The sequence below is a fragment of the Streptomyces sp. NPDC006365 genome (assembly GCF_042870755.1).
GTDB lineage: Bacteria > Actinomycetota > Actinomycetes > Streptomycetales > Streptomycetaceae > Streptomyces > Streptomyces xiangluensis.
In genome coordinates this window covers 839,022-896,692 of record NZ_JBIAHS010000001.1, presented here as the reverse complement: position 1 = coordinate 896,692, position 57,671 = coordinate 839,022, and the positions used below count along the sequence as shown (strand labels likewise).

Here is a 57,671-nt window from a genome sequence, read left to right as displayed (position 1 = left end):
TCACCAAGAGGTCGCGGACGCCGCACGATGGCTGGTCGACCTGATCGCGCAGGCCGCCGAGTCCGCGCAGGGCCCCCTGCGGCAGATCGTCGTCGCAGTGCCCGGGCGGGTACGGGGCGGCACGGAGATCTTCGGCCCCGCGGAGTCGATGAAAATCTTCGCGGGCTCCGATTTCCACAGAGCCATCGAAGACCAGGTCGACGCACCCGTGCTGCTCGACAGCGACGCCAACGCGGCCCTGCTCGGGATCCTCACCGACGACGCCACCATCACCAACGCCGCGCTCTTCAGCCTCAGCACCATACTGAACTTCGCCCACTGCACAGATCACGAGCTCGCCCGTGGGAGCACACCCACCTTCGGCGACATCGGGGTACTCTCCTCCGGAGTCGGCAACGAGATCCTCGACGAACTGCTGAGCACGAGGGGTCTCCTTCGCTTCGCCCGCAAACGGGGGCTCGACCTGGAGCGCGTCGAGGACCTCTGGCTGCAACCACGCACCGAGGCGCCGCACGCCGAGGTGCTTCAGGCATTCACCACGGCGATCGTGACCGCTGTCAGTGTCGTCGCCGTGACGCTGGACCCGGAGTCGGTCCACTTCGTGGGCCGGCTGCGTCCGCTCGTCGACGTCGTGCTTCCCCAGGTGCGCGGGCGGCTCGACCAGACCCTTCCGGCGGTGCCAGAGATCAGGACGGGTCCGCATCTGATCGGTCTGTCGACGGCACAGGGAGCGGTCTACGCGTGCCTGACGATTGCTCAGAAACGGCTGAGAGATGCCGTGCTCGGAGCACGGCATCAGAGCCGGCTCACGGAGCGATCCGCACCGGCCTTCTGAGCCGACCGCCGACAGGTCCGATCGGGATGCGCCGATCCGCCCCGGCCCCGCCGCCGCTAGCTCTTCGGGAGCTTGGGCGTCCGCGAGTTGTTTGACGGTGCGGTAAGCCATGCGGAGCTGACGATGGATCGAGCGCCGGCTGTGTCCGGCTTCCAGAGTGCGTGGACCTGCGCATGGCGGGCACGGATGCGGTCGGCGAAACGGTGGCCGATGGGCCAAGGTGATGTGGGCGTCTCCTCGGCCGCCGGGGCCGGGGCGGGCTCTACTGCTGGTGGAGCAGCGCGCAAGCAGGTGCAGTGCTGGGAAACGCACCGTTCCACGGCCTGGGCGAGGTTGTTGGGTCGGACCGGGGCGCCCTGCCGGGATTACTCCCGATGGGTTTCCCCGGCCCGCCCGCCGAACCCGGCGTGCCCGTCTCCGGGCACCGGGCACCGGGCACCGGGCACCGGGCACCGGGCACCGGGCACTCCACGAGATCATGCCGTTGGAGTCGGGGACCGGTCAGAGCATCCGGCCATGGGGTGGGGATGCTGTTGCCCCGGTGACGGTATCGAGTGATCGATACCTTGCCGAGGTGAAACAGTCTGATCCCCTGCCTTCGACACCAGCGACGGCAGGAACGATGCGAGTATGACCGCCGCTTCGTAGGAGGTGGCGGTCTTCTCGTATCTCGTTGGCCGCGGAAGCCATCGAGCCCTTGAAGCAGCGCTCGATGGCGTTGCGCCGACGGTAGGCGTCTTGGTCAAACGTTGGTGGCCGGCCGCCGCGGCTCCCAGAACGCGGGGATGGCTGACTCGCGGTGACAGCGCACTGGATCAGCAGGACCCACCCCGCCCAGCCGGCTGCCTGACCAGCGCCCCGCCCCGCGTCAGCGGTGGGTACGCCGGGCAACGGTGTGGCGAGCGCACTCCCCTGCGGGTGGAGAAGCCAGAGTCCGAACTTGCCGGAGTGATCGATACGGTGGCCCGGATGACGACATCCTCATCCTCCACGCATTTGGTGGTGCTGCGCGGCAACAGCGCCTCCGGCAAGAGCTCGGTGGCTGCCGGCCTGCGCGAGCGGTATGGCCGTGGCATCGCCCTGGTCAGCCAGGACACGCTTCGCCGCGACGTGCTGCGCGAACGGGACATTCCCGGCGGCGCAAACATCGGCCTGATCGACCTGACCGTCCGGCACGCCCTCGAACACGGCTTCCACACCGTGCTGGAGGGCATCCTGTATGTCGCGCACTACGGCGAGATGCTCGCCGGGCTACTTGCCGACTACCCGGGCCGGACCCACTGCTTCTACCTGGACGTCCCCTTCGAGGAGACCCTGGCCCGGCACGCCACCAAGCCGATCGCCCACATGGTCGGCGAAACCGAACTCCGGTCGTGGTACCGGCCCCTGGACCTGCTGCCCGGCGGCATCGAAACGGTGATCCCGGCGACCAACTCGCTGACGGCGACGATCGACCAGGTGATGCACGTACTCGGTCTGGCCGCACGCGCCGAGGCGCGAAGTGCCCCGCCGGCTGGTCCGGTTGGAGCTGACAAGGTCGAGGAGGGCTGAGTTCACGTCGTCCGTATGGAGCCCGGTCGGCGCCGACAGAGACTGGCGTTCTAGCCGGTGGCTGCCTCGGCGAACTGGTTGGTGTCGAAGAGCTGGTTGATGTGTCCGCCCAGCTCGGACCAGTGCTGTCCGGAGAGTTCGGCGGCGGCGCGGGCGTCGCCGCCGGCGCAGACGTCGATGAGCTGGTCGTGGTGTTCGATGGTGTTGCGGCCGCCGAGGAGGGTGGAGAACTTGCGGTAGAGGATGCGGTGGATCTGGGGGTGGAGCTGCTCGACGATCCGGCTGAGTACAGGGTTGTCGGCGGCGGCGATGGGGACGGCGTGGAAGCGGTCGTCGCCGGCTAGGGCGGCGGTGGTGTCGTTGGCGGCGACGGCCTGTTCGAAGTCACGGTTGGCCTCGCGCATGCGCTCAAGGTCCTGCTCGGTCATGACCGGCACAGCTGTCTCGATGGCGAGCTGGTCGAGGGAGCGCAGGACGGCGAGGGTTTTCTCGACGTCACGGCGGTTGAGAGTGGTGATGCGGGTGTAGACGCCGGGTTTGGCTTCGACCAGTCCGATGTCGGCGAGCCGGGCGAGCGCCTCGCGCACCGGGGTGCGGCTCAGGCCGAGGCGCTCGGCGAGTTCACCGTCCTTGACCTTCTCGCCGGGGACGAGTTCGCCGCGCACGATGGAGTCGCGCAGGCGGTGGAAGACCTCGTCGCTGAGGAGGCGGCGGGAGACAGGACTGTCGAGTGACATATTGCGTACAGTACATCGGCCTCCCGTCCTACCCGGCCGTGCTCTCGGTTGTGGCCCTGCGGACCAGGGTCTGGGCCAGGACGAGCGCCGGGTCGATGAGGGGGACGTCCACGGCGTCGATGGGAAGGCCAAGAGGTATTTCCGTGCAGCCCGCGATCACCGCTTGCGCGCCTTGTTCGGTCAGGCGCTGTGCGGCACGGGTCAGCAGTGCGGTCGTCGTGCCGTCGTGGGTGCCGGCCTTGACCGCGTGGATGGCGGTCATGACCTCGCGATCCTGGCTGGCGGAATCGGGCAGCACAAGGCGGATGCCGAAGCGGTCCAGCCACTCCTCGTACAGGCCGGCGCGGACGGTGCCGCTGCTGGCGAGCAGTCCGACGGTGTGGACGGGCGGGCTCACCGTGGTGAGGTGCCGGGCGACTTCGCCGATCATGTGGACGATGGGCAGGCCGACGTGATCGGCGATGCGTGGGACGAAGGCGTGCGCGGTGTTGCACGGGATGGCGATGACGGTGGCGCCGGCCTCGCGCAGGACGCGGCTGCCGTCGAGAAGCCAGGGCGTGGGGTCGGGACCGTTGCCCAGCAGGGCCTCGGTGCGGTCGGGGATGGTGGGGTCGGACCAGATGACCGTACGGAGGTGGTCCTGGTCGCTGGAGCCGGGGGTGGTCGCGACGAGCTTGGCGTAGAAGTCGGCGGTGGCTGCCGGGCCCATGCCGCCCAGGATGCCGATGATCTCGGTGGTGGGGACGGTCACCGTGCGGTTTCCTTCTGGAGGGCCGTGGCCTCGGTCGCGGCCGGGGCGTGGGGGGTGTCACGGCTGCCGCGCTTGGCTTCGCGCCGGCTCTCGGAGCTGTCGATGACGGCGGCGGCCAGCGAGTTGCCGACGACGTTCACACCGGTGCGGGCCATGTCGACGATGAAGTCCACGCCGAGGAGCAGGGCGACGCCCTCGGCAGGCAGGCCGATGGAGTTGCCGGCGGCGATGAGGACGACGATGGAGGCGGAGGCGACTCCGGCCATGCCCTTGGAGAGGATCACGAGCACGCCGACCATGAGCAGCAGGGGGGGCAGGGACGTGTCCGCGCCGTAGGCGTTGGCGAGGAAGACCAGGGCGGCCGCCTGGTAGAGGACGGAGCCGTCGGTGTTGAAGGAGTAGCCGAGGGGGACGACGAACGAGGTCGTCGACCGGCTGAGGCCGAAGCCTTCGAGCTTGCCCATCAGCGGGGCCAGCACCGATTCGGAGCTGCGGGTGACGAAGGCGATCCCGGCCAGCCCGGCGATGGACCTGAGCAGGTTGACGTAGCGGATGCGGTAGATCGCGGCGATGAGCGGGAAGAGCACGCCGACCACGATGGCCAGGCCCGCGTAGACGACGGCGATGAAGCCGATCAGGCTGCGCAGGTTGCCGAAGCCGTAGTGGGCGACGTCGTACGAGATGAAGCCGAGCACGCCCAGCGGCGCGATCCGGATGACGTAGCCGACGACCTTGAACATCACCGCGGCGACGGAGTCCAGCACGGAGGCGAAGGGCTGGGACTTCTCCCCGATTGCGGCCATGGCGACGCCCACGAGGATGGCGAAGACGATCGCGCCGAGCAGGTTGCCCTCGGCGAACGCGGCGAAGATGTTCTTCGGTACGGCGTGCAGGACCAGCTCATGGAAGTCGATGCCCTGGCTCATGCCGTCCAGGTCCGTGGCGTCGGCCCCCTCGACGGGGGCGCCCTTGCCGATGCCGGTGAACTTGGCCAGGCACACCGCGATCAGCAGGATGACGGTGGTGACGATCTCGAAGTAGAGGATGGCCTTGCCGGCGATCCGGCCGACCTTCTTTATCGACTCCATGCGGGCGATGCCCAGCACGATGAGCGGAAAGACGAGGGGCAGCACGACGACCTGCACCAGGTTCAGGAACACCTCCCCGAGGATTTTCATCTGCTCGCCCGCGGACGGGGCGAGGGATCCGATGAGGGCTCCGAGGCCGACAGCGATGATCGACTGGATTCCGATCGGCATCTTCAGACAGCGCCGCCAGAATCCTTTGGGCCGGGTCGGTGGAGTGTCTGTGCTGGTGGCGCGGGTGTGAGAGAGATCCATGAGGCTCCCGTCATATGCAATATATTGCATTCTGCGTGTCGGCCGGTAACACTGAGGCCGGAAGCGGTGGCCTGTCAAGGGGCACGCAAGGACGAGGAGCGTCAGATGGCGCTGGCTCAGACCACACGCATGGAGCACGACCTGGTCGGAGACAAGAAGGTCCCCGCCGACGCCTACGTCGGCGTGCACACCGTGCGGGCTGTGGTGAATTTCGCGATCACCGGGTCGACCATTGCCCAGTTCCCCGACCTGATCGCCTCACTGGCCGCCGTCAAACGGGCGGCGGGCGCAGGCAAACCGTGACCTCGGCCTGCTGCCGTCGGACATCGCCGAAGCGATCATCGACGCATGCGAGGAGATCGGCTCCGGACGACTGCACGAGCGGTTCGTCGTCGACCCCGTCCAGGGAGGGGCCACTGGCGACCCCGAACCGTACCGGGAAGCCAGAGGGTGCAGACGGTGAGCCCTGCCTCTGCGTGGCGCCCGAGATCACTCCGCCCGACCCCCGCATGGTGCGCCGCAAGGCCCTCCCGCGCCGGCGCCTCAAGGACCCGCCCGCAATCAACGGGCCTGCGAAGGCCCCCCCAAGCCTGCGCCTGCCTCCCGTCGCGGCGACCGTGCTGAGCGATCTGATTGCGGCGGGGTCGCGGTCAGTCGAGCGGAACGCCTGTGTGGTTCTCCAGGACCTGAATGAGTCGAGCCTGGAACTCTTTGTCCTGCGACGCAGGATGCGGTGTCTGCGTCTGCTCGTGGTACCAGTAGCCGCCGGTACCCGGCGTCACATCGTGATCGGTGGCGAGCCACACCTGTGTTCGGTGCCCAGCGGCCAGGTCGTCCGATGCGCCGGGGCCGCCCATGCGTGTGGGGACCCATCCGGGGTCGACCGCATGGCTCGAGGTGCCTTGCCACCGGGACGCGAGGGCGAGCGCGAGGGTGGTGACCCACAGTTTGCTGTCGTCGTAGGAAGCGGTGCCGGCGGCCAGCAGTTCCAGGTCGGTGGAGCCGGCTCGGTGCATGGAGCTGCTGAGATAGATGAGCCTGGCCGGTTTGTCCATCAGGGCCGTCAGTACGTAGGGCGCGACGGTGTTGACGGTGACCGCTTCCGGGGAGTGCAGGACGCCGGCGTTGTGGATGACGGCGTCGAAGCGGCCGAACTCAACGGCCTGCCGGGCAACGCCGCGGATCTCGTCCAGCTCGGCGAGGTCCCCGACGACGACGCCTTTCCACCGAGCGGTGTCATCCACGTAAGTGAGACGGGCTGGGCTGCGGACGTGGATGACCACGTCGTGCCCGTCGTCGGCCAACGCGTTCGCCGTGTTGCGCCCGAGTCCGCTGGATGCCCCGGTCACCAGAATCAGTGCCATGCGAGTTGTCTCCCGTCTGTGTGGTGATGGGTGCGGTGAACTGGTCGGGAGCCCGCCGCTTGCCCAGGTCGTACGTGGAATGGCCCCCTCGGTTCTCCCTCTCGGCGATCAATTCGGCGGAGTGGTCGGAGACCGAAGGGAAGAGGCGACAGCAGTGTCCTGGGTGACGGCCCAGGACGCGAGCAGGTTCAGGCCTTCTGCGGAGGGTGAGCCGGGCTCGGCGGTGTAGATGGTGAGGGTCAGGCCGGGTTCGGCGGCCATGGCCAGGGCTTCCCAGGCGAGGGTGAGGTTGCCGACGACCGGGTGGTGGAAGCGTTTGATGCCGGTGCCGTGGCGGGTGACGTTGTGGGCGCCCCATCGGGTGCGGAAGGCATCGCTGCGCGTTGACAGCTCGCCCACCAGATCGTGGAGGTCCTCGTCATAGGGGTTGCGGCCCGCTTCGGTGCGCAGGACGTCCACCGTCATGTCGGCGATGAGGTCCCAGTCCGGGTAGAAGCGGCGGGCCGCGGGGTCCAGGAACTGGTATCGAGCGAGGTTCGGCGGCTTCATGCCGCAGCCGTAGATGTCGCTGAAGAAGGCACGGGCGAGCTGGTTGGCCATGAGCAGGTCCAGGCGGCCGTTGACGACGACCGCGGGCCCGGCCGTGACGGCATCCAGGGTCCACTGCAGGCTCTTGTGCAGGGTCCGCTGCCTGCTGGAGCGCGCCCGCGGGCGGGCAAGCGTATCGGAGCCTTCTTGGGCCTGGGCGAGGTGGAGCACGTGGGTGCGTTCGGCGTCGTCGAGCTGGAGGGCGCGGGCGACGGCTTCGAGCACGGCGGATGAGACGCCGGCGAGATTGCCGCGCTCCAGTTTGGCGTAGTACTCGACGCTGACGTCGGCCAGGGCGGCGACCTCACTGCGGCGCAGCCCCGGTACGCGGCGGCGGGTGCCGGATGGCAGCCCGGCCTGCGCGGGGGTGATCTTGGCTCGCCGCGAGGTGAGGAACTCGCGGCCTTCGTCACGGTTGTCCACACATCTGACCGTACGCCGCCAGCTCGGCCCCAGGCATGTACTGCCAGTACACCCTTCGTCAGTGGCTCGCTGCCCGCCCGGAACGGCGATCGCCTGGATGCCGTGGTTCTTTCCGCTCCAGCGTCACCGATGGGAGTGGCGGGTACCCGGACCGGACCCGGGAAAGGCAGTGAATTGGCCGTGGACACCTACATTTTCGACCTGGACGAGAACGTCACCCGTATGCCGGTGTCGTTCAGGAACCGGTACGGGATCACCTCTCCGCGGACCTCTACCGGCCCAAGGATTTCGATACCTCCGAACAGGACGCCACGACCATCAGCGGCATGATGACCTCCGTCTCGTCCAGCGACGCATTCGGCGGGACCGTGCTCAGCACACCACCGGACGCCGTGGAACTGGCCGTCACCTTGGTCCACGAATTCCGGCACATGAAACTGAACGCCGTGCTCGACTCCCTGGACCTGTACGAGGACGAGGGACCGGAGGAGCTGTACTACGCCCCGTGGCGTGACGACCCGCGCCCACTTCCCGGCTTCTTCCACGGAGTCTTCGCCTTCCTCGGCGTGGTCGAATTCTGTCGGCGGTTGGCGCACCAGGCTTCCAGCGGCAGGCTGCGTCGGCGCGCTCAGTTCCAACTGCCGTACTGGCGTGCGCAGACGCGGGAGGCGTACGAGGCGCTCCGTTCGTCCCGTCGCCTGACGGAGGCCGGTCGAGAGTTCACCGCCAGGATGGGCGCTGGCATGGCGCAGGCAAGGTACCCGACAGCCGTGCCCGACGAAGTCACGGCCCTCGCCGAGGAGGCCGTCGTCGCCCACCGCATCCGCTGGCGGCTGCACCACCTTCAGCCGGACCTTGGCACCGTGATGGCCCTTGCCGAGGCATGGTCGTCCGGCGCGCCCCGACCGCCCTCTTCGCACATCCCCTGCGTGCCGGCACCCGATCCAGTTACACCATCCCTCAACGACTACACGGCACTACTGTGCCGAATCGCGGCCGACCCCTCCCGCTTGCACCGAACACCGCGCGAAGGAGCAGCCCAGGACGCCCACGACCCCTCCGACCTGGCCCACCTTCTCGGCGAGACCGATTCGGCCCGCCGCCTCGCCACCGACCAGGTCACACAACAACCTCAACAACACGAACCCTGGGCCCGGCTCGCTCTTGCCTTGCGAAGGCCCAACCCCACCGCGTTCCCCGGTGCCTGCGTGGCGGCGCGGGCACTGACCCACCGTCCTGAAGCCGTCCGCGCCGTCCACGCCCGCATTGCCACTCTCACGGACACGCCACCGGATCCCACCGCCCTGGCCGAGTGGATCGGTATCTCAGACGGCAGCACCGATCTCCCGGGCTGACACCGATGCGCGTGCTCTAGGTAGACCGTTGACGAGTTCAGAGACCCTCGGCAGCCTCACGACCGGTGCACACGAGTTCGGGTATCCGTGCAGCCGAATTCGAACATGGACAACAGGAACCTCCGGTGCGGCACATTGGGCATTGTGCAAAACGTTTTGGATATCTAGCTTGTGCCGCATGAGTGACAGAACGGCTCGACCGCCCGGCCGTCTGCTGGTGCGCGGCTGCGATGTACTACGTGTCCCGCTGGACGGTGAGTGCGAGATCCTCCCGGCGCGGGACATCGTGGTGGCGGACGGCGTCATCGAAGACGTACGGCCGACCGCCGACCACAACCGCCCGGCGGACGCTGCGCACGCGGGGGACGTGGTCGACGGCCGTGGGCTGGTGGCCGTTCCGGGCCTGGTCAACGCGCACACGCACAGTCCCATGGTGCTGATGCGCGGTGCGGCCGAGGACGTGTCGGTCGAGCGGTGGTTCAACGACCGCGTCTGGCCGATGGAGTCCAACCTCACCCCGGCCGACGTACGGCTCGGCGCCCGGCTGGCCTGCGCGGAGATGATCCGCTCCGGCGTCACCACCTTCGCCGACCACTACTTCTTCCCGGAGCAGATCGCCGAGGCGGTCGCCGAGACCGGGCTGCGGGCCGACATCGCGCCCACGTACTTCAGCAGCGGGGGTGAGGAATCCCTGGAAGTCGGCGTGCGGTTCGCGGAGACATGGCACGGCCGTGCCGAGGGCCGGCTGACCGTGTCGCTCGGCCCGCACGCCCCGTACACCGTCGACGACGGCGACCTGCGGACCCTGGCCGGGCATGCCGGGCGGCTCGGCCTGCGGATGCACATCCACGCCGCCGAGCATCTCGAGCAGACGCGGTCCAGCGTGGAACGGCGCGGCATCACTCCGATCCGTGTGCTGTACGAGACCGGGGTGCTGGACGCCGGGGCCCTGATCGCGCACGGCTGCGGCATCGTCGAGCAGGACCTGCCGCTGCTGGGCGAGTACGCCGGCACGACCGCCGTGGCCTGCTGTCCCAAGGTGTATCTCAAGCACGCGCTGTCCCCGCTGACCCCCGTCCGTGAGCTGCTCGACGCCGGGGTCACGCTGGCGGTCGGCACGGACGGCGCCGCCGGTCACAACACGCTCGACGTGTGGGAGGCGCTGCGGCTGGTCGCACTCACGCAGAAGCAGGCCGTGCGGGATGCCACGTGGATGACCGTCTCCGACACCCTGCGCCTGGCCCTGCGTGGTGGAGCTCGCGCGCTCGGCCTTCAGGACCGGATCGGGGCGCTGGAGCCGGGCATGCGCGCCGACATCGTCCTCACCGATCTCTCGGGGCTGCACTGCCGCCCGCTCCACGACCCTCGCGCCGCGCTGGTCTACAGCGCCCGCGCCGCTGACGTACGGACGGTTGTCGTCGACGGTCGCGTCCTGATGCGCGACGGCCGGCTGCTGACCGTGGACGTGCCCGCGTTGCTGGGCGAGGCCGACGCCCGGGCGGCCCGGATCCTCGACACCTCCCATGGAAGGGCGGTGCAGCACTATGACCCGTGAGTCCCAGGGGAGCCGCGCCCCGTACGGACCTGGCCAGTCGTACGAGAGCGGTCAGCCGTACTCGAGCGACGGCGGCCGGGCGGCGGTTCGCAGGCCCGCGTCCATCAAGGACGTGGCCGCGGCGGCCGGCGTCAGCCCGACCACCGTCTCGCACGTCCTCAGCGGCAACCGCCCGGTCAACGAGCTGACGGCCACGCGGGTGCGCAGTGTCGTCAACCGGCTCGGGTACGTCCCGGCGTCCCTGGCGCGCAGCCTGCAGGCCGGCTCGACGTCGGTGATCGGCCTGATGATCCCCGACATCAGCAACACGTTCTTCGCCGAGCTGGCCAAGGGCGCCGAGGACGCCGCCCATGATCTCGGATACGGCCTGATCCTGTGCAACACCGAGTTCGACGCCGACCGCGAGGACCGCTACCTCGGCATGATCCGCAGCCGGTTCATCGACGGCATGGTGTACGCGTCGGGGTCGCCGCCGTCCCGGCGGCGGCTGGAGGCACTCATGGGCAAGTTCCCCATCGCGCTCGCCGACGAGGAGGTGGAAGGGCTCGAGGGCGCCCTCATCGCGACCGCCGACCACGAGGCGGGCGGGCGGATGGTCGGCGAACACCTGCGGGCGCTCGGCCACCGCCAGGCCCTGGTGCTGACCGGTCCTCGCGCTCTCAAGAGCGGCATCGCGCGTGCGAACGGCTTCGTGCAGGCCTTCCGGGGTGAAGTCGTCGAACGTGTCGGCGACTTCAAGGAGGCCTCCGGGTACCGTCTCGTCGCCGAACTCCTCAAGGAGGGCAGTCTCCCCGAGGGCTGCACGGCCGTGTTCGCCGCCAACGACCTGATGGCGTTCGGCGCCCTCCTCGCGCTGCGGGAAGCGGGTCTGTCGGTGCCGGACGACGTCTCGGTGGTCGGCTTCGACGACATCCGAGCGGCCTCCCTGGCCCATCCGCCCCTGACCACCGTCCACCAGCCCGCCTACGACGTGGGCCGCACCGCCACCGCGCAGCTCCTCCAGTACGTCACCCGGGGCGAGGTCCCGCCCGCCTCCCGGCACACCCTTCCCGTCGAACTCAAGGTGCGCGGCAGCACGGCGCCCGCGACCACCCGCTGACCTTTACCAATCCCAACTTCCGCCGCACTGTGGACAGTTGATGTCACCGTGCGGCAATACCCCCTGCTCTGTTCAGTCTTGGAAAGGCGGTTCGCCATGCCCAGAGTGCTCGTCGTCGGCGAGTCCTGGTTCACGTACACGGTCCATCAGAAGGGCTTCGACGCCTTCCACACCTCGGAGTACACCGAGGGCGGGGGCGTCTTCCTCGACGCTCTCCGCTCACGAGGCCACGAGGTGACCTATGTGCCCTCGCACGAGATCCCCAGCCGGGTGCCGGGCTCCGCGGACGGCTTCGACGCGTTCGACGTCGTGGTCATCAGCGACGTGGGCGCCAACAGCTTCCAGCTGCCGCCCGAGACCTTCAACCGGTCGGTCCCCGCGCCCGACCGCTCGGAGCTGGTGCGCGGTTTCGTGGAGCGGGGCGGCGGGGTCTTGATGGTCGGTGGCTATCTGACGTTCAGCGGCATCGACGCCCGTGCGCGATGGGGGCGTTCGCCGCTCGCCGCCGCCCTGCCGGTGGTGATGCTGGACCGCGACGACCGGGTGGAGCTCCCGGCCGGCGCCGTTCCCGAGGTGGTGGGCGAGCACGCGGTCGTACAAGGACTGGAGCGGTCCTGGCCCGTGCTCCTCGGCCTCAACGAGGTCGCGGCCCGGCCGGAGGCGTCGCTGCTTGCCGAGTGCGGGGGGTATCCGCTCCTCGTCGTGGGCGGCCACGGCGCGGGCAGGTCCGCGGCCTTCACCTCCGACATGGCGCCGCACTGGGCACCGCCGCCGTTCCTGGCCTGGGAGGGGTACCCCGAGTTGTGGGACCGACTGGTGCGCTGGCTCGCCGGATCGGAGCTGTGATGCCCGACCACGTGAGTGCTCCCTTCACCGGCACACCCCATATTGCCGCCGCGCCGGGTGACTTCGCGCCACTCGTGCTGATGCCGGGGGACCCCCGCCGGGCCCGGCGGATCGCCGAGACGTTCCTTCAGGACGCGCGGCAGGTCACGGACATACGCGGCATCCTCGGCTACACGGGCAGCCACCAAGGCGTGCCCATGTCGGTCCTCGCCTCCGGCATGGGCATTCCCTCGGTGTCGATCTACGCGACGGAGTTGTTCCGGTACTACGGCGTGCGCAGGATCGTCCGGGTCGGCACGGCCGGTGCGATCGCGGAGTCGGTCGCGGTACGGGACGTGGTGATCGCCTCGGCCGCACACACCGACTCCAGCCTCAGCCGGATCCTGGCCGACGGTGTGACGCTCTCCCTCGCACCCTCGTACCGGCTGCTGCGGGCGGCGGCAGATGCCGCCGAGCGAGAGACGCCGTCGGGCGGTGGAGCGGTCCACATCGGACCGGTGTTCACCAGCGACCACTTCTACCTGGACCGCCCCGCTCTCTTCGACGCACTGGAGCGCCGGGGCACGCTGGCGGCCGAGATGGAGGCGGCGGGCCTGTATGCCGTGGCCTGCGCGGAAGGCGGCGAAGCACTCGCCGTACTGACCGTCTCCGACCACCTGCGCACCAGCGAGGCCCTCACCGCCGAGGAACGCGAGACGAGCTTCGACCGGGCGTTGCGCATCGCCGCCACCGCGCTGCTCACCGATGTCTGAAATTCCCACACCGGAAATCAAATCGAAACCGGGCAACGTAGCCAAAACGTTTTGCACTTCCTACTGTCAACGCAGCCGCTCACTCGGCAACAAAACGATCAGGAGGCGAGGGCAACGGCCAGAGCGAACTCGCCGAGATCCTGGCCGGGTTGCGGCGCCCCACCACGGGCACGGTCCACGTCGGCGGCACCGACACCGCCGGCCTCGACGTCGCGGGCCATCGCAGGGCCGGCGTCGGCTACGTACCGGAGGACCGGCTGCACAACGGCGCCGCGCTCGACGGGTCGATCGCCGACAACCTCGTCGTAGACCGCCACGACCGGCCGCCCCTCGCCCGCCGTGGCGTACTGCGCCCCGGTGCCGTGCGCGCCCACGCCGAGCGGCTGATCGAGGAGTACGCGATCCGCACCCCCGACCCGTCGGTGCCGGTACGGGCGCTGTCCGGCGGCAACATGCAGAAAGTGATCGTCGCCCGCGAACTCTCCGCGGGGCCACGGCTGTTGATCGCCTCCCATGTCACGCGCGGCGTGGACGTCGGCGCGATGCGCTTCATGTACGAGCAGCTGGTCGCCGCGCGTGACGCGGGTGCAGCCGTTCTGCTGATCTCCGCCGACCTCACCGAACTCCTCGCGCTCTCCGACCGGTTGCTCGTCCTCAAGGACGGCCGCCTGGTCGCCCGGTTCGACGACACCACCGGCCTCACCGAGAAGCGGGTCGGCCTCTACATGCTCGGCGTCGAGCAGCACGAACAGGATCACCTCATGGCCGGTCTGGAAGACCTGGGGAAGGCCTCATGACCACCACCCCCATGACCCTGATCGAGACCGAGGACCGACGCCAGTACCGTGCGACCCGGCGCCGCGACCTCGCCGTCGACGTCAGCATGGCCCTGGCCACGATCCTGGTCGCCCTGGCCGTCGGCTTCCTTGTCATGCTCGCCACCGGCAACGACCCGGTACAGGCTTACGAGGTCATGCTCACCGGCCCACTGGACCGCTCCTTCCGCGTCGGCCGCTGGCTGGAGGACGCCACCACGCTCACCCTGCTCGGGCTGTCGGTCGCGATCCCCTTCCGCGCCCGGCAGATCAGCCTCGGCGCCGAAAGCCAGCTCTACGCGGGCGCGCTGGCGGCCGCCGCCGTCGCGGTCTTCCTGCCGCTGCCGGCGATGGCCGCCGTGATCGTGCCCATGGTGGCGGCTGCCATGGCGGGCGCAGGCATGGGCCTGGTGCCGGGCACGATGAAGGCACGCCTCGGCGCCAACGAGATCGTGGCCACGCTCATGCTCAACGCCATCGCCGTACGCGTCTACGACTACCTGGTCAACGGCCCGCTGAAGGAGCCGGGCAGCAGCGCCGTGCACTCCAAGCCCATCCAGCAGGACTCCGCGCTCACCCCGCTGAGCGACTGGTTCGGCATCCCGATGGGCCGGGCCAACATCGGTCTCGGGCTGATGCTGCTGACCGCCGTCGCGCTGTGGCTGCTCATCACCCGTACCCCGCTCGGCTACCGGATCCGGATGACCGGCGCCAACCCCGACTTCGCGGCGTACGGAGGCATCAAAGTGCCCCGGGTCATCGAGTGGAGCTTCGTCATCGGCGGCGCGGTCGCGGGCCTCGCCGGAGCGCATCTCGTCCAGGGCGTGTACGGCCGCCTGGAACCGGGCCTGGCCGGAAGCCTCGCCTTCGAGGGGATCGTGGTCGCTCTGCTGGCGCGTAACAACCCGCTGGTCGTCGTGGTCGCCGGGCTCTTCTACTCCTACCTGCGCGCCGGGGGCGACATCATGGAACAGCAGACGGACGTCGGCACGGAGATCGTGGTCGTGATCCAGGCGGTCATCGTGCTGCTGGTCACCGCCCAGGCGCTGCCGGACCTCCTCAAGCGCCGGATCGCGCGGAAGCAGGTGGGCGTCCGATGAGTTCCGTACTCGACGTCGTTCTCAGCAGCGCCTTCCTGGCGGCTGTACTGCGGGTCGCCACGCCGTACCTGCTCGCCGCGTTCGGCGGACTGGTCGCCGAACGAGCCGGCATCAGCAACATCGCCCTGGAAGGGCAGATGCTCAGCGCGGCCTGCACGGGTGCGCTCGTCGCCGGCTACGGCCACTCGGTCGCCCTGGGCGCGGTGTGCGGGGTCGCGGTGGCGACACTGCTGGGCGTGCTCCTGGCCGCACTCCGGCTGGAGTTGGGCGCCGACGCGATCATCGCGGGCATCGGTATCAACCTGCTCGCCTCGGGCGCCACCGCCTACGCCGTCTACAGCCTCCTCGACGACAAGGGCGGCACGTCCGGCCTGAAGAGCGGCACCCTGCCGACGGTCACGCTGCCCGGCATCGAGAGCGTTCCGGTGGTGGGCGATGTGGTGAGCGGTCAGAACCTGGTCACCTGGCTGGCCTTCCTGGCCGCGCCGTTCGTCGCCTGGCTGTTCTTCCGCACCCGCTTCGGCTTCCACCTGCGGGCGGTCGGCGAGATGCCGGACGCCGCCGCGTCGGTCGGCATTCCGGTACGCCGTGTCCAGTACGCGGGTCTCGCTCTCAGCGGCGCGCTCGCGGGCCTCGCCGGGGTGTTCCTGAGCATGGGGTACGTGTCCTTCTTCGTACGGGACATGACGGCCGGCCGCGGGTTCATCGCCCTCGCGGCGGTCTTCCTAGGCGGCCTGCGCCCGTGGGGCGTCTTCCTCGCAGCGCTCGGCTTCGGTGCGGCGGAGGCGCTGGCGGTGCAGCTCGGCACGCTGGACGTACCGCCGCAGCTGGTGTCGACGATCCCGTACGCGATGACGCTGGTGGCGCTCGCGGTGTACGCGTGGCGGCGGAAGCGGCGGGGCGCTGCCGGAGAGGTCGCCACCGCCTCCCTCTGACGCCTGCCGCCGCCTTCCTCGCGTCTCCCTCAACTCCGAGGGGCCCTACGGCCCGAGCTCGCCCACACCCCCGTCGAAATCCTCCCCGTCGGGGCGCACCCAGCTGCGCCCTCGACACACTCCGCACCCCTTGGAAGGACACCCATGCGACACCGACACAGAGCCGGCCGAAGACGCGCACTCCTCGGAGGCCTCACCGCGGCGGGACTCCTCGGCACTCTGGCCCTCGCGAACGGTTTCGCGGTGGAGTCCGGAGCCGGCACCTCCGCGAAACCGCAGGACGTGCGGTTGCTCGACACGCTCACGGTGCCCGCCGGAACGACGGAGTTCGGCATGCCGTTCGGCGGCCTGTCGGGCATCGACTACGACTCGGAGTCCGGCGCGTACACCGCCCTCAGCGACGACCGCTCGGAGAACGGCAAGGCCCGCTTCTACACCCTCCGACTGCCGCTCGACGGGGCCGCGTTCGCCGATGACAAGCCCGCACTCGACGGCCTGACCGTGCTGGACGACACCGACGGCGAACCCTTCGCCGCGAAGGCGGTCGACCCCGAGGCGATCCGCCGGACCCCGGACGGCGAGAACCTGCTGTGGACCAGCGAGGGCGCCTCCTCGTCCGGGCAGCCCGCCTTCGTCCGTGAGACGACCACCTCCGGTGGGTACGTACGCGAGCTGCCGCTGCCCAAGGCCTACGCACCCGTCAGGTCGGCCTCTGGCACGCTGACCGCGGGCGTCCGCAACAACCAGGCCCTGGAAGGGCTCACCCTCTCCCCCGACGGCGACAAGGCCATCACCGTCACGGAGAACGCGCTCGTCCAGGACGGTCCCGCGGCCGGGCTGACGGCGAAGAGCCCGTCCCGGCTGCTGGTCATGGACCGCCGGACGGGGAAGGCGGAGGCCGAGCACGTCTACGAGGTCGATCCGATCTCCGACGCCCCCACCGCGCCACTGCCGGCCCCGGTCGGTACGTACTCCGCGGACCGGGGTGTCTCCGAGATCCTCGCGATCAACGAGACCGACTACCTCACCGTCGAGCGGTCCTTCGCCTCCGGCGTCGGCTTCTCCATCCGCCTCTACTGGACCAGCAGCATCGGCGCGACGGACGTCAGCGGCAGGGAAGCCCTGTCCGGCTCCGAGAAGCCGATGCCGAAGAAACTGCTGTACGACTTCACCACCTCCGGCACCGACGCCGACACCGCCGACACCGCCGACACCGCCGACAACGCCGACAACGCCGACAACGTGTAGGGCATCACCTGGGGGCCGAAGCTGCCCGACGGCTCCCGGTCGCTCGTCCTCGTCGCCGACGACAACTTCGGCTTCAACGGCAGCGTCACCAAGTTCCATCTGCTGTCGGTCCGTTCGGGTCTGCTGGCGAACCGCACCCCGGACGTCGACGGCGACGGTGCCGTGGGCGCCAAGGACCTGGCGGCCATCCCGGCCTCCGGCGCGGCGGGAGACCTCGACGGCAACGGCCGTACGGACGACGGCGACGTCCGGCTGTGGATCTCGTACACCCGTGCCTTCCCCACGGTTCAGAAGCCGCCGTCCACCGTCGACGTCCAGCTGCTGTCCTTCAACGACTTCCACGGCAATCTGGAGCCGCCCACCGCCGCGACGCCAGCCTCGGCTCCAAGCTCGATCCGAAGTCCACGCCGGTCGGCGGCGCGGAGTATCTGGCGGCCCGGCTGGGGCAGCTCCGGCAGGGCACCGAGGCCTCGCTGACCGTGGCCGCGGGTGACATCGTCGGCGCCAGCCCGTTCCTCTCCGGGCTCTTCCACGACGAACCGACCGTCGAGTCCATGGAGAAGCTGCACCTGGACGTCACCAGCGTCGGCAACCACGAGTTCGACGAGGGCACCGAGGAGCTGCTGCGCATGCAGCACGGCGGCTGCCATCCCGAGGACGGCTGCTACATCAAGGACGAGCCGTACGACGGCGCCGAGTTCCCCTGGCTGGCCGCCAACGTCATCGACCGCGACTCCGGCAAGCCCCTCCTGGCACCCACCTGGATCAAGAAGGTGGACGGCGTGAAGGTCGGTTTCATCGGCATGACCCTGGAGGGCACCCCCGAGGTCACCGGCCAGTCCGGCATCAAGTCCGTACGCTTCCTGGACGAGGGCGAGACCGCGGGCGCCTCCGCCCGCAAGCTGCGCGGCCAAGGCGTCTAGGCGATAGTCGTCCTGCTCCACGAGGGCGGCGCGCAGGCCGGATCGTACGGCCAGTGCGACGGCATCTCCGGGCCCATCGTGGACATCGCGAAGAACCTGGACCCGGCGATCGACACCGTGGTGACCGGCCACACCCACCAGCCGTACATCTGCTCGCTCCCCGACCCGACCGGCCAACCCCGCACGGTCACCTCGGCGTCGTCGTTCGGCCGGGTGGTCACCGAGACACGGCTGACGGTGGACCGCCGCACCGGGGAGGTCGTACGGGACCAGGTCGCCGCGATGAACCACCTCGTCACCCGCACCGGCCCCAAGGACGCCGACCAGAGCGCCGTCATCGACAAGTGGAAGGCCCTCTCGGCACCCCTGGCCAACCGGGTCGTCGGAAGCGTCACCGCCGACGTCACCCGGTCCGAGACCCGCGACGCCGAGTCCGACCTGGCGAACCTGGTCGCCGACGCCCAGCTGGCGGCGACCTCGGCACCGGAGCGGGGCGGTGCCCAGATCGCCCTGATGAACCCGGGCGGGGTACGTGCGGATCTCACGTACGCCTCTTCGTCGGGCGGCGAGGCACCGGGCGAGATCACCTACGCCGAGGCCTTCGCCGTCCAGCCCTTCGCGGGATCACTGGTGTCCGTCGACCTGACGGGAGCCCAGATCGAAGAGATCCTTGAGCAGCAGTTCAACGACTCCGGCACCCGGGCGCCCACTCTCATCCTGGGCGTTTCCAAGGGTCTGACGTACGCCTACTCCCGCAGCGCCCCGGTCGGCGACCGCATCGACCCGGCTTCGATCGAGCTCAACGGCGAAACGCTGAAGCCGGACGCCACCTACCGAGTCACCGCGAACACCTTCCTCGCCGATGGCCGTGACGGGTTCACCACCTTCGCCGAAGGCACCGACACCATCGGCGGCGGAGACGACATCGCGGCCCTGACCGACCACCTCACCGCCAACAGCCCCGTCGCCCCTCCGGGCACCGACCGCGTGACCGAACTTCCCTGAACGGCGTCCCGTCGAGGCTCCACCCGGGCATCCCGGGTGGAGCCTCCTTCCTACCCCGCGGCGACAGGCTCGGGGGTCGGGACGGTGGTCGGCGAGTGGGCGAGGTCGTAGGCGTTCTCCGCGTGCAGGTGAACGTCGACGCCCTCCTGCTCCACCTCGGGACGGACTCGCAGACCCATCGTCTTGTCGAGCACCTTGGCGATCAGCCAGGTCACACCGAAGGAGTACGCCAGTACGGCCAGAGCGCCGACCGCCTGCTTGCCGAGGAGGGAGAGGCCGCCGCCGTAGAGGAGGCCGTCGACGCCGTTGGGGGCGTCCGAGGTGGCGAGGATGCCGATCAGCAGGGTGCCGGTGAGGCCTCCGACGAGGTGGATGCCGACGACGTCGAGGGAGTCGTCGTAGCCGAACTTGTACTTCAGGCCGACGGCGAGGGCGCACACCGCGCCGCCGACGGCGCCGAGGACGAGGGCGCCGACCGGGGAGACCGCGCCGCAGGCCGGGGTGATGGCGACCAGCCCGGCGATCGCGCCGGACGCGGTACCGAGGCTGGTGGAGTGGCCGTCGCGGAGCTTCTCGACGAGGAGCCAGCCGAGCATCGCGGAGCAGGTGGCGGTGAAGGTGTTCAGCACGACAACGGAGGCGGCGTTGCTGGAGGTCAGCGCGGAGCCGCCGTTGAAGCCGAACCAGCCGAACCAGAGCAGGCCGGCGCCGAGCATCACCAGGGGCATGTTGTGGGGCCGTTCCGTGCCCTTCTGCCAGCCGATGCGCTTGCCCAGGACGAGGATCATCGCCAGGGCCGCCGCGCCGGCGTTGATGTGTACGGCCGTACCCCCGGCGAAGTCGATGGCGCCGAGCTCGTTGACGATCCAGCCGCCAACGACGTCGTCGCCGTCGAAGGCGAACACCCAGTGGGCGACGGGCAGATAGACCAGGGTGACCCAGATGCCGGTGAAGGCCATCCAGGCACCGAACTTGATGCGGTCCGAGATCGCACCGCAGATCAGTGCGGCGGTGAGGGCCGCGAACAGGGCCTGGAAGGCGGCGAAGACGGAGAGCGGGATGGTGGCCTTCGGGTCGTCCTTGATGACACCGCTCAGGCCGAAGTACTCGGTGACGTCACCGAGGATTCCGGCGCCTCCCATCGAGTCGCCGAAGGAGGCCGAGTAGCCGTAGACGACCCAGATGCAGCCGACAAGGGCGACGGCCCCGAAGGTCATCATGATCATGTTCAGGACGCTCTTGGCGGCGACCATGCCGCCGTAGAAGAGCGCGAGGCCCGGCACCATCAGACAGACCAGTGCCGTGCTTGCGAGCATCCAAGCGGTACTTCCGGTGTCCATGCGCACACTCCGCGGAGAAGTTCAGCAAAAGGAAACTTCGTTTCACCGCAGTGGACACGAGGTGCGTTACAAGACAGATCCGTGGCCGATTAACACCGGGTTTCAGTGCTGCGGGCTGTCTCCGAAGGCCGTCACCGTCAGAAAGCGGATCGGCAACTCCACCAGCCGCTCCGGGCCGTGCGGGGCCTCACCGTCGAACTGCAGGGCGTCGCCGGGGCGCAGGGTGTAGCTGGACTTGCCGTGGCCGTACACCATGACGCCTTCCAGCATGTAGAGGAGCTCGGTTCCGGCGTGCTGGAAGAGCGGGAAGACCTCGCTCTGTTCGGTCAGCGTGACCAGCAGGGCGTCCATCCGTTTGTGGGCGCCCCGCAGCGAGCCGAGTTGGGCGTACTCATGACCGACGCGGGTACCGCGGCGGACGATCCGGGCACCGTGTCCGGCGGGGACGAAGACGGCCTCGCGTTCGTCGTCCATGCCCCGGAACAGGGCGGTGACCGGGACGTCGAGACCGCGCGCGAGCCGGGAGAGCGTGGTGAGGCTGCACGCGGTCTGGGCGTTCTCGATCTTCGACAGCATGGCCTTGGAGATACCGACCCGCTGCGCCATCTCGCCGACCGACAGCCCGGCCGCCTGCCGGTACTCGCGGGCCCGGACCGCGATGATGCGCTCCAGCGCCTGGTCGTCGGAGTCCTGGGAGTCCGCTGCGGGTTCGAGGTGCTCGGTCACCGGCGCATCGTAGTACTGCAACGGTGCTTGTTCTGATTGCTGGGCAGTTTTCAGGGGCTGTGTCCACGTCGTTTGTAGTGGCTGATGCGTGCCTGGTGCCGGCGTCGTCGTCGCCAACGCGACCAGTGCAGGATGTCGTTGACCGGGGTGGGGCGGCGGTCGGTGAGGCGGGTGATCAGGCGTCGGATCTCGGCGAGGCTGAGGTGGATGAGCTGGGAGGATCCGTTTCTGCTTTGTCCGTGTCCAGCTGGCGGGCCCGCCGGACGGTCAGGCAGGCGTGGGCGGCCATGGCCAGGGTCATGTGGCGGTGTCAGCCGGGGTAGCGGCGGACCTGGTAGTCGTCCAGGCCGCATTCCTGCTTGGCGGTCTGGCAGCATTCCTCGACGGCCCATCGGCTGCCCGCGATGCGGATCAGCTCGTCCAGCGTGGGTGTCGGCCGGGCAGCAGGCGATGTAGTAGGAGATCTCCTCGGGCCGGCTGACACTGCGGCGGGCGATCACTCAGTGGCGGCGGCCCTCGCGGTGCCAGGGCCGCACTTCGACGCGGGCCCAGTCGAAGATCCTCCGGCCGTGATGCCGATCTGGCAGTTCTCGGTGCGTCCTGGGGCCCGTATTTCAATAACTGTCAGCGACGGGTTTCCGCGGGGGTTGTGCGGGCGTGTAGCTGTTCCAAGGTGCGGGCGGGTGATCCGGGTATCGGCGTGACGAGGATCCGTTGCAGGTCCAGGAGCCGTTTTGCGTCCTGGTACTGGATGGACAGGTTGGTGCGGTTGACGCCCAGTAGTTGCGCCAGGAACGTCATGGTCACCGCTCTGCGGCGGCGCAGGATGGCTGCCAGGAGCCGGTGGGTGTGGTCCACGCTGCTGGTCTGTGGGTGGCGGTAGCTGCGCGGGCGGTGGAAGCGTCGCTGGAATGCTGCCTCGGCCAAGGCGTCCCAGAAAGGTTCCGAGACCGCCACCAGATGCTCGAAGGCGGTTCGTGACATGCCGGTCAGGGCCGGGTCGGTGAGCATCGCGGTCAGGACCGGGTCGTCGGCGTCCACTCGATCCGGTTCAGGACGATCTGTGTGATCGCACGTTGTCCACGGGCGTTGGGGTGTACCGGTGCCGCCGGGCTCCTGGGGATCAGCGGCTCGATCCATCGTGTGTCCTCGGCTGAGCAGGCGCTGTGCTCCCGGGATTCGGTGTAGGTGTCGACGTAGGTGGCGCCGGCTGTGTGGGCCTGTAGGCGCAGTACCTTGTTGAGCTGATGTTCCCTCTCCCGTAGGTAGGCAATATCGCCGGGAGCGAGGGGAAGTGCGCGTCCGCATCCTGTGTCGCCGGGCGGCAGGATCGCGGGGTAGCCGATGATGTAGATATGCGCCTTGGGCGAACGTTGCCTGATCTCTTTCAGCAGGTCGGACAGTTCTGTTCCCAGAGCTGTCATCCGCTGCCGCGTGCTGTCGGTGCCGTCCTTGACGTAGCGCTCTCGGCAGGGAGCGTCGACCGAGACGTCCTTGCTGCGAGTGATGATCTTGTACGCCGTTCCCATGGTGAGGCAGCGGGTGAGCATGCTGCTGAAGCCGATGTCATTGCCTCCGATGCCGACGGTGACGAGCCGGGTCCGGCGGGACAGGGCGGAGAGCTGTGCAGGATTGCGGCCGTCGTCGGTGGACTGAGGCGAGGTGAAGTCCGCTGTCGTCGCGCCGCTGCAGCTCATGTCGCGGAACATGCCCGGCGTGAGCTTGAGCTGGGCGGCGACCAACGCCGGGTAGTTGTGGTCGGAGCGGTCACAGCCAGCGGGTCTGCCGCTCTGAGCTGGTATGCGCGGACCGGAAGTGTAGGAGTCGCCGAGAGCGACATAAGGGCCCTGCAGGTTGCTGTCCCCAGCGGTGTCACTGTCCTGACGGGTCTCGGCAACGGCGGCGGTCAGGGCTACCACGGACAGGAGGATTCCGGTCAGGACGACGCGTAGGTGAGTCACGATGCCATGTGTCCCGTCTTCTGAGTGCTCTGGATCGGTCAGGAACAGGGCATGCCCGGTGCCTACGAGAGCGGCAGCCTGGACATGGGATGGCCCTGTTGCGGCGTGCAGAGGCGGACACCGCGATGACTCGGGCGACTTGGCAGCGTCCCTGGGGCCAGTGAAGAGCACCGGTCGCATCGCCTGTCACCGCGGCGGTCGCACCAGGCCGGACTGGTAGGCGAAGGCGACGAGCTGTGCACGATCGCGGGCGCCCGTCTTGGCTTTGGCCCGCTGGACGTGGGTGCGGACGGTCAGGGGGCTGAGGAACAGTGCGTCGGCGATCTCGTCGTTGGATTTGCCCTTCGCGACCACGGCCAGCACCTCGCGCTCTCGCGGAGTAAGGCTGCTGAATTGCTCGGGGTCGGAGGCGACGGAGCTGGGCACGGGAAGGGCGAGAAAGCGGGTGATCAGTGAGCGGGTGGCTACGGGTGACAGCAAGGCGTCACCGGAAGCGACCGTGCGGATGCCGTCGAGGAAGGCATCCGCAGTGGTGCTCTTGCCGAGAAAGCCGCTCGCACCCAGGCGCAGGGCCTGGGCGACGTGCTCGTCGGTCTGGAACGTGGTGAGGATGAGGACGCGGGTGTCCTGCAGCTCGGGCTGGTCGCAGATGGCGGCGGTCGCAGCCAGTCCGTCGGTGCCGGGCATGCGGATGTCCATCAGAACGACGTCCGGGCGGTGGATGCCGGCGAGCGTGATGGCCTGCTGCCCGTCAGTGGCCTCGGCGACGACCTCCATGTCGTCACAGGAGTCGATCAGCACCCGGAAGGTCGCTCGCAGCAGGGCCTGGTCGTCGGCAATCAGTACGCGGATCGTCATGAAGGTTGCTCTCTGGTCAGACGCTGATGGGAAGTTCGGCCGTGACGGCGAAGCCGCCTTCCGGGCGGCGCCCCGCACGGAAGCGGCCCCCGGCGGACTGGGCGCGCTCTCGCATGCCGATGAGACCGAAGCCTCCGCCGGGTGCGCGCGGGGGCGCGATCGGACTGCTGTCGTTGCTCACGGTGATCGTCAACTGTTCCTGGGCGTAGGCGAGGTGGACATGTGCCGTGTTCACCGCGGCGTGTTTGGCAACGTTGGTCAGCGCTTCCTGCACAATGCGGAAGGCGGTCAGGTCTACCCCGGCCGACAGGGGCTTCACGGGGCCTTCGACAGCGATCGTGATGTGCAGTGCGGCGGCGGCAAAGGCGGCGACCAGGTCAGGAAGCCGGTCAAGGCCAGGTGCGGGATCGAGCGATTCCTCTGCGGTCTCGGGCTGGCGCAACAGGCCCACGGTCGCCTCGAGTTCGCGCAGCGCTGCCGTGGTCGTGCCGGTGAGTTCGGTGAGGATGCGGCCGGTCTGTGCGGGATGAGTGGAGAACAGGTGGGCGGCTGTGCCGGCTTGGGCGTTGGCGAGGGCCATGTGGTGGGCCACCACATCGTGTAGTTCCCGGGCGATGCGGACGCGTTCTTCGGTGACGCGGCGTTGTGCTTCCTCGTAGCGGGTGCGTTCGGCGTCCTCGGCGCGTGTGCGGACGGTGTCCATGTACGCGCGGCGCGCTCGCACCGCCAATCCGTGCAGGATGGGCAGCAGGATCCAGAAGGCCAGGCTCACCGCCTCGTTCGCCCAGGGCTCGTCCTCCGCATCCCAGCGCAGGGCAGCGGGCACGAGGATGACAGCAACCAGGAGACCGTAGGTACGGATGGTTTGCTGAGAAGCTCGGAGAGTCAGTTCGTACAGGGCAACGATGACCGGGAGCAGCAGGAGGGGCCCGAAGGTGCTGCCCTGGGCGCCTGCGACGGCGGTGCCGAGGGTGGTGAGGACGACAACGGTGCCGGGATGTCGGCGGCGCGCCAGCAGGCTCGTACAGGTGACTGCCGCGAGGGCGAAGCCCGGCCACCACAGGGTGTCGTCGCCGGCCCGGCGGTACTGGTTGCTGGTGGCCGCATAGATCAACAGGAGGAAAGCCGCTTCGACGAGGCGGGGGTGCCCATCGATGCGACGTCGCAGGCGGGTGACCATGGTTTCTCCGCGGTGCCGTGACCGAGGGCTGAAGAAGTGGACAGAGTGGAGGCCAGTCCGGGCCGCTCTGGGACGATGTCCGAGCGGCCCGGCCGGCACGTGCGTCAGACCGTCACGGAGGCCCGTGGATCGTCGGCAGGCAGATCACGCGGCGCGGAGACCTGCTGGGTGAGTGCTTCACCCTCGACGTCGACGCGGGGCATCAGCCGGTCCAACCAGCGTGGGAGCCACCATGCCCGCTTGCCGAGGAGCGCCAGGACCGCGGGCACGAATGCCATACGGACGACGAAGGCGTCGAAGAAGACGGCACTGGCCAGTCCGAAGCCGACCATCTTGACCAGGGATTCGCCGCCCGTCATGAACCCGCCGAACACCGCCATCATGATCAGCGCTGCTGCCCCTACGACCTGGGCGCTGTGCCGGAAACCGGTGACGATGGCCTGGCCGGGCCCTTCTCCGTGGATGTGCGCCTCGCGGATCCGGGAGACGAGGAAGACCTGATAGTCCATGGCGAGGCCGAAGACGATACCCACCAGGAAGATGGGCATGGTGCTCATGATCGGGCCGGTTTCGTCGACGCCGAAGATGCCGGCTCCGTGGCCCTGCTGGAAGACCGTGACGATCGCGCCGAGAGCCGCACCGACGGACAGCAGGAAGCCGAGCGCGGCCTTGAGCGGCACCAGGATCGAACGGAAGACCAGGGCCAGGAGGAGGAAGGCGAGACCGACGACGACCGCGAGGTAGGGAATGAGGGCGTCCTGCATCTTCTGGCCCACGTCGATGTTCAGGGCGGTGGTGCCGGTGACCTTGAAGTCGGCGCCGGTGGCGGACTCCACCGCAGTGCGCTCGCTGCGGATGGTGTGCACCAGGTCCTGCGTCTGCCGGCTGGTGGGTGCGGTCGAGGGGACAGCGGCGATCACCGCTGTGTCTTTCGCCTCGTTGAGCCGTACCGGGGAGACGGAGACGACTCCCTTGGTCTCGGCGAGCTTGTCGGAGACCGCGGTCACGGCCGCCTGCGGGTCCTTGGCCTTCTTGACGTCGACGACCACGGTCAGCGGGCCGTTGAAGCCCGGGCCGAAGCCCTCGGCGAGCGCGTCGTAGGCGCGGCGCTCGGTGGTTGCGGTCGACTTGGCCTCATCGCCGGGCATACCCATCCGCAGGTCCAGCGACGGCACCGCGAGCGCCCCGAGGCCGATCACTGTCAGGAGCAGAACCGGCAGCGGGCGGCGCACCACGAACTGCGCCCACCGAACACCCCGGGGGGCCTTCGTGGTGGTGCCGGCCGTCTTGGTCCTGATAGGGCTGAGGATCTTGGTGCGGGTGCGGCGTCCGCCCTTGCGGTCACGGCGCGAGAGCACCGCATTGGGCCAGAATCCCAGGAGTGCCGGCACTGCGGTCAGGGCGATCAGGACTCCGACCATGACTGCGCCTGCCGAGCCGATACCCATCTTGCTGAGCATCGGGACGCCGATGACGGAGAGACCCAGCAAAGCGATGACGACGGTGAGGCCGGCGAAGACGACCGCGCTTCCGGCCGTGCCCACAGCCAGGGCAGCCGCCTCCTGCGGCTCGTGTCCCTTGGCCCGCTCCTCCCGGTAGCGCGAGACCACGAACAGGGAGTAGTCGATGCCGACGGCGAGGCCGAGCATCATCGCCAGTTCACCGACCGTCGAGGAGAACCCGAAGGCACTGCTCAGGGCGGTGATTGCGGCCAGGCTGATGCTGACGCCGAGGAGGGCGGTGAGCAGGGGGAGGCCGGCGGCGGCGAGCGAGCCGAAGGTGATCAGCAGAACCACCGCGGCGACGAGAACGCCGAGTACCTCACCCACGCCCTGCGCGGCTTCGGTCTCCAGCGCGGAGCCGCCGACCTCGACGGTCAGGCCCGCGTCCCGGGCCTGCTCGACCGCCTTGGTCAGGTCCGTCTTGCTGGCGTCGGTGAGATCGTCGCCGGCGACCTTGTAGGTCACGGTGGCGTACGCGGTCGACTTGTCCTTGCTGACCGCGTTCGCGTCGAAGGGGCCGGCCGCGTCGGCGACCTGTGGCCCGTCGGCCACCGCCTCGACGAGTTCACCAATGGCCGACCGGCCGGCGGCGGAGGTGACCTGCTGGCCGCGTTCCGCGACGAACACGATGCGGGCCTCCGCACCGTCCGCTTCGGCGCCCGGGAACCGCTCATTGATCAGGTCGAATGCCTGCTGGGACTCGATGCCGGGCAGGGAGGACGAGTCCTCCGACGCCTCGGATGCGCTGGAGGCCCCGATGAACAAAGCAGCCAGTACGGCCACCCAGGCCAGCACCACGGTGCGACGCCTTCGGAAGGCCCAGCGGCCCACCCGATGCAAGAAAGTCGCCATGAGAGACATCTCCATATCTGGATATCGGGAACGTCATTCACCCTGCCGAGCCGGCCTCATTCGTGTCGTCGGCCGTAGCGACAATCCCCTGTACTCAAAAACAAGTAGGGCTCAGCGGGCGTGTCATCTCCCGCTGGTAGTCCTCCTGCCGTGAACGGCAGGAGGCCGCGCAAACAGGACGGCGGCACACCTGGGCGGAGCACGCCATCGGTTCTGTTGGGACAAACGGTGTGTCGCTTACTGCTCGCTGTCCGCAGCAGCAGGCCGAAGGGGTCGGGCGATCCTCAGGAATTGCCGGCGGAGCTGTCGGGATGCACTGGCAGCAGGACGCGGAACGTGGTGCCCTCCCCCGGCTCAGAGCACACCTCAACACGGCCTTGGTGAGCGGTCACCAAGGAGCGGACGATGGACAGGCCAAGTCCGGCACCGCCGGTCTGTGTGCGGCCGCGGGCGGTGTCGGCACGGTAGAAGCGGTCGAAGACATGAGTGACCTGTTCGGCTGTCATCCCTGGTCCCTCATCGCTGAGTTCGAGGACGGCCTGGTCCCCCAGCGTGCCGACGCCGATCCGTACCGGCGTGCCGGGCGGGGTGTGGGCGATGGCGTTGCCGACGAGGTTGGAGGTGACCTGCCGCAGGCGTGACTCGTCGCCCAGAACCGGGGCGCCACCGGGCGGGCCGCCGCCCGGGCCGGTCAGCGTGACGGGACGGTCGGGTGCCATGGCCCGCAGGTCGTGCAGGGCATCGGCCGCCAGGGTGCGCAGGTCCATGGGAGTCAGGCGAAGGGTCAGATGCGCATCAGCGGTGGCGTCTTCGTCGAGCCGGGCGAGCAGCAGCAGTTCCTCGACGATGCGGACCAGGCGGGCTGCTTCACGTTCGATACGGCTCATGGCGGCATCGACGTCCGCACGCTCGGGCATGCCGCCCATCCGATACAGCTCGGTGAAGCCCTTGATCCCGAACAGCGGTGTGCGCAATTCGTGGCTGGCGTCCGCGATGAAGGTACGCATGCGCGCGTTGGTGGCCGCGCGGGCGGTGTCGCCGGCTTCGATGCGGTCCAGCATGCCATTGAGGGCGGCGGACAACCGGCCCAGTTCTGTGCGCATGGTGGCCGGCTGCGGCACCCGGCTGGACAGGTCCCCGCCCGCGATGGCAGCTGCCGTCTTCTCGATGCGCCGCAGCGGCCGCAAGCCGGCCCGCACCGCGAACCAGGCGACGACGCCCAACCCGATGAGCACCACCGCATCGATCACCAGCATCCACACGCCCAAGTGCCGGATCGTCGTATGGACCGGAGACAGGGAACCGGCCACGACGACGCTGCCGCCCTTGCCCGCCTCGCCGTCCTGCCCCGGAGCCAAAGGAGCAGCGATGACACGCCACTCGTCGCCGTCGCCTTCGGCCGCCATCTGGAAGGGGCGCTGTTTGCGGGTGGCGACCGCCGCGGTGTCGAGGACGGGAAGACGTGGGGAGCTGTGCGTAGCCGGACGCAGCGTACGCCGCAGATGCCCCTCGGAATCGAGGTAGACAACGTAGACATCACCCGTCAGGTCGCGCTCCACTGCCTCACGCAGCTCCGGTGTCGTCTCGCCGGGCACGTCTTCCAGGTTCGACAGCCGCGCCGCCGTCGCGGCAGCGGCGCGCAGCCGGTCTTCCAGCTGGTGCACCAGTTGCCGCTGCAGCAGGGTGACGAGTACGGCGTTGCCGGCCAGCAGGGCGGTGACGACCAGCAGCAGCGTGATGGCCACGACCCGCCCGCGCAGCGACATCCGGCTGATCAGCCCGCGCGGTGAAGCGGCGCTCATGCCCGGGGCCTGCGCAGAACGTAGCCGGTCCCGCGCACCGTGTGGATCAGCTTCGGTTCTGCGATGTCGATCTTGCGGCGCAGGTAGCTGATATAGGACGCGACGATGGAGTCGTCACCGTCGAAGTCGTAGTGCCAGACCTGGTCCAAAAGCTGATGCCTGGACAGGACCTGGCCGGCGTTTTCCATCAGCACGCGCAGCAGGCTGAACTCGGTCGGAGACAGCTGCACCGGCAGGCCGTTGCGAGTCACCTGGTGGCTGTCGGGATCGAGCTCCAGGTCGTCCACGACCAGGAGCCCATCGGGCCGGCGGCCGCTGGTGCGGCGCAGCACGGCCTGGATGCGCAGGATGAGTTCCTCGAGGTTGAAGGGCTTGGTGACGTAGTCGTCCCCACCTGCCCGCAGACCGTTGATGCGGTCCTCGGCTGCGTCCCGGGCGGTCAGGAAGAGGATCGGCGGCTGCCCGATTCCCGGGCCGGAGGGGTCCTCACGCAGACGACGTGCCACCTCGAAGCCGTCGAGGTCGGGCAGCATCACATCCAGGACGATCAGGTCGGGTCGGTTGTCGCGGACCGCTTCCAGGGCCTGACCGCCCGTCTGGGCCGCAGTCACCTCAAAGCCGGCCAGCCGTAAGCTGGCGGACAGCAGCTCACGCAGCGTGGGCTCGTCCTCCACCAGCAGCAGTCGTTGTGTCGTCGTCATGGCACCTGTCCCCGACCGATGATCTTCTGTCTTCACTGTCCCGCCCCGCTAGGCGTCACGCTGGCGGAATACAATGAACGCCGCCGCCATCAGAACCGCCACGGACCCCGCCATGACACCCACCCCTGCCCAGGGGCTGAGCAAGTCGGGGTCCTGATAGCTGGTGATGATCTGCCCGCCGGCGATCGGCGGCCAGTACTTCGACACCCAGTCGCCCAGTCCGCCGGGCAGGGCCGGGGCGAAGGCCTGAACAATCAGCATCACCCCGAACAGTGTGGTCACCGTTGCCGTGGTGGAGCGGATCACCGTGCCCAGAGCCAGTCCGAAGAGCCCGGCCAGTGCCAGATACAGGCCACCACCAAAGATGCCGCGCAGTGCCACGCCGTCGGAGAGCGCCAGGTGCGGAGCGCCCGCCCCGGACAGCGACGCCTGCCCGACAAGAAACCCGGCCAGCGACACCGCGATCCCGACCGGGAGCGCCACACCCACCAGCACCACAGCCTTGGATGCCAGCACCCGCGCCCGGTGCGGAACCCCAATCAAGGTGGGGACGATCGTTCGCGCGCCGTACTCAGAAGTGATGACCAGACCGCCCAACAGACCCAGCGCGATCTGCGCGAGCAGGTAACCACGCAGGCTGGTGGCCAGCGGGTCGAACGAGGCCTGGTCCGCAGCGCTCATGTCCGCGAACTCATTGCCCGCGGACGAGCTGTTCAGCGCGGCAAGCCCGAGACAGAACGCCAGGGTGCCCAGGACCACGTACAACGTCGACCGCATCGTACGAATCTTGATCCACTCGGCGTGCAGGCAGTGCCAGAAAGTCACCTTCCCACCCCGCGCACGACGCGGTTGTGGCTGAAGTCGGAGCACAAGCGAGCGCCGACGGGCTTTCGTCGCCCTGGCAAGAACTTGCGTAGGGGGGCGTGTCATCGGCTCGTCTCCTTGTCCGACTGGTATTCCACCGCATCCCGGGTCAGGTCCATGAACGCCTTTTCCAGCGACACCTGGCGCGGAGCAAGCTCGTGAAGCTCCACTCCGCTGACCGACGCCAGCGCGCCGATCTCGGCGGCCTCCAGGCCGGTCACCACCAAAGCGTCGCTGCTCTCGGTCCGCACCTGAACGGCTGCACCGAGCATGCTGCGCAGTTCCTCGGCCTGGGGGCTGCGGACAAAGACCTCGCGCTCGGAGTGAGCCTCGATGAAGTCCTTCATCGTGGTGTCGGCGATCAGTCTTCCCCGGCCGATGACAATGAGGTGGTCAGCGGTCAGTTCCATCTCGCTCATCAGATGGCTGGACATCAAAACCGCGCGTCCTTCGGCCGCCATCCTCCGCATCAGCGAACGGATCCACACGATGCCCTCCGGATCCAGCCCATTGAGCGGCTCGTCGAAGACCAGCAGTGGCGGATCACCCAGCAGGGCCGCAGCGATCCCCAGCCGCTGACGCATGCCGAGGGAGAACGTCCCCGCACGCCGACGGCTCACCTTCTCCAAGCCGACTTCCTCCAGCACCGCCGCAACCCGGCTGCGCGAGATCCCGTTGCCGGCCGCCAGCGCCAGCAAATGGTGATATGCGGTGCGACTGGGCAGCACGGCGCCCGGATCCAGAAGCGCCCCGACCACCTTCAGCGGCGCGGGCTGCGCAACATACGGCCGTCCGCCCACAGTCGCAGTCCCGGAACTGGCGGCGTCCAGGCCCACAATCATCCGCATCGTGGTCGACTTGCCGGCACCGTTGGGCCCCAGGAACCCGGTCACTTCCCCGGGCCGGACAGCGAACGTCAGATCATCCACGGCCAGAACCTCGCCATAGCGTTTCGACAGGCCACACACTTCGATCATCGAGACCCCAGACCGGCAGTAGTACACGCGACCCTCACGTGCACCACGTCACTGTCCGCCGCCGCCGTGAACCAGGCCTGGACGAACATGAACGTCACATGGGAACACCAAGCCTGTGACCTGCGAACACTCCGCAGGCCGCACCCGATGACCCTGGGACTCACATGAAACTCACATGATGGCCTCCGGCCAGCGGCCATCGATGACCATCCCCCCAACGGCGGGTCAGTCTTAGCTAGCCCGCGCGGTCCAGGCGGAAGCGGGGATGGGGCTCGGTGCGGCCGGTGGCGAGGTCGGCGGCCATCGCGCCCATGAGCGGGGCGAACTTGGCGCCGTGTCCGGAACACGGGGAGACGATGACCAGCGGGCCGTGGCGGTCGAGGACGAAGTCCTCGTCGGGGGTGGTGGTGTAGAGGCAGGTCGCTTCGGCCACCGGGTCGGGCTCGAGGCCCGGGAGCCGGTCGCGGACGAAGTCGCTCACCCGGGTGCGCGATGACGGGTCGACGATCCCGTCGCGGGTGCGGGCGGTGGTGGGGGTGCCGCGGTCGTGCTCGGCGACCTTGACCGCGGGGAGCGGACCGCCGTCGCTTCCCGACGGCAGGCCGTAGAGGTGCAGCGCACCGTCCCAGACCAGGGTCGGCCACTTCACGGACGGATCGCTCTGCCGGAAGTGGAAGACCTGCTGCTGGGTCACCTGCAACGGCGGCAGGGCGACGGGCAGTTCGAGCTCGGGCAGCCAGGCGCCGGCGGCGATCACCACAGTGTCCGCGACGACCTCACGGCCGTCGTCGGTGTGCAGCAGAACCCTCTCGCCGCTCCGGACGTCGATTCCCGTGACGCGTGTGCCGAGGATCGCTTCCGCGCCGTGTTCGATCGCCCGCCGTACGCAGGCCCCGACGGTCTCGTCGGCGTCGACCACGCCCGCGTCCGGGTGGTGGAGCACCGGGCCCGTGACGCGGATGTACGGCCAGCGCTCCAGAGCTGCTTCCGGGCCGAGGAGTTCGTACGGCACTCCGGCCGCGTCGAGGACGGCGGCCAGCGCCTTCGGGTCACGGTCCTCGCCCATGTCGAGGCCACCGGTCGTGCGCAGCAAGGGAGTCGAGGCGTCGTCCTCCAGTTCCCGCCACTGCTCGTGCGCCTGTCCGGTCAGCCGTACGTAGAAGGGGTCGGCGTACGCCCGCCGGAAGATCCGCGAGCTGCCGTGCGAACTGCCGTGCTTGTGGCCGATGTCGTACACCTCGATGAGCGTGACCTCATGGCCACGCCGGGCCAGTTGCCAGGCGGTGGCAGCGCCCATCAGCCCAGCGCCTACGACGGCGATCACAGACCCTCCCCGGGGATCCAGTTCGTACCCGCGAGGGGGACGCGGGCCATGGCAGCGGACTCGATGGTAAGGGCAACCAGATCCTCGGGCTCGAGATGGAGGAGATGGGCCTTGCCGCATGCGCGGGCGAGGGTCTGGGCCTCCATGGTCATCACGCGGAGGAAGTTGGCGAGCCGACGGCCGGCCTCGGCAGGGTCGAGGCGGGCGGCGAGGTCCTCGTCCTGGGTGGAGATGCCGACGGGGTCGCGGCCGTCCTGGTAGTCGTCGAAGTAGCCTGCGGCGGAGCCGAGTTCGCGGTACTCGGCGTCGTACTTCGGGTGGTTGTCGCCGAGCGCGATCAGCGCGGCCGTGCCGATGGCGACCGCGTCCGCGCCCAGGGCGAGTGCCTTGGCCATGTCGGCGCCGCTGCGGATACCGCCCGAGACGATCAGCTGGACCTCGCGGTGGACGCCCAGCTCCTGCAGCGCCTGGACGGCCTGAGGCAGGGCGGCCAGGGTGGGGATGCCGACGTGCTCGATGAACACGTCCTGGGTGGCGGCCGTACCGCCCTGCATTCCGTCGACGACCACGACATCGGCGCCCGCGTGCACGGCAAGCTTCACGTCGTAGTACGTCCGTGTCGCGCCGACCTTCACATAGACCGGCTTCTCCCAGTCGGTGATCTCGCGCAGTTCGAGGATCTTGATCGCGAGGTCGTCGGGCCCGGTCCAGTCGGGGTGGCGGCAGGCGCTGCGCTGGTCGATGCCGACCGGCAGGGTGCGCATCCCGGCGACCCGCTCGGTGATCTTCTGGCCGAGCAGCATGCCTCCGCCGCCGGGTTTGGCGCCCTGGCCGAGGACGACCTCGATGGCGTCGGCGGCGCGCAGGTCGTCGGGGTTCATGCCGTAGCGGGACGGCAGGTACTGGTGGACGAGGTGCTTGGAGTGGCCGCGCTCCTCGGGGGTCATGCCGCCGTCGCCGGTGGTCGTCGAGGTGCCGACCTCGCTGGCACCGCGGCCGAGGGCCTCCTTGGCCTGGGCGGACAGCGCGCCGAAGCTCATGCCGGCGATGGTGACGGGGGTGGCGAGCCGCAGGGGGTGCTTGGCGTGCCGGGTGCCGAGGACGACGTCCGTGTCGCAGCGTTCGCGGTAACCCTCCAGCGGATAGCGGGACATGGAGGCGCCGAGCAGCAGCAGGTCGTCGAAGTGCGGGAGTTTCCGCTTGGCGCCCCAGCCGCGGATGTCGTAGATGCCGGTCTCGGCGGCGCGCTGGATGGCGTGGATGGTGGCGCGGTCGAAGGTCGCGGACTCGCGCAGGCCGTGGGATGCGGGTTCCAAGGTCAACTCCTTTGGTAAGGCTGAGGTGTAGCGCCCTGTTAGGGGCGGCGCGGGGCTGTGCCGAGATGCGGCTCCGTCGCGCGGGCGCGACCAGCCACATCGGGCCCGCAGTGTTGGGACGGCCTTCCCAGCGGAGCTAATACGCTGCGGTGTTGTCGACTTTGAAGTGGTACAGCTGCCGGGCCGAGCCGTAGCGGCGGAAGTCGGCCGGGTCCTCGTCCCGCTCCGCCACCTTCAGCAACTCGGCCAGCTCGGCGAGGTGTTCGTTCCGTATCTCCTTCTCGACGCAGTCCGCACCGAGGGACTTGACCTTGCCCCTCACATAGATCTTGGCCTCGTACAGGGAGTCGCCGAGGGCCTCGCCCGCATCCCCGCACACGACCAACCGCCCGGCCTGCCCCATGAACGCACTCATGTGGCCGACGTTGCCCCCGACGACGATGTCCACGCCCTTCATGGAGATCCCGCACCGCGCGGAGGCGTCCCCGTCGATGACCAGGAGACCCCCGTGGGCGGTGGCCCCGGCCGACTGAGACGCGTTGCCGCGCACGCGAACCGTGCCGGACATCATGTTCTCGGCCACCCCGGTGCCCGCGTTGCCGTGCACCGTGACCGTGGCGTGCTGGTTCATGCCGGCGCAGTAATAGCCGACGTGGCCCTCGACGTCGACGGTGTGGTCCTCGCGGATCCCGCAGGCCACGGCGTGCGCGCCGCGCGGGTTGAGGACCCGCCAGGACGTCGCGTCGGGGGCGTGCAGGGCCTGGTTGAGGTCACGCACAGGTGTCTCGGCCAGGTCGATCAGCGTCGCCATACGTACACCTCTTCCGGATCGGGTTCGAAGATGCGGGCGTTCTCGATGCCCGGCAGGACGTCCAGCGCCCGGTACTCGGAGGCCATCGCGACCCACGCGTCGGTTTCGGCGACGAGCGCCGGCTTGCAGGCGATCGCGTCGCGGACGACCGCGAAGGAGTCGCCGGTGGACACGAGCAGCGTGTAGAAGCCGTCGAACCGCTCGCACAGCAGCCGCAGCGCCTTCTCCGGTTCGGCGCCCTGCTCCAGTTGGTGCGCGATGAAGCGCGCGCCCACCTCGGAGTCGTTCTCGCTGTCGAACTCGACGCCCTGGGAGCGCAGTTCACGCCGGATAGTGGCGTGGTTGGCGAATGAGCCGTTGTGCACCAGGCACTGGCCGGGACCGACGGAGAAGGGGTGCGCGCCCTGGGGGGTGACAGCGGACTCGGTGGCCATCCGGGTGTGACCGACGCCCTGCCAGCCGGTGACACCGGCGAGCCCGAAGGACTCCGCCAGCTGCAATGGACTTCCAGTGCCTTTGAGTACGGCCATGTCCGTGCCGGAGCCGATGACGGTGGCGTGGGGCAGCGCCGCCGAGACGGCTGTGAGCAGGTCGGTGATGGAAAGATCCGCGTGCACGACCGTGGTGACGTCAGCCGCGACGGCCACGGCGCCGGGCAGCGCGGCCTCCACCTCGGCCGGCGTGACCCCGAGCAGCGAGACGACGGCACGTCCTGGCGGAGACAGGCGCGGGTCGCCGTAGACCGCGACCCCCGCCGAATCGGGGCCGCGTTCGACGACCTGCCCCAGCATCGCGGTCAGCAGCGCGCCGAGCCGGGGTTCGAGGGAGGGCTCGCGCAAGTGGAGCCCCACGATTCCGCACATCTCAAGTCCCTTCAGAAGGCGGTCAGATATCGGTCGACCTCCCAGGGGCCGACCGTGGCGTGCCAGTCGAAGAACTCCTCGCGCTTGAGGTCGGCGAAGTACCGGCTGACCCCGGTGCCTACCGCATCCAGCGCGCCGCTGATCACGTCGTCCGCCTGGAGGGCCTCGACGGCGTGCAGCAGGGTGGGCGGGAGTTCCGGGCCCTTGCCGGCCGCGCCGGGCTCGCCCGGGTCGAGGCCGCGTTCGATGCCGTCGAGGCCCGCGGCGAGGGCGGCGGCAGCGGCGAGGTAGGGGTTGGCGGCGCCGTCGCCGCCGCGCAGCTCGATGCGGTTGCCGTCGGGGACGCGGACGAAGTGGGTGCGATCGTTGCCGCCGTAGCCCGCCATGCGCGGCGACCAGGTGGCGCCCGAGCGGGTGTTCACCGCGCCGGTGCGCTTGTACGAGTTGACAGTCGGCGCGATCACGGCCTGGAGCGCCCGCGCGTGCTCGACGATCCCGGCGACGAAGGAGTAGGCGAGCGAGGACAGGCCGAGTCCGCGCCCGTCGGTGGCGTCGGGGAAGGCGGGTTCTTCGCCCCGCCACAGCGAGATGTGCATGTGCATGCCGGTGCCGGTGCGGTCGGTGAACGGCTTCGGCATGAACGTGGCGGTCATGCCCCGCTGTTCGGCCAGCATCGAGACCAGGTACCGCATGGTGATGACCCGGTCGGCGGTGGTGAGGGCGTCGGCGTGCTTGAAGTTCTGCTCGAACTGGCCGTTGCCGTCCTCGTGGTCGTTGGCGTAGTTGCCCCAGCCGAGGGAGTTCATGGCGCTGGAGACCGCGGTGAGGTGGTCGTACATCCGGGTCAGGCCCCGAGCGTCGTAACAGGGTCGGGCTGCGGTGTCCTTGGCGTCGGCGACGCTGAGCACGCCGTGCTCGTCGCGGTTGACGAGGAAGTACTCGACCTCGGCGCCGACGGACATCATCAGCCCCTGGTCCGCGGCCCGCTCCAGGAGCCTGCGCAGGATGACGCGCGGCGCGTAGGGCCAGGGTTCGCCCTCCACGTACGGGTCGCAGTGGACCAGGGCAAGGCCGGGTTTGACGAAGGGGACGGGTGTGTACGAGGAGGCGTCCGGCCGTGCGATGACGTCGGGGTCGCTCGGCTGCTGGCCGAGCGCGCCGGCCGCGTATCCAGCGAACCCGACGCCCTCGTCGCGGAGTTCCTCGACGGCCTGGGCCGGGACGAGCTTGGCGCACGGCTTGCCGGTCAGGTCGACGAAGACGGCCATCACGAACTCGATGCCGTCGGCGCGGACCAACTCGGCGAGATCGGGGGCGTCCGCTGCTGGGTCGGTCGTCATGGGGCCTCCCTGGCCGAGACGGAGTGTCTACTACGATGAATCAGCGTTGCCTACGAGTAGACACTCTTGGTGTTACGGACGGATTTCAGCGGTGGAAGGTCCCCGTAAGCCGAAGGGCCGGGCACCGCCCCCGAAGAGGCGGAACCCGGCCCTGATCTACCGTCAGGAGATGGTGGAGGACCATTCGATGGCAGGCGGATCGGACGACCCGCCGGACGGCCCGTATCAGGAACCTGCCGCGCCGAACCTCTCGTTCGCCCCGCCGATGGGCAGCCCCGCCAGCAGCGCACGTCGGCTGACCCTGACGTGCTCACGCATCACGTGCTCGGCGCTGTCGCCGTCCTTCTCCAGGATCAGCTCCACGACGAGGTGGTGTTCACGGTCCGACTGGAGGGGGCGACCCGGCTGACTCAGCGACGTGCTCACCAGCCGGGAGTAGGCCAGCTGGTTCATGAGCATCCGGTAATGGGCTTCCAGCCCGAACGCCGCGATGGGCGTCGTCGCCGGCATCTTCGCCGCCGCCGGACAGACCTGCATCGCCGGCAGCCGGGTGTTCGCGCACAGGTCCGTCTACGACGAGCTTCTCGAACGTGTCTCGGAACGCGCCCGGACCATCCGTATCGGCGACCCGATGGACGAGAAGACCGAGCTCGGTCCGTTGGCCTTCGAAGGCCAGCGCGACAAGGTGGCCGAGTACGTCGACCTGGGACGCGGCGAGGGTGCCCGGGTGCTGACCGGTGGACGGGCCACGGCCAGGAGGAGGGCGTCGGCCTCCCCGGCCGTGAGCTTTTCGAGACGCCGGTTGGCGTTGCCGCGGATCGGGACGCACGTGAGGTACGGGTGTGAGGCGGCGAGTTGGGCGATTCGCCGCACTGAGGACGTGCCGATGCGGGTGCCGGGCGGCAACTCGACGAGAGTGAGGCCCTCCGGGTGGATGAGTGCGTCACGGATGTCATTGCACCTGAGCGAGCGCCATCGGGAAGTCGCGGGAGACGATGTGCATCAGATCAGCGGGCATGGAGGCAAGACAGCCCCTCGGATACGGGCCGCGGCGACGAGCCCAGAAGCCCATCTCATTGGTGCGGCAATGATGTTGGTCTACTGGCGGCCCGGGGGCACGCGTGACGCGGCGCGGGCTGTTACGCCGGCTTCTCCAGCCAGGGCCCGCAGGTGTTGCCCACGCCCGTGGCGGTGCCGGCGGACCAGTCGGCGTTCAAGCCGATCTTGACCGCCTGGCCGACCTCCTCGGCACGCGCTGCGGGTCCGCCTCGAGTACAGCGAGACCGGCTTCGCCGCCCGGCACGGTGCGCATCAGGCGCTGCAGTACGTCAGGGACGACGGTGGCGTTGGCCACTACCTCTCGTGAGTGGTCGGGGAGAGTGTCCGCGTGATGTCGCCGGGTGGATGCTGGCCGGGTTTGGTGACGGGGTGGGCTTTGATCGGCCGGTAGCAGGGAGCGCGGATAGGATTTATGCATGGATAGGCTGTTTGTCTGTTTGATGATGCGGGGGTGGTTCGTCGGGGCCGGTTCCGGTGGTGTGGTGATGAAGCGGGGTGCGTGGTGCGGGACGCGTGGTGGCCCGTGGGGCGGGGGCGGCGTTGTTACCGGTGACGTATTGGCGGGGGGTATGTGATGGGTGCAGGGCCGGATGCGTCGGGTGCCGGGCCGGGCCGACCGGACAAGGGTGTGACTGGGGGCCGGGCTTCGGGTTTGATCGGGGCGAGGATCGCTGGGTACCGGGTGGAGCGTGAGCTCGGCCGTGGAGGTATGGCCGTGGTGTACCGCGCACGGGATCTGCGTCTTGACCGTACGGTGGCACTGAAGCTGCTTACTCCCGAAATGGTCCTCAATGACACGTTCCGGCGCCGTTTCGCGTACGAATCACGGGTGGCCGCCGCGATCGACCATCCTCACATTGTGCCGATCTTTGAGGCCGGTGAGACAGACGGTGTCCTGTATATCGCCATGCGTTATGTCCCGGGGCTGGATCTGCGGGCTCTACTCGACCGGGACGGCCCGTTGCCGGTAGAGATCGCGCTGCGTATTGCCGCTCAGGTGGCGTCTGCGCTTGATGCGGCCCATGAACATGATCTCGTACACCGGGATGTCAAGCCCGGCAATGTTCTGGTGGCCCGGGGCACTGACAGTGATCACCCCGAGCACATCTATCTCACAGATTTCGGGCTGACGAAGAAATCGCTGTCGCTGACCGGGTTCACCACAGTGGGCGAGTTCGTCGGCACGCTCGACTATGTGGCACCGGAACAGATTGCGGGCCGCCCAGTGGACGGCAGGTGCGATCTGTACAGCCTTGCCTGCGTCGTCTACGAAACCCTCGCGGGCGGGCCGCCATTCCAGCCGGATGACGCCATGGAGCTGCTGTGGGCACATCAGTACGATCAGCCGCCTGCCCTGAGCGCGAGGCGGCCGGGCACTCCGTCGGCGATGGACGACGTTCTGGCCAGGGCCCTGGCGAAGGTCCCTGAGGACCGTTACGGCTCCTGCCTGGAATTCGTGGCGGCCTTGCGCACCACGGCGAAGGGTGCCGACTCGGGTGCACATCCGCCGGCACCGGTGGATCACGCAGTTGCTGGACCACCCCCGGATCCGCCGGTCTGGGCCCGGCCGGTCTTTGTCCGCGCGCCCGGTTACTGAGACGCGACTGTGCGCAGGGTGGTGGGCTCACCGCACAGCGGCGGGAGTTGGGCAATGGCCTGACCGCACAGCGGCGGAGTTCCCCAGGTTGCGTCCATAGGGCGGCCGAGCGGTTTGGGCGGGGCGAGACGAACACGATGGGGCCAGGGATCTGCGGGTCAGCGTCCGCTCGGTGCAGCGGGGGCGGCGAACCTGGTGCCCTGGCACGGCTTACGGCGCTGCCGAACCCCCGCTGACCAGCAGGCGCTGCGTCCCTCCGTACCCGCGCTACCACCCAAGCCGTGGAAGGCAGGCGCTCACCTGACGCGACTGCCGGGTCCGCAGCCTGCCCGGCATCGACCAGAAGCCGAAATCGCCCGGCTGCCGAACTGACAAACCATCATGAGAGCGCCGTTTTCAAGGCACTGGGAGATTCCCGCGATCGCCGACCGCGTCGTCGAGGCCGCGCTGAAAGGAGTACCGGAAGCGACTTTCCAGGCCGACTTCAAGCCGCTCTCCCACGGGTTTCGGTCCAAGCGGCGTACCCAGGACGTGATTTGCTGAGACCCATATCTGTGGAGCCGTGTTCGGTGAACGCCGCCCGCACGGTTTGGGAAGGCGCCGACGGCAGAGGGACCCGAGCCACGGGCACCTCGTCGGCCGCCCGCCTCCTTCTCCCTGCGCATCCAGCCTCTGGCACTAGGCAGTTCATCGCCGACCGCGACTGGCCGACCGTCCACTCACTGCCGTCCCTCGCCCCCCGGCCAGCCCAGCCGAAGGGCCGCCTCCGCAAGGCGGAGGCGGCCTCTGGTGAATTACCACTGCGGCCTTACCCGGCGTCTTTGAATCCGTCAAGCCCCGAACCCTCGGAACATGACCCGCCCGGATGATGCGGGCCTACTGGAAGTGCGGGCCTCACCGGAGAACACCGGAAAGCAAACGAGGCACCGGGGCACGTGAAAGTGCCTATCACTCTCAGGAGGAAACATGAGCCGTATTACCCGCAAGCACTATGGCGCCCGTCCCAAGCGTCGGCTGAGCCTCGCAACGGCGGTGGCGTCGGCCGTTGTGGTCGCCGGAGGCGTCATCCTGCCGGCCACCGCCGCAACGGCGGCCCCCATGCCCCCCACGTCGGCGGGAGCCATGGCCCCCGCCCACCAGGACAAGCACCACAAGAACTCCTGCTGGAGCAAGAACCACAACAAGCACAACAAGCACGACAAGTACGGCAGCAAGCCTGACAAGCACGACGGCCACGGCAGCAAGCCCGGCAAGCCCGACGAGCACGGCAGCAAGCCCGACGGCCACGGCAGCAAGCCCGACAAGCCCGACGAGCACGGCAGCAAGCCCGACGGCCACGGCAGCAAGCCCGACAAGCCCGACGAGCACGGCAGCAAGCCCGACAAGCCCGACGAGCACGGCAGCAAGCCCGACAAGCACGAGAAGGACTACTGCTGGGCCGGCGGTTACAAGTTCCACTGGGATAAGAAGTACGAGTGCTACTACGTGGTGATTAAGCATCACAAGTGGTACTTCTGGGACACCCATAAGGACTACTACTACTGGCAGCAGCACCACAACGATCACTTCTGGGAGGACGAGGACTTCTGGGAGGACGAGGACCACTGGAAGGACGAGCACGAGGTCGAGACCGAGCACGAGGAGGAGACCGAGGACAACGACCCGGCTGAGGAGGACCCGGCAGAGGAGGACCCGGCAGAGGAAGCCCCCGCTGAGGAGGACCCGGCAGAGGAAGCCCCGGCAGAGGAAGCCCCGGCAGAGGAGGACCCGGCTGAGGAAGCCCCGGCAGAGGAAGCCCCCGCTGAGGAAGCCCCCGCTGAGGAAGCCCCGGCAGAGGAAGCCCCGGCAGAGGAAGCCCCCGCTGAGGAAGCCCCGGCAGAGGAAGCCCCGGCAGAGGAAGCCCCCGCTGAGCCGGCCGTGTAGAGCCCGGATGGTGAGGGCGGCAAGCGGCGGTGACCCGCTTTGACCAGCCCTTGCCATGAAGCGGACGGCGGGCCTCGACGCCCGGTGCGACGGGGTGAAGGCCGCTACGGCCTTCACCCCGTCGCCTTGTCGACCTCCATACCCGAAAGGAAACAGCGCTCATGTCCACAAGGCTCTGGCAGCGTTCCTTCGCCCAGACAGCAGGCCCATCGGCGATCGCCATCAGCGCCGCATGCCCCCACACGTCACCGGACGCAGCGCCCGGCCGTCGTCCGGGCCCTCCTCGAAGCCTCGGGCCCCGCCCTGAGCGCAGCCCACCTCACCGTCCACGCCGTCAGCCTTGGCGCCTTCAGAGCGTTGCGTCGAAGGATTCCGCATCCGCGCCCGCCGCAAGCGGTCGGCAGGAGCAGGCGTCCGGCCCGGTGGTGTGCACGCCCCGGTGACGTGCGCGTAGGCGGGTGTGCCGGGGCCTGGCGGGCCAGGGCCTCACGCCGGGCCCAAAGGGCTGGATCTGGGGGGGTCACTCCGTGGTGAGGAATTGTTCCGCCCAGACGGTCTTGCCGGTGGGGGCGTGCCGGGTGCCCCAGCGCTGGGCGAGCTGGCCGACCAGCAGCAGGCCCCGTCCTCCTTCGTCGAAGGTCCGGGCCCGCCTCATGTGCGGGGTGGTGCTGCTTGAGTCGAAGACCTCGCAGATAAGGGTGTTGTTCTCGTGGATCAGACGCAGCTGGATGGGCGGGCGGCCGTAACGGATGGCGTTGGTAATGAGTTCACTGACGACGAGTTCGGTGATGAAGGCGGCGTCGTCCAGGTGCCAGGCGGTCAGCTGATCGGTGGCGCGCCGACGTGCCTCGGCGACGACGGCGGGATCGAAGACCAGGTCCCAGGTGGCGACCCGGTCGGTGTCAAGGGCCCGGGTACGGGCGATGAGCAAGGCGATGTCGTCGTCGGGGCGGTGGGTCAGCATGGAGGTGAGGACCCTGTCGCAGACCGTGTCCAGCGTCCTCGCGGGGCGGGCGAGGGCTTGGAACATCTTGTCCAGGGCTTCGTCGATGTCGTGGTCGCGGGGTTCGAGCAGACCGTCGGTGTAGAGGGCGATCAGACTGCCCTCGTCCAGCTCGGTCTCGAAGGTCTCAAACGGCAGGCCGCCCAGGCCCAGGGGCGGGCCGGCCGGGACATCGAGGAAGCGGACGGCGCCGTCCGGGCTGACCACGGCGGGCGGGGGGTGCCCGGCCCGGGCAAGCATGCAGCGGCGGGAGACCGGGTCGTAGACCGCGTACAGGCAGGTCGTGCCGATGCCTCCGGCGCTCTCGGCGGCGCCTTCCGTACCGCCCTCCTCGGCGGACAGGTGGAGGACAAGGTCGTCGAGGTGGGCGAGCAGTTCGTCGGGCGGCAGGTCGACATCGGCCAGGGTGCGTACCGCGGTACGCACCCTGCCCATGGTGGCGGAGGCACGGATGCCGTGGCCGACCACATCACCCACAACCAGGGCCACCCGCGTGCCCGACAGCGGGATCACATCGAACCAGTCGCCGCCCACGCCGGCCCGGCTGCCGGCGGGCAGGTAGCGGGTGGCGATGTCCAAGGCCCCCTGATCGGGCAGCGTCTGCGGGAGCAGGCTGCGCTGCAGGGTCATGGTGGTGGTCTGTTCCCGGGTGCGGCGGCCGGCGCTGTGGATGCTGACGGCCGCTTTGGCCGTGAGCTCCTCGGCCAGCCACACATCGTCCGCCTCGAAGGGCTCCGGGCGCTGGTGACGGCCGAAGAGTGCCACGCCGAGCGTGGCGCCCCGGGCCCGCATCGGCACCACCATCACCGAGTGAGTCCCCGCCTGGCGGATCCAGGCGGCCTGGGGGTCCTCCTCCGCCCACCGGGCAATGGCCGGGTCGCTCACCTCGTAGACGGCACCATGGCCCTTGGCCAGGCATTGGGCCACCGGTGACCACGCCGGGTAGCGCAAGGGCTCTGTTGCCGAAAAGGGGGAGACGGAGCCGTCGCCCGGGACGGACTGCACAGCGGTGCGGCCCATGGTCACCGGCCCGGCCGGCGCCACGGGAGGCACCTCGCCGCCGCGCTGGAGGGCCTCCAGCAGCTCCACGGCGGCGAAGTCCGCGAGGCGGGGAACGGCGACGTCGGCCAGTTCCTGCGCGGTGCGCCGGGCGTCCGGGGTGGTGCCGATGCGGGCGGTGTCGTTCAGCAGGAGCATCCGCTGCCGGGCAAGGGGCTCTGGCACCGTGTGGTGCGCCGCCAGGCACACGGCGCACACCCGGCCGCCCGCGTCTTTCAGCGGAGCCAGCGAGGCCGGCCAGCCGTGCTCCGCGCTGACACCCGCGGGGCGGATACCGGTCGGCACGTGCTGCACCTCGCCGCTCTCCAACACCATGCGCATCTTCGCCTCGGCCCTGTCACTCAACGGATGCGGCACAATCTCCGCCAGGCGCAGCCCGCGCATGTCATCCTCGGTGAGCAGCAGCGCACGCTCCATGCCGGCATTGGCCCGCACCAGCCGCAGGTGGACATCGAAGACCGCCAGGATGCCGGGGGACTGGCGAAACACCCACTCCGCCAGCACCTCGCCCCCGGGCAACTGCACCCTGCCCGCCACGGCGGACACGATCAGCCACTCGGCGAGGGGGCCCTCGGAAATCCGGCGGTGCACGAGCAGTCGCCGCTCAAGCCGGGAGCCGTCCCGGTGCCGCAGCGCCACGGCGCCGCTCCATCTCTCCCGCCCGGCCACAACCCGCCGCGCCCTCTCACCGACGTCATCGGCGAGCAGCCGCGCGGCCCTCAGCCCCACGACCTCCGAGGACACATAGCCGAGCAACCTCCGGGCACCCTCACTCCACCCCGTCACGATGCCCCGCTCATTGACGGTGGTCGTGGCCGTGTAGGCCGACTCCGACAAGGCGTCCGCCTGCGCCTGCTCACCGGGAGGGGTGTGACGTCGCTCCATCGCCGCTCATCTCGCCCTTCGACAAACCGCACGAGACCCTACTGACAAGCATGATCCTCAGAAGCACGGAGCACCAACCGGCACCGTCGGCACCAGCCCTGCACAGGCCCCCGCCCGGCCCTCACCAAGGTCCCTGCCAAGGAACTCAACGGGCCGCTCACAACCGGCTCTCCCACCACGGCCACCGCCCTGGCCCGGACGCGGGCGTGGGCGTGGTGGCGCCACCACGCCCCCCTCGGCAGGGGGCGGCAAAAGAATCTTCCAAAGCGGGTGCAACGGGACGGCAGCCCACCCCAGCTTCCCACGCGAGGACATAGAGCGCTCTGCGGGATGTCCCCTGGCCAGGCCGGGCGGGGTCGGCCTGGCCACCACGAAGGCCCTCGCGGGGTCACGAAGAGGACTCACAGGGGCCCACCCGGGGCCGCCGAATCACCTTTCGCAGCGACATGGCTCTTCTGGCGGACATGGCTCGTCTGGCGTGAGCGCACCGTGAAGCGCCTGTGGAGGTGGCCTGTGACACGTCTGTGACAGTCGGCGGACACGGCCATGACGTCCACCAAGCAGCCTTTTCGGAAGCGGATAAAAGTAACTATTTCGGGCATTGGAATCCATGAGCCTCACTCCCCACGCGCCGTACACCGAAGCCCCCTCACCTGCGCTGACCCCGCGTGAGCTGGAGACTCTGCGGCATATCGCCTCAGGGTGCACCTACCTGCAAGCAGCCCGCAAGATGGGGCTCTCCAAGCACACTGTCGACGCCTATCTCCGCCGCATCCGGGCCAAACTCAACATCAACAGCATGGCCGAACTCACCCGCCTGGCCATCTCCCTGGGACTGTGAGAGGGCGTTTGAAGTAGGCGGACTGTCCATTACCTCCCAGCAGGTTCCTCGCCAGATGGGTGTGGTCTCGTCCGTCATGCGCTTGGCGAGGCCGTCGATCGAGGCACGGGGGAGGCGTCATGGAGGGCGTCGCCATCCAGACGTGACAGCGGACGGTAACGATGCTGGATCTGGTGCCCTGGTTGGCAGTTCACAGAACGCCCTCTCAGGTGCCAGATCACCGCAGCTTGCGCGCGTGTTCACTTCCGTGATTACACATGGAGCCCGTGAGACGTCTGAGGCGATACTCGCGCTGAGTCCAGGATCAGGGAGAGCGCATGGCCAACACGTACAAGGTGCACATTGCACTGGCTCTGCTGCTCGCCGCACTGAGCACGCTCATCGTCGGGCTGACGCTCCTGCCGGGCAGCCCGCTCCTGCCGCGTGCCACGACTTTTGTGGTCCTCGGCCTGACCTTCACGCTGTTCGGCGCGGCCGGGCTGCGTGCCCTGTCAGCCGCGCAGAGCATCGGGCCGGGCAAGCTGCTCCGGATGGCTCCCAGCCGCCTCGTCGTCACGGCCGGGGTACTCGTCGGTGGCGCTGTCGTGTGCCTGGCCGTGGGGGGTCTTCCCTCTGGCGGACAGCCGATGAAGAAAGACGGCGTCTACTACCACCTGGGCAGCCACGGTGCTCTCCGCAAGGTGACACGTGAGGTTTATGGGGAGTCAATCAAGGCCGAGATGCGCTTCTTTGTCACGTGGTTCACCTTCTACTCGGCTTACGCGGCTGTTCTGGTCGCCTGCGCTCAGCGCGCGGCGGCACCGGACCCGGTTCGCCATACCCCTGCCCTGGCTCCCCCGGCGCCACTCCCGGCTGCGCCCGGGCCCCCCTGCGACGCGGTCGGTGCCTGCGAGTGGTGCGGGCAGCTGAAGTCAGCCACCTCCCTGCCGTACTGCCCCCGCTGGGTCAGTGACTCGGCGGCCATCGTGAATGGGTCAGTTTCCCGCGCAGCGGCTCCAGCTTGCCCCGCACCTCTGTATCCAGGTCCAGCACCTCGCCGACCTGCCGGACCATGACCGCTCCGCCGGCCTGCCGGACAACGGCGAGGATGCGCCGGTATTCCGGCGGCAGCGCCGCCTCCTCCACGCCCGGCGCGCGGTGCGGGACCATCAGCACCGCTCGGCCGGCCACCCGCCCAGCCGCTGGTGCGGCCACCGTGCGCTCGACGGCGATCTGCTCACTCATGCGCTCAAGGACCCGCTCGGCGACAGCGAGTTCGTCTCGCTCGGCCCGTACCTTGGCCAACTGCTTGGCCAGCCGTTCTTCGAGCACGTCCACTGCCGCTCGCCGCGCGGCGATCCGTTCCAGCACCCCGGGGTCCGCCATGGGACCGGATCGTAGAAGGCGTACCGGTCACGGCGAGCAGGAACCGGCGAAACCGTCCTGCCAGACGATCCACTGCGCAGACTGCCGCCCACGACCAGCACGAGGACCCCAGACGAATGTCACGCCAGACCCCTGACCAGCGAATTCAAGATGGCGAACGTTCACTTCGGCGGTCACCGAAATGTCGCCCGTCTAGTGTCGGCATCATGAAGATCTTCTCCGGCCCCGGATACCGGCGAACAGGGCCCGTACCGGCGGCAGTACCGGCCATCGCCGCCAACGGAGCCTCGGCGTGACGCCGGGGGAGATGCTCGCCGTATTCGGCGCCGGTGTGAGCGCCGGTGCCATCAATACCGTGGTCGGCTCGGGAACACTGATCACCTTTCCCGTTCTGCTCGCCACCGGTCTCACACCTGTCACCGCCACGGTTTCCAATGCGCTCGGCCTCATCCCCGGCTCTGTCAGCGGAGCCATCGGCTATCGAAGAGAGCTCAAGGGGCAGGGCCGACGCATCATGAAGCTCGGCGTCGGCGCCCTGCTGGGCGGCGTCACCGGCGCCATCCTCCTGCTGGCCCTGCCCGCCGCCGCGTTCGAGAAGATCGTGCCGGCCCTGGTGGGTTTCGCCCTCGTCCTGGTCTTGGTCCAGCCGCTGATCAGCAAGAGGGTGCGCCGCAATGCACCTGGCGACACCAACCGTCGCGACGGTGGCCTGCTGCTGTTCATCGGCCTGACGCTGGCCAGCGTCTATGGCGGCTACTTCTCCGCCGCCCAGGGAATCATCTACATATCCCTGATGGGCATACTCCTCGACGAGACGCTGCAGCGCCTCGTCGCGGTCAAGAACGTGCTGGTCGCCGTCGTCAACGCTGTGGCTGCGCTGTTCTTTCTCTTCGTCGCGGACTTCGACTGGACCGCCGTCGTGCTCATCGCGGCCGGTTCCGCGCTCGGCGGCCAGCTCGGAGCCACGGTGGGCCGCCGCTTCAGTCCCGCGGTGCTGCGGGCCCTGATCGTGACGATCGGTGTCGTCTCCATCGTCCAACTTCTGCTCCGCTGACGCACGAAGCTGCGGTCCGCGCTTCTCACGCGCCGGGCACTGCAGGGCTCTTGACGGGGTTGCGCAACCATGACGACCCCAAGCGCCCGTCAGCGACATCCTCGCCGCCCTTGATGCCCTGGACTGACCCGTCCCCTGCCGTCCTGCAGGCTCCCGACAGTTTCGCTCCGTCAGGTGCCGCTCCGTCAGAGGTGCCGCTCCGACGGATGCTGCTCGACCGGCGCGCCGGCCGCCGAGCCTGAGGTACAGCAGCGCGGCACCGGTGACTACAAGCGGCCAGAGGAGGTACCGGCCCGACATGGGGCAGCATGATCGCCACCGCGACGAGCGCGACGCGGGCCGCCGCACGGGACCTGCCCCGCCTCGGCAGCAGCCGCATCGCGGCGGCCACGCCGACGGCGTACACCGTGACGAACGGCCCCGTGGCCAGCAGGCCGAGGCCGATACGGTGTTCCGGGCTGCGCGCCGAGAGAAGGCCACGAGCCGCACCCGCGTGCGACGGTGGTTGTGCCTTGTGCGGAGCCCGGCATCAAAGTCGACGCGGAGGCGGCGTGCTGGTTCGTACTTCTGACACCCTGGGCAGCCGACTGTGAGGCAGCCACCCGCCCGGCCCCGTCATGCGTTCGTCCTTCGTGTAACGTTTCACGAAGGTATGCCCCCAAAGGTTGAGGCGAACCAGCTGGAGCCGTCAAGTCATCCGCGAGTAACGCTCGGGAACGCCAAAAGGGGCGGAGCGGGGCATGACAACGGAGGTGCGCGCGGTGCAACCTGCAGGCGGCTCGAAGAGGGTCACCATCACCGACGTCGCGCGGCGCGCGGGCGTGTCCACCTCCGCGGTGTCGAAGGTGCTGCGTAACGCCTACGGGGTGAGCCCCGCGATGCGTGAGCGGGTACAGACGGCCATGGCCGAGCTGGGTTACCGCCCGCATGCCGCCGCCCGTGGCATGAGGGGTCGCACCTACACGATCGGCGTTCTGCTCGCGAGCATCCGCAACGCCTTCTACGCCGATCTGCTGGAGGGGGTGGACGCGCAGCTGCGGAACACCGAGTACGCGCTGTTCATCGGCTCCAGCGGCTCCTCCGAGAAGGAGGATCAGACCAGGCTGATCCATGCCATGGTGGACCGGCAGATGGACGGCCTGATCCTGATCGCACCCGCCGTTCCCCGCACGGAGGTGGTGCGCATCGCGGCCGAGGTGCCGACTGTGGTGATCGGCCACCACGACCCCTCGCCGGTGTACGACTGCGTCGTCAACCAGGACGGAGCCGGCGTCGACCTCGTCATCGACCACCTGATCGGCCTCGGGCACCGGGACATCGCGCACTTGTCGCATCCGACGGTGCGGGGCAGCCAGTGGGAGCAGCGGCCCGAGCACCACGTCCGGGCCGCCTACCGCGAGGCGATGACCCGGCACGGCCTGGCAGACCTGGCCCGGGTGGTGCACTCCGGGTACTCGGACGAGGGCGGCTACCGCGGCGCCATGGAACTGTTCACCTCCGCCCGCCCACCCACCGCGATCTTCGCCGGCGCGGATGTGGCCGCGACCGGTGTCTTCCGGGCCGCCGCCGAGGTCGGCCTGCGCATCCCCGGCGACCTCTCGCTCGCCGGATACAACAACACCTCCGTCGCCGCCCTCGCCCCCGTGAGCCTGACCAGCGTCGACCAGGCGGGCGCGATGATGGGCGAGACCGCGGCCCGACTGCTGCTGGAGCGGATCGAGAAGCGGCGTGACCGCGGCCTCGTCACGGCCTCGACCCCGCACCTGGTGACGCGCGGCAGTACCGCACCCCCCGGCGCCTGACCAGCGGCAGGCGCGCCTGCCGCAGGGCGGGCGGACACCGGACCGACACCGAGGCGGGCGGACGTCCCCGCTGGGAGTTTCCCGCGTCGCCTCCCTTGACGTACCGGACACCTGCCCCTCAGGGTTGAGTCGTTTCAAACGTAGAACGTTGCACACACGATGCAGGGAGCGAGGGGCAGGCATGAGCCTTGAGCGTCCGGAACCCGAAATCACGTACGAGGTCGAGCTGAACGGCACGGCGACGGTACGGGTCGAGTCGGCCGAGCGCCCCCGTGGGAACACCGTCCGAGGTGGCCTCCGTACGGGAATGAACGAGCGCAGCCTCTTAGGCGCACGGCCGGCACACCGAGCCGGGACTCCGTCGGCCGGCCGACTGCCTCGCTGCTGAACAAGGTCCGCTTCGAAGACGGCGGCGACGTTGACGCCGGGCTCGAGACCCCACTGAGCCGCACAGCGGCCTGACGTCCACTACACACATGGCGCTTCGCGTCGGCGCCGGCTTCGAACACGCACTGCCTGAAACGATTCAGATGGAGATGTCATGGTCCGTAAACGCTCGCTCTTGTCCGTCCTCCTGAGAGGCTTGCTCGTGTTGGCCGTGGTCGGAAGCGCGGCGATTCTGCCAGGGTCCGTGTCCCCGGCTGCGTCGGTTGTGGGCGCGCCGTTCTCCGTGAAGGCTCTGTCCACCAACGGCCGGGTGAACCCGCTGGGCATCGGCGGTGAGGACCCGGTCTTCGGCTGGCAGTTGACGTCGGCCCGGCGTGCGACATCGCAGACGGCTTACGAGATCCAGGTCGGACGCACGCCAAGATCTGCCGATGTGTGGTCGTCCGGAAAGGTGTCGTCCGACCGCCAGGCCGGCGTGCGGTACGACGGTCCTGACCTGGAGGCGGGCACACGGTACTCCTGGCGCGTTCGGGCCTGGGACGACAAGGGAGCCGCGAGTCCGTGGAGCGCGACCGCGCACTTCGAGACAGGCCTGGTCGACCCGGGTGACTGGGACGGCGCCCAGTGGATCACTCGCCCCGAGGCCGCCAGTGAGCTGGACAAGTGGACCGACTACACCGCCGCGGTCGAGTTCGAGCTCAACAGCGCTGCCTTCGGCATGTTCCTGCGCGCCCCGGATGTGAGCAACGGATACATGTGGCAGTTCAGCACCACGGGCTCCACCCCGATGCTGAGACTGCACAAGCAGGTCAAGGGCACCTACTCCGTGGTGCAGCAGGTGGATCTCGCGCCGCACGGCTTCACCAACGCCGGTCTCCTCTCCGGCCGGCACACCGTCCGGTACGACGTGGCGGGCACCACCATCAGGACAACCCTCGACGGCAAGCTGGTCAACACCTTCACGGACTCCACGTTCACCAAGGGCTACATCGGCTTCCGCACCCACGCGTGTTGCAACGAACGGGGAACCATCCACGAAGCCGTCGTGACCAGCGCCGACGGCGACACCCTGCTCGACACCGACTTCGCGTCGGGGAAGAACCCGTTCACCGGCGGTGAGATCGCCGGCTCCGCCCTCGTGGTGTCCGGCACCACGGACGCCCTCTACCAGCCCACGGCCCGCCCGCAGCCGCTGCTGCGCAAGGACTTCGCGACCAAGAGCGGCAAGGAGGTCGCTTCCGCGCGCGTGTACGCGTCCGCACTCGGTCTCTACGAGCTGGAGGTCAACGGCAAGCCGGTCGGTGACCAGGTGCTTGCCCCGGGCTGGACGAACTATCACAAGCGCATCCAAGCCCAGACCTACGACGTGACGAAGTTGCTCGACGGCGGCGACAACGTGATCGGTGCATCCCTGGCGGACGGCTGGTGGGCCGGCAAGGTCGGGCTCGGCTGGAGCCGCCAGTACGGGGACACCCCCGCTCTCGTGGCGAAGATGCGCATCACCTACACCGATGGATCGGTCCAGTGGATCGCCACGGACGGTTCGTGGAAGGCGGGGGACGGCCCCTACGTCAAGGCCGACCTGCAGGACGGCGAGACCTACGACGCGCGTCTGGAGCCCTCGGGCTGGAGCCGGCCCGGGTTCGACGACGCGAAGTGGGAACCTGCCGTGAGCCTTCCGTCCCGCACCGCCCTCCTGGTCCCGCAGAGCGACGAGCCCGTGCGCCAGACCCAGGTGCTCCAGGCCCGCAAGATGACCGAGCCCACCCCCGGAACGTACGTCTACGACCTCGGCCAGAACATGGTCGGCGCGTCACGCCTGACCCTCACCGGCGCCACCGGCCAGACCGTCAAGATCCGCTACGCGGAGGTGCTCAACAAGAACGGCACCCTCTACACCGACAACTTCCGCAGCGCCAAGGTCACCGACCGCTACACCTTCGCCAAGAACGAAACGGTCACCTACGAGCCCACCTTCACCCAGCACGGATTCCGCTACATCGAGATCACCGGGGTGACCGAACCCCCCGCCCTCTCCGACGTCAAGGGCGTCGTATGGGGATCCGACCTCCCGTCCACCGGCACGCTCAAGACCTCGGACAGCATGCTCAACCAACTGGTGAGCAACATCTCCTGGAGCCAGCGCGGCAACTTCCTCTCCATCCCCACCGACACCCCGGCCCGCGACGAGCGCCTCGGGTGGACGGGAGACATCAGCCTGTTCGCGCCGACGGCCAACTACCTCGTCGACACCCGCGCGTTCCTGTCCCACTGGATGGCGGACGTGCGCAACTCCCAGTACGCGGGCGGTGATCTGCCGGCGGTCGTACCGACCCCTCAGGGCCAGTTCGGCGACAGCGGTGTCGGCTGGTCGGACGTGATGATCACCGTGCCGTACTCCGTGTGGCGCTCCTACGACGACACCCGCATCCTGCGGGAGAACTACCCCGCCATGCAGAAGTTCTTCCAGTTCGTGCGCAACAGCGCCGGAGAGGACCTGCTCGAGCCCGGCCGCACCACGTTCTTCACCAACGACTGGCTGCACCTGGACGACCCGACCGAGCAGGGCATCCTGGGCACGGCCTACTACGCCGAGAACGCCCGCATGATGGCCGAGGTGGCCAAGGCCCTGGGCGATGAAGCGGCCGCCTCCGACTACGGCAAGCTCTCCGCCGACATCCGCGACGCCTTCACCAAGGCCTACGTCGCAGCCGACGGCACCGTCAAACGCAACTCCCAGACCGGATACGCGCTGGCCCTCGGCATGGACCTGATCTCGGATCCGGCACTGGTCGAGAAGGCCGGTGAGAAGTTCGTGGCCAAACTGGCGCTCACCGACCACCACCTGCGGACCGGCTTCATCGGCACACCGCTGCTGCTGCCCGCGTTGAGCAAGATCGGCCGGGACGACCTGGCCTACAAGATGCTGCTCCACAAGGACTACCCGTCCTGGGGCTACGAGGTCGCAGGCGGTGCCACCACCATGTGGGAACGCTGGAACTCGATCATGCCCGACGGCAGCTTCGGCCCGGTCGACATGAACTCCTTCAACCATTACGCCTACGGCGCCGTGGGCGACTGGATGTTCCAGAACATCGGCGGCCTCTCCGCGATCGAGCCCGGCTACAAGCGCTCCCGCATCGCGCCCGTGCCGGGCGGAAACCTGACGGAAGGCTCCGGAAGACTCAAGACCGTCTACGGCCTTCTGTCATCGAAGTGGAGTACCCACGACGGCGAGTTCGCCCTGAAGGTGACAGTGCCGGTCAACACCGTCGCGGAGGTCCACGTGCCGTCGAAGACCCGCCAGGGGGTCACCGAGAGCGGCCGGCCGGCCGACGCCGCCAACGGAGTCACGTTCCTCCGCATGGAGGACGGGGCTGCCGTGTTCGAGGTCGGGTCGGGGTCGTACAGCTTCAAGGGCCTGTGAATGGGTCCACGCTGCCACGCTCCCCTGCCGGCCCAGATCCGGGCCGGCAGGGGAGCGTGGCCTCGGTGACGGCCGGTGGCCGCCTGAGAAACGCACAGCTGGCTCGTGGGCGCTGCACAGGCGGCGCCCTTACTGTCACGCACACCCAGCGGGCGACACAGAAGAGCAAAGGCGAACAGTCATGAGCGAAGAACTCCACGACCACGACAGGGGTCTCTCCTTTGACCTCCCCACGCTTCACCGCCGCAAGATGATCCGGCTGCTCGCCGGCGTGAGTCTGGTCCCGGTGGTGGGTTGCAGCGGCGAGGATGCGGAGACCGCTGGCTCCTCACCCTCCTCGACCTCGTCTGCCGCAGCCTCCTCGGGGGCCTCCGAGGCGAGTTGCGAGACCATCCCGGGTGAGACGGCCGGGCCCTACCCCGGCGACGGGTCCAACGGAGTCAACGTCCTCAAGGAAAGCGGCGTCGTACGCTCGGACATCACCTCCAGCTTCGGCTCGGCGAGCGGTACCGCCGAGGGCGTGGCCCTGACCATCACCCTCACCGTCGTCGACGCCGCCTCCGGGTGCGATACGCCGAAAGAAGGCGCGGCAGTCTACCTCTGGCACTGCGACCGGGACGGCAACTACTCGCTGTACTCCGAGGGCGTCACCGAGGAGAACTACCTGCGAGGAGTGCAAGAGACCGACTCCAAGGGCCAGGTCACGTTCACCAGCATCTTCCCGGCGTGCTATACGGGCCGTTGGCCGCACATCCACTTCGAGGTGTACGGCAGCCTGGACGACGCCACCAGCGCCACGTCCATCACGGCGACTTCACAGCTCGCCTTTCCGAAGGACGTCTGCGACACGGTGTACGCGAGCGACGGCTACGAGCAGAGCGTGCAGACCCTGAGCCAGCTCTCCTTGGAGAGCGACAACATCTTCAGTGACGGCTACGACCAGCAGATGGCCACCGTCGAAGGCAGCGTCGACAAAGGCTACACAGCCACGCTTACGGTGCCGGTCTGAGCGTCCGTCGCCTCAGCCGAGCCCCCGACGTCACCCGCCGTCGCAGGCCGGATGCGCCCCGCAGCGCCCACGTACAAAAGCGGCGACCGGACCTGCCGACGCAGGTCCGGTCGCCGCCCGATGCCTTCCGACGAAAGGCGTCAGTACGAACTGCGCCTCATACGGCGCAACAGCACGAAGCCGGAGATCACGAGCACCGCTCCGGCCGCGGCCGGCCATAGCTGGGTGCCCGTTTCGGCGAGAGAGCCGGAACCCCCCTGCGGTTCGGTCTGTGCACCGGCCGCCTGATCGTTCCCGTCGGCGTCCGACGCCTGCTCCGAGTTGTCGCCTTCACCACCGCTGTCGCTGTCCGAGCCCTCCGCCGGTGACGTGGCCGGATCGCTCTGGGCGGGTGAGGGGGTCGTGTACACCTCGGGGTTCGGGCGGTTGGTGGGCGCGGAGCCGACCTCCGGTTCAGCGTCCGGCGCCTTCGTGCCCGTCTCCGGTGTGTCCTTGTCCCCGGCGTTGTCGCCGTTGCCGGCATCCGCTCCGCCGTTGTCGTCGTTGCCGGGGTCCGCCTCGCCGTTCCCGCCGTTCTCGCCGGACCCCTCGTCAGGGTTCTCCGTCGGCTTGTCCTGCGGCTCCTCGCCGGCGCCCGCACCCGCGTCGCCTCCGACGCCGCACTTCCGGCCGGCATTGATGCAGTCGACCATCTCCCCCATCAGGTCCTCGTCGAAGACGTTGATGAAGTCGCCGTGGTCCGTGACCGGCTTGTGCACCTGCTCGGGGAAGGAGTCCACCGCGAACAACGGAACCGTACGGCCGCCGTCGTTCAGGCTCGGCGCGTCGACGTCGTAGACGATGCGCTGCACCAGCTGCGGGATCGCCTGGAAGCCGTTCGCACAGTTGCCGTTGGCGTCGGCGAAAGCCACGTGAGTGCGGTGGTTCGCGCTGTCGATGTTCCGGCCGTCCCAGCAGCTCTGGAACTTGAAGGTGCGCACCACGTCACTGCCCTGGGGACAGAGCGGGTACTTGTCCTTCAGCTGCCGGTCCTCGAAGCCGGTGCAGCTCCACGAAGCATTGGCATTCGCGGTGCCGTTGACGAACGCCTTGGCGTCACCCGTGATGATGCGCAGCAGTCGCGGCATCTCGGTGACCTTGCTCTGCGGGTTGCCCACAAAGGTCAAGGTCACCTGCTTGGGCGTGACGATCTCACCGACGTTGCCCTCGATGCCGCCGCCCGGCGCGTTCGCGTCCTGCTCCTGCACGCCGTTCTGCAGACGCAACACCGGCCAGTAGTACGTGGACTTGTCGCCCTGGTCCACGCACGTCGTGTCGCCGTTCGCCAGGTCCTCGTCGCTCGCGAAGGCGTCGTTGGCCTGGTTGCCGATGTAGTCGTGGAAGTGGTGGGCGCCGTTGGTGACGCCGGGTGCCACGATCACGTTGTCCGAGTTGAACAGGCCGTTGGCGTTCACGCCACAGCTGGTGGTGAAGGTGCCGCGGGAGGCGTTGCTCTGCTGCTGCGGCTTCGGCACGTTGGGCTGCACGGTGGTGATGTCGGTGAAGTCCTCGGCCACGGGCGCGTTGGCGGCCTGACCGCCATTGCCGCCCTGCTGGTCACCCTGGTCCTGGCCGCCCTGGTCCTGGCCGTCCTGGTCCTGGCCGTCCTGGCCGTCACCCTGATCCTGGCCCTGTTCGTCCTGTTTGGTGTCGCCCGCGTCCTGGCCGTCGCCCGCCTGGTCGCCGTTCTCGCCGTTGTCGGCCTCGTTGCCGGTAGCGCGCAACGTACAGGCGGCAAGAGATTCAAGACCCTGCGGGCGCTCCCCCACACGCCCGATGGCGATCGCGATCCGCTCGATCGTCGCGGTCCGCTTGTCCTTGAGCGGATTCATGATCGCGTTGTCGGCGAAGCCGGCGTCCTGCTGGGCGGCCTGCGCCGAGTTCTGCAGTCGCTGGTAGGCCTCGGCGATCTGCTTGTCCAGGAGGGCGAGTTGCTTGTCGACCTCCGGCCTCGCCTGGTCCGGCACCGTCGTCAACTTGGTGCCGACGTCCGGGCAGTCGATCGTGGCGGCACCCGAAGCCAGGACCTGGTCCGCCTGGCTCTGCCCCGGCTGCTGACCCGAGCCGCTCTCGGTGGCCGTGGCGTAAACGTTCGCCGCTACCAGCGCACCTCCTCCCAGCATCAGCGCGACCGCCGCAAAGGTCGTGCGTCGTGCGCCTGTCGGGCGTCTTCGCGTGTTGCGTCCCACGGGAGTACTCCTACGGTTCGTCAGAAGCCGGGCATGACAATCCCCTGCCCCATACGGATCGGAGTCCCGGCGTGTTCAAACACCCCACAAATTCATAGAGACCTCTCACGAATTAGGTACCTCTCACGAATCAGCCCCGCCCGGGACGGCCTCCACCAGGGCTCGCGCGTCACGCGTCACGCGTCACGCGTCACCACGGATGCATGACGGATTCACCGGATTCGACGGACACCCCGGTCAGCCCGCCCGCCCCCGACGACATGGTGAACTCCCAGCAGGCCGCGGCCTGGAACGGTTACGAGGGCCGGTGGCTCGTCACCGCCGTACGCCCGTGACGTCTCGGAGTACGTGTCTTCACGCGTTGTGGTCGGTGAAGGGGCCGCCCGTGGTGAA

At 68.9% G+C, this 57,671-nt stretch carries 47 protein-coding genes and 5 pseudogenes (2 of these 52 cut by a window edge); 24 read left to right on the top strand and 28 right to left on the bottom strand.

The features are described 5' to 3' along the window. Positions 1-835: the 3' portion of an ROK family protein gene (locus ACFYO0_RS04155; protein ID WP_388670211.1), read on the top strand. The gene continues 335 nt to the left of window position 1, outside the view; 835 of the gene's 1,170 nt are visible here — the last part of the coding sequence; the start codon falls outside the window, past its left edge; the stop codon is at positions 833-835. Positions 836-1,804: 969 nt separating this feature from the next. Next, on the top strand, positions 1,805-2,386 hold the full coding sequence (locus ACFYO0_RS04150; protein ID WP_388670208.1) for an AAA family ATPase: 582 nt from the start codon (positions 1,805-1,807) through the stop codon (positions 2,384-2,386). A gap of 50 nt (positions 2,387-2,436) precedes the next feature. On the opposite strand, the gene ACFYO0_RS04145 is transcribed toward ACFYO0_RS04150, so the two are convergent. From ACFYO0_RS04145 to ACFYO0_RS04135, 3 genes are read right to left on the bottom strand one after another with little or no spacing between them, the layout of a single operon-like run. Then, positions 2,437-3,123 carry a GntR family transcriptional regulator gene (locus tag ACFYO0_RS04145; protein ID WP_388670205.1) on the bottom strand — a complete coding sequence of 229 codons (687 nt, stop codon included), beginning with the start codon at positions 3,121-3,123 and terminating at the stop codon, positions 2,437-2,439. Positions 3,124-3,151: 28 nt separating this feature from the next. Further along, positions 3,152-3,874 carry an aspartate/glutamate racemase family protein gene (locus ACFYO0_RS04140; protein ID WP_388670202.1) on the bottom strand — a complete coding sequence of 241 codons (723 nt, stop codon included), beginning with the start codon at positions 3,872-3,874 and terminating at the stop codon, positions 3,152-3,154. Further along, positions 3,871-5,133, bottom strand: a complete 1,263-nt coding sequence (locus ACFYO0_RS04135) for a dicarboxylate/amino acid:cation symporter (RefSeq protein WP_388670199.1) — start codon at positions 5,131-5,133, stop codon at positions 3,871-3,873. Before ACFYO0_RS04135 ends, ACFYO0_RS04140 begins: the two co-directional genes overlap by 4 nt. Positions 5,134-5,319: 186 nt before the next feature. Between ACFYO0_RS04135 and ACFYO0_RS04130 the strand changes: the two genes are divergently transcribed. Continuing rightward, entirely contained in the window at positions 5,320-5,517 is a 198-nt protein-coding gene (locus tag ACFYO0_RS04130; protein ID WP_388670196.1) for a hypothetical protein, read from the top strand. A gap of 347 nt (positions 5,518-5,864) precedes the next feature. Here the strand turns inward: ACFYO0_RS04130 and ACFYO0_RS04125 are convergent, their stop codons facing one another. Together ACFYO0_RS04125 and ACFYO0_RS04120 are read right to left on the bottom strand one after the other, a co-directional pair. Next, on the bottom strand, positions 5,865-6,578 hold the full coding sequence (locus ACFYO0_RS04125; protein ID WP_388670193.1) for an SDR family NAD(P)-dependent oxidoreductase: 714 nt from the start codon (positions 6,576-6,578) through the stop codon (positions 5,865-5,867). Between the two features lie 108 nt (positions 6,579-6,686). Beyond that, entirely contained in the window at positions 6,687-7,589 is a 903-nt protein-coding gene (locus tag ACFYO0_RS04120) for a helix-turn-helix domain-containing protein (protein ID WP_388670190.1), read from the bottom strand. Between the two features lie 326 nt (positions 7,590-7,915). On the opposite strand from ACFYO0_RS04120, the gene ACFYO0_RS04115 reads away from it, so the two are divergent. The 12 genes and pseudogenes from ACFYO0_RS04115 to ACFYO0_RS04060 all read left to right on the top strand — a co-directional run bounded on the left by ACFYO0_RS04115 (position 7,916) and on the right by ACFYO0_RS04060 (position 19,222). Continuing rightward, positions 7,916-8,944 carry an aKG-HExxH-type peptide beta-hydroxylase gene (locus tag ACFYO0_RS04115; RefSeq protein WP_388670187.1) on the top strand — a complete coding sequence of 343 codons (1,029 nt, stop codon included), beginning with the start codon at positions 7,916-7,918 and terminating at the stop codon, positions 8,942-8,944. 178 nt (positions 8,945-9,122) lie between these two features. Beyond that, complete coding sequence (locus tag ACFYO0_RS04110; RefSeq protein ID WP_388670184.1) at positions 9,123-10,499, top strand: amidohydrolase; 1,377 nt, start codon at positions 9,123-9,125, stop codon at positions 10,497-10,499. Next, a complete protein-coding gene (locus ACFYO0_RS04105; RefSeq protein ID WP_388670181.1) occupies positions 10,489-11,598 on the top strand; it encodes a LacI family DNA-binding transcriptional regulator in 1,110 nt (369 codons plus the stop codon). Before ACFYO0_RS04110 ends, ACFYO0_RS04105 begins: the two co-directional genes overlap by 11 nt. 96 nt (positions 11,599-11,694) lie before the next feature. Then, entirely contained in the window at positions 11,695-12,444 is a 750-nt protein-coding gene (locus ACFYO0_RS04100) for a glutamine amidotransferase (RefSeq protein WP_388670178.1), read from the top strand. After that, the gene (gene deoD, locus ACFYO0_RS04095; RefSeq protein ID WP_388670175.1) at positions 12,444-13,196 is read left to right on the top strand and encodes a purine-nucleoside phosphorylase; all 753 of its coding nucleotides are present in this window, start codon (positions 12,444-12,446) and stop codon (positions 13,194-13,196) included. The genes ACFYO0_RS04100 and deoD overlap by 1 nt, the downstream gene beginning before the upstream one ends. A 113-nt stretch (positions 13,197-13,309) precedes the next feature. Beyond that, positions 13,310-13,993, top strand: a pseudogene (locus ACFYO0_RS04090) (ATP-binding cassette domain-containing protein); the annotation flags it as partial. After that, on the top strand, positions 13,990-15,111 hold the full coding sequence (locus tag ACFYO0_RS04085; protein ID WP_388670172.1) for an ABC transporter permease: 1,122 nt from the start codon (positions 13,990-13,992) through the stop codon (positions 15,109-15,111). The pseudogene ACFYO0_RS04090 and the gene ACFYO0_RS04085, both read left to right, overlap by 4 nt. Beyond that, entirely contained in the window at positions 15,108-16,046 is a 939-nt protein-coding gene (locus ACFYO0_RS04080) for an ABC transporter permease (RefSeq protein WP_388670169.1), read from the top strand. Before ACFYO0_RS04085 ends, ACFYO0_RS04080 begins: the two co-directional genes overlap by 4 nt. Before the next feature lie 144 nt (positions 16,047-16,190). Continuing rightward, positions 16,191-17,294, top strand: a complete 1,104-nt coding sequence (locus tag ACFYO0_RS04075; protein WP_388670166.1) for an esterase-like activity of phytase family protein — start codon at positions 16,191-16,193, stop codon at positions 17,292-17,294. A 162-nt stretch (positions 17,295-17,456) separates the two neighbouring features. Beyond that, a complete protein-coding gene (locus ACFYO0_RS04070) occupies positions 17,457-17,771 on the top strand; it encodes a hypothetical protein (protein ID WP_388670163.1) in 315 nt (104 codons plus the stop codon). Between the two features lie 2 nt (positions 17,772-17,773). Then, positions 17,774-18,217: a hypothetical protein gene (locus tag ACFYO0_RS04065; RefSeq protein ID WP_388670160.1), complete on the top strand. Its 444-nt coding sequence runs from the start codon at positions 17,774-17,776 to the stop codon at positions 18,215-18,217. Positions 18,218-18,295: 78 nt separating this feature from the next. Beyond that, complete coding sequence (locus tag ACFYO0_RS04060; RefSeq protein ID WP_388670157.1) at positions 18,296-19,222, top strand: bifunctional metallophosphatase/5'-nucleotidase; 927 nt, start codon at positions 18,296-18,298, stop codon at positions 19,220-19,222. 50 nt (positions 19,223-19,272) lie between these two features. Here ACFYO0_RS04060 and ACFYO0_RS04055 read toward each other — a convergent pair whose 3' ends face one another. The 18 genes and pseudogenes from ACFYO0_RS04055 to ACFYO0_RS03970 form a co-directional block, all read right to left on the bottom strand. Next, positions 19,273-20,562 carry an ammonium transporter gene (locus ACFYO0_RS04055; RefSeq protein ID WP_388670154.1) on the bottom strand — a complete coding sequence of 430 codons (1,290 nt, stop codon included), beginning with the start codon at positions 20,560-20,562 and terminating at the stop codon, positions 19,273-19,275. A gap of 102 nt (positions 20,563-20,664) precedes the next feature. Further along, complete coding sequence (locus ACFYO0_RS04050; protein ID WP_388670151.1) at positions 20,665-21,288, bottom strand: helix-turn-helix domain-containing protein; 624 nt, start codon at positions 21,286-21,288, stop codon at positions 20,665-20,667. A gap of 175 nt (positions 21,289-21,463) precedes the next feature. Further along, positions 21,464-21,860 (bottom strand): annotated as a pseudogene (locus tag ACFYO0_RS04045) (IS701 family transposase); the annotation flags it as partial. Between the two features lie 32 nt (positions 21,861-21,892). Further along, positions 21,893-22,317 (bottom strand): annotated as a pseudogene (locus ACFYO0_RS04040) (ISAzo13 family transposase); the annotation flags it as partial. Further along, the gene (locus tag ACFYO0_RS04035; protein ID WP_388670148.1) at positions 22,305-23,249 is read right to left on the bottom strand and encodes an SGNH/GDSL hydrolase family protein; all 945 of its coding nucleotides are present in this window, start codon (positions 23,247-23,249) and stop codon (positions 22,305-22,307) included. The pseudogene ACFYO0_RS04040 and the gene ACFYO0_RS04035, both read right to left, overlap by 13 nt. A gap of 186 nt (positions 23,250-23,435) precedes the next feature. Then, positions 23,436-24,107 carry a response regulator gene (locus ACFYO0_RS04030; protein ID WP_388670145.1) on the bottom strand — a complete coding sequence of 224 codons (672 nt, stop codon included), beginning with the start codon at positions 24,105-24,107 and terminating at the stop codon, positions 23,436-23,438. Between the two features lie 16 nt (positions 24,108-24,123). After that, on the bottom strand, positions 24,124-25,287 hold the full coding sequence (locus tag ACFYO0_RS04025; RefSeq protein ID WP_388670142.1) for a sensor histidine kinase: 1,164 nt from the start codon (positions 25,285-25,287) through the stop codon (positions 24,124-24,126). 104 nt (positions 25,288-25,391) lie between these two features. Beyond that, positions 25,392-27,641 (bottom strand): MMPL family transporter, encoded by a 2,250-nt coding sequence (locus ACFYO0_RS04020; RefSeq protein ID WP_388670139.1) that lies wholly within the window; start codon positions 27,639-27,641, stop codon positions 25,392-25,394. Positions 27,642-27,925: 284 nt separating this feature from the next. Then, entirely contained in the window at positions 27,926-29,443 is a 1,518-nt protein-coding gene (locus ACFYO0_RS04015; protein WP_388670136.1) for a sensor histidine kinase, read from the bottom strand. After that, entirely contained in the window at positions 29,440-30,144 is a 705-nt protein-coding gene (locus ACFYO0_RS04010; protein ID WP_388670133.1) for a response regulator transcription factor, read from the bottom strand. Before ACFYO0_RS04010 ends, ACFYO0_RS04015 begins: the two co-directional genes overlap by 4 nt. 48 nt (positions 30,145-30,192) lie before the next feature. Continuing rightward, positions 30,193-30,969 carry an ABC transporter permease gene (locus tag ACFYO0_RS04005; protein ID WP_388670130.1) on the bottom strand — a complete coding sequence of 259 codons (777 nt, stop codon included), beginning with the start codon at positions 30,967-30,969 and terminating at the stop codon, positions 30,193-30,195. Between the two features lie 101 nt (positions 30,970-31,070). Continuing rightward, positions 31,071-31,985: an ABC transporter ATP-binding protein gene (locus ACFYO0_RS04000; RefSeq protein ID WP_388670127.1), complete on the bottom strand. Its 915-nt coding sequence runs from the start codon at positions 31,983-31,985 to the stop codon at positions 31,071-31,073. A 235-nt stretch (positions 31,986-32,220) separates the two neighbouring features. Next, on the bottom strand, positions 32,221-33,309 hold the full coding sequence (locus ACFYO0_RS03995; RefSeq protein WP_388670124.1) for an FAD-dependent oxidoreductase: 1,089 nt from the start codon (positions 33,307-33,309) through the stop codon (positions 32,221-32,223). After that, a complete protein-coding gene (locus ACFYO0_RS03990) occupies positions 33,306-34,625 on the bottom strand; it encodes an FMN-binding glutamate synthase family protein (RefSeq protein ID WP_388670121.1) in 1,320 nt (439 codons plus the stop codon). The genes ACFYO0_RS03995 and ACFYO0_RS03990 overlap by 4 nt, the downstream gene beginning before the upstream one ends. A 136-nt stretch (positions 34,626-34,761) precedes the next feature. Beyond that, complete coding sequence (locus tag ACFYO0_RS03985) at positions 34,762-35,436, bottom strand: glutamate synthase (protein WP_388670118.1); 675 nt, start codon at positions 35,434-35,436, stop codon at positions 34,762-34,764. Beyond that, entirely contained in the window at positions 35,424-36,299 is an 876-nt protein-coding gene (locus ACFYO0_RS03980; protein WP_388670115.1) for a glutamine amidotransferase family protein, read from the bottom strand. Before ACFYO0_RS03980 ends, ACFYO0_RS03985 begins: the two co-directional genes overlap by 13 nt. Before the next feature lie 11 nt (positions 36,300-36,310). Next, positions 36,311-37,639 (bottom strand): type III glutamate--ammonia ligase, encoded by a 1,329-nt coding sequence (glnT, locus tag ACFYO0_RS03975; protein WP_388670112.1) that lies wholly within the window; start codon positions 37,637-37,639, stop codon positions 36,311-36,313. 225 nt (positions 37,640-37,864) lie between these two features. Continuing rightward, positions 37,865-38,176, bottom strand: a complete 312-nt coding sequence (locus ACFYO0_RS03970) for an FCD domain-containing protein (RefSeq protein ID WP_388670109.1) — start codon at positions 38,174-38,176, stop codon at positions 37,865-37,867. On the opposite strand from ACFYO0_RS03970, the pseudogene ACFYO0_RS03965 reads away from it, so the two are divergent. Continuing rightward, a pseudogene (locus ACFYO0_RS03965) lies at positions 38,130-38,348 on the top strand (aldehyde dehydrogenase family protein); the annotation flags it as partial. The gene ACFYO0_RS03970 and the pseudogene ACFYO0_RS03965 overlap by 47 nt on opposite strands. Before the next feature lie 35 nt (positions 38,349-38,383). Here the strand turns inward: ACFYO0_RS03965 and ACFYO0_RS03960 are convergent. Beyond that, positions 38,384-38,605 (bottom strand): annotated as a pseudogene (locus ACFYO0_RS03960) (hydroxymethylbilane synthase); the annotation flags it as partial. Positions 38,606-39,272: 667 nt separating this feature from the next. Here ACFYO0_RS03960 and ACFYO0_RS03955 point away from each other — a divergent pair. Both ACFYO0_RS03955 and ACFYO0_RS03950 read left to right on the top strand, forming a co-directional pair. Beyond that, complete coding sequence (locus ACFYO0_RS03955; RefSeq protein WP_388670106.1) at positions 39,273-40,295, top strand: serine/threonine-protein kinase; 1,023 nt, start codon at positions 39,273-39,275, stop codon at positions 40,293-40,295. Positions 40,296-41,261: 966 nt separating this feature from the next. Further along, a complete protein-coding gene (locus ACFYO0_RS03950; RefSeq protein WP_388670103.1) occupies positions 41,262-42,218 on the top strand; it encodes a hypothetical protein in 957 nt (318 codons plus the stop codon). Between the two features lie 520 nt (positions 42,219-42,738). On the opposite strand, the gene ACFYO0_RS03945 is transcribed toward ACFYO0_RS03950, so the two are convergent. Next, positions 42,739-45,165 carry a SpoIIE family protein phosphatase gene (locus ACFYO0_RS03945; protein WP_388670101.1) on the bottom strand — a complete coding sequence of 809 codons (2,427 nt, stop codon included), beginning with the start codon at positions 45,163-45,165 and terminating at the stop codon, positions 42,739-42,741. 610 nt (positions 45,166-45,775) lie between these two features. On the opposite strand from ACFYO0_RS03945, the gene ACFYO0_RS03940 reads away from it, so the two are divergent. Continuing rightward, on the top strand, positions 45,776-46,006 hold the full coding sequence (locus ACFYO0_RS03940; RefSeq protein WP_388670098.1) for a response regulator transcription factor: 231 nt from the start codon (positions 45,776-45,778) through the stop codon (positions 46,004-46,006). Between the two features lie 945 nt (positions 46,007-46,951). Here the strand turns inward: ACFYO0_RS03940 and ACFYO0_RS03935 are convergent. Then, positions 46,952-47,371 (bottom strand): hypothetical protein, encoded by a 420-nt coding sequence (locus ACFYO0_RS03935; protein ID WP_388670095.1) that lies wholly within the window; start codon positions 47,369-47,371, stop codon positions 46,952-46,954. A 292-nt stretch (positions 47,372-47,663) separates the two neighbouring features. On the opposite strand from ACFYO0_RS03935, the gene ACFYO0_RS03930 reads away from it, so the two are divergent. The 4 genes from ACFYO0_RS03930 (at position 47,664) to ACFYO0_RS03915 (ending at position 55,050) form a co-directional block, all read left to right on the top strand. After that, positions 47,664-48,425, top strand: coding sequence for a sulfite exporter TauE/SafE family protein (locus ACFYO0_RS03930; RefSeq protein ID WP_388670092.1), 762 nt, complete (start codon positions 47,664-47,666; stop codon positions 48,423-48,425). 740 nt (positions 48,426-49,165) lie between these two features. After that, positions 49,166-50,227, top strand: coding sequence for a LacI family DNA-binding transcriptional regulator (locus tag ACFYO0_RS03925; protein ID WP_388670089.1), 1,062 nt, complete (start codon positions 49,166-49,168; stop codon positions 50,225-50,227). A gap of 670 nt (positions 50,228-50,897) precedes the next feature. After that, a complete protein-coding gene (locus tag ACFYO0_RS03920; RefSeq protein WP_388670087.1) occupies positions 50,898-54,041 on the top strand; it encodes a family 78 glycoside hydrolase catalytic domain in 3,144 nt (1,047 codons plus the stop codon). 181 nt (positions 54,042-54,222) lie between these two features. Further along, a complete protein-coding gene (locus tag ACFYO0_RS03915) occupies positions 54,223-55,050 on the top strand; it encodes an intradiol ring-cleavage dioxygenase (RefSeq protein ID WP_388670085.1) in 828 nt (275 codons plus the stop codon). A 140-nt stretch (positions 55,051-55,190) separates the two neighbouring features. Here the strand turns inward: ACFYO0_RS03915 and ACFYO0_RS03910 are convergent, their stop codons facing one another. After that, entirely contained in the window at positions 55,191-57,212 is a 2,022-nt protein-coding gene (locus tag ACFYO0_RS03910) for a DUF1996 domain-containing protein (protein ID WP_388670865.1), read from the bottom strand. A 269-nt stretch (positions 57,213-57,481) separates the two neighbouring features. Here ACFYO0_RS03910 and ACFYO0_RS03905 point away from each other — a divergent pair, with 269 nt between their 5' ends. Then, positions 57,482-57,613 (top strand): hypothetical protein, encoded by a 132-nt coding sequence (locus ACFYO0_RS03905; RefSeq protein WP_388670083.1) that lies wholly within the window; start codon positions 57,482-57,484, stop codon positions 57,611-57,613. A 19-nt stretch (positions 57,614-57,632) separates the two neighbouring features. Here ACFYO0_RS03905 and ACFYO0_RS03900 read toward each other — a convergent pair whose 3' ends face one another. Next, positions 57,633-57,671, bottom strand: the end of a protein-coding gene (locus tag ACFYO0_RS03900; RefSeq protein ID WP_388670080.1) for a GDSL-type esterase/lipase family protein. The gene runs 1,146 nt beyond the window's last position; the window shows 39 of its 1,185 coding nt (coding positions 1,147-1,185); its start codon lies beyond the right edge, outside the window — the gene reads right to left on this strand; it ends in the stop codon at positions 57,633-57,635.

Excerpts from the sequence above, each read along its gene's own strand:
- ACFYO0_RS03915 (WP_388670085.1), top strand. The coding sequence starts at position 54,223 with ATGAGCGAAGAACTCCACGACCACGACAGGGGTCTCTCCTTTGACCTC.
- ACFYO0_RS04020 (WP_388670139.1), bottom strand. The coding sequence starts at position 27,641 with ATGGCGACTTTCTTGCATCGGGTGGGCCGCTGGGCCTTCCGAAGGCGT.
- ACFYO0_RS04015 (WP_388670136.1), bottom strand. The coding sequence starts at position 29,443 with ATGAGCGCCGCTTCACCGCGCGGGCTGATCAGCCGGATGTCGCTGCGC.
- ACFYO0_RS03935 (WP_388670095.1), bottom strand. The coding sequence starts at position 47,371 with ATGGCGGACCCCGGGGTGCTGGAACGGATCGCCGCGCGGCGAGCGGCA.
- ACFYO0_RS03925 (WP_388670089.1), top strand. The coding sequence starts at position 49,166 with ATGACAACGGAGGTGCGCGCGGTGCAACCTGCAGGCGGCTCGAAGAGG.
- ACFYO0_RS03945 (WP_388670101.1), bottom strand. The coding sequence starts at position 45,165 with ATGGAGCGACGTCACACCCCTCCCGGTGAGCAGGCGCAGGCGGACGCC.
- ACFYO0_RS04135 (WP_388670199.1), bottom strand. The coding sequence starts at position 5,133 with ATGCCGATCGGAATCCAGTCGATCATCGCTGTCGGCCTCGGAGCCCTC.
- ACFYO0_RS04100 (WP_388670178.1), top strand. The coding sequence starts at position 11,695 with ATGCCCAGAGTGCTCGTCGTCGGCGAGTCCTGGTTCACGTACACGGTC.
- ACFYO0_RS03905 (WP_388670083.1), top strand. The coding sequence starts at position 57,482 with ATGACGGATTCACCGGATTCGACGGACACCCCGGTCAGCCCGCCCGCC.
- ACFYO0_RS04150 (WP_388670208.1), top strand. The coding sequence starts at position 1,805 with ATGACGACATCCTCATCCTCCACGCATTTGGTGGTGCTGCGCGGCAAC.
- ACFYO0_RS04080 (WP_388670169.1), top strand. The coding sequence starts at position 15,108 with ATGAGTTCCGTACTCGACGTCGTTCTCAGCAGCGCCTTCCTGGCGGCT.
- ACFYO0_RS04075 (WP_388670166.1), top strand. The coding sequence starts at position 16,191 with ATGCGACACCGACACAGAGCCGGCCGAAGACGCGCACTCCTCGGAGGC.
- ACFYO0_RS04130 (WP_388670196.1), top strand. The coding sequence starts at position 5,320 with ATGGCGCTGGCTCAGACCACACGCATGGAGCACGACCTGGTCGGAGAC.
- ACFYO0_RS03970 (WP_388670109.1), bottom strand. The coding sequence starts at position 38,176 with ATGCAGGTCTGTCCGGCGGCGGCGAAGATGCCGGCGACGACGCCCATC.
- ACFYO0_RS03910 (WP_388670865.1), bottom strand. The coding sequence starts at position 57,212 with ATGCTGGGAGGAGGTGCGCTGGTAGCGGCGAACGTTTACGCCACGGCC.
- ACFYO0_RS04145 (WP_388670205.1), bottom strand. The coding sequence starts at position 3,123 with ATGTCACTCGACAGTCCTGTCTCCCGCCGCCTCCTCAGCGACGAGGTC.
- ACFYO0_RS04010 (WP_388670133.1), bottom strand. The coding sequence starts at position 30,144 with ATGACGACGACACAACGACTGCTGCTGGTGGAGGACGAGCCCACGCTG.
- ACFYO0_RS03940 (WP_388670098.1), top strand. The coding sequence starts at position 45,776 with ATGAGCCTCACTCCCCACGCGCCGTACACCGAAGCCCCCTCACCTGCG.
- ACFYO0_RS04105 (WP_388670181.1), top strand. The coding sequence starts at position 10,489 with ATGACCCGTGAGTCCCAGGGGAGCCGCGCCCCGTACGGACCTGGCCAG.
- ACFYO0_RS03985 (WP_388670118.1), bottom strand. The coding sequence starts at position 35,436 with ATGGCGACGCTGATCGACCTGGCCGAGACACCTGTGCGTGACCTCAAC.
- ACFYO0_RS03950 (WP_388670103.1), top strand. The coding sequence starts at position 41,262 with ATGAGCCGTATTACCCGCAAGCACTATGGCGCCCGTCCCAAGCGTCGG.
- ACFYO0_RS04125 (WP_388670193.1), bottom strand. The coding sequence starts at position 6,578 with ATGGCACTGATTCTGGTGACCGGGGCATCCAGCGGACTCGGGCGCAAC.
- glnT (WP_388670112.1), bottom strand. The coding sequence starts at position 37,639 with ATGACGACCGACCCAGCAGCGGACGCCCCCGATCTCGCCGAGTTGGTC.
- ACFYO0_RS04000 (WP_388670127.1), bottom strand. The coding sequence starts at position 31,985 with ATGATCGAAGTGTGTGGCCTGTCGAAACGCTATGGCGAGGTTCTGGCC.
- ACFYO0_RS04110 (WP_388670184.1), top strand. The coding sequence starts at position 9,123 with ATGAGTGACAGAACGGCTCGACCGCCCGGCCGTCTGCTGGTGCGCGGC.
- ACFYO0_RS04085 (WP_388670172.1), top strand. The coding sequence starts at position 13,990 with ATGACCACCACCCCCATGACCCTGATCGAGACCGAGGACCGACGCCAG.
- ACFYO0_RS04115 (WP_388670187.1), top strand. The coding sequence starts at position 7,916 with ATGATGACCTCCGTCTCGTCCAGCGACGCATTCGGCGGGACCGTGCTC.
- ACFYO0_RS04025 (WP_388670142.1), bottom strand. The coding sequence starts at position 25,287 with ATGGTCACCCGCCTGCGACGTCGCATCGATGGGCACCCCCGCCTCGTC.
- ACFYO0_RS04030 (WP_388670145.1), bottom strand. The coding sequence starts at position 24,107 with ATGACGATCCGCGTACTGATTGCCGACGACCAGGCCCTGCTGCGAGCG.
- ACFYO0_RS03980 (WP_388670115.1), bottom strand. The coding sequence starts at position 36,299 with ATGTGCGGAATCGTGGGGCTCCACTTGCGCGAGCCCTCCCTCGAACCC.
- ACFYO0_RS03955 (WP_388670106.1), top strand. The coding sequence starts at position 39,273 with ATGGGTGCAGGGCCGGATGCGTCGGGTGCCGGGCCGGGCCGACCGGAC.
- ACFYO0_RS04055 (WP_388670154.1), bottom strand. The coding sequence starts at position 20,562 with ATGGACACCGGAAGTACCGCTTGGATGCTCGCAAGCACGGCACTGGTC.
- deoD (WP_388670175.1), top strand. The coding sequence starts at position 12,444 with ATGCCCGACCACGTGAGTGCTCCCTTCACCGGCACACCCCATATTGCC.